This window comes from Metabacillus arenae (genome assembly GCF_014773385.1).
Taxonomy (GTDB): Bacteria; Bacillota; Bacilli; order Bacillales; family Bacillaceae; genus Metabacillus_D; species Metabacillus_D arenae.
The window spans coordinates 1-57,671 of sequence record NZ_JACXAI010000031.1; the positions used below are offsets into that span (position 1 = coordinate 1).

47 protein-coding genes and 4 pseudogenes (1 of these 51 running past the window's edge) are annotated in these 57,671 nt (G+C 37.6%); 12 read left to right on the plus strand and 39 right to left on the minus strand.

The window, feature by feature from the left end:
- Positions 1-449: 449 nt before the first annotated feature.
- The gene (locus IC621_RS19555; protein ID WP_191160589.1) at positions 450-1,472 is read right to left on the minus strand and encodes a hypothetical protein; all 1,023 of its coding nucleotides are present in this window, start codon (positions 1,470-1,472) and stop codon (positions 450-452) included.
- 132 nt (positions 1,473-1,604) lie between these two features.
- Here IC621_RS19555 and IC621_RS19560 point away from each other — a divergent pair, with 132 nt between their 5' ends.
- The gene (locus tag IC621_RS19560; protein WP_191160591.1) at positions 1,605-1,901 is read left to right on the plus strand and encodes a hypothetical protein; all 297 of its coding nucleotides are present in this window, start codon (positions 1,605-1,607) and stop codon (positions 1,899-1,901) included.
- 75 nt (positions 1,902-1,976) lie between these two features.
- Here the strand turns inward: IC621_RS19560 and IC621_RS27245 are convergent.
- The 6 genes and pseudogenes from IC621_RS27245 to IC621_RS19590 all read right to left on the minus strand — a co-directional run.
- A pseudogene (locus IC621_RS27245) lies at positions 1,977-2,087 on the minus strand (hypothetical protein); the annotation flags it as partial.
- Between the two features lie 410 nt (positions 2,088-2,497).
- Entirely contained in the window at positions 2,498-2,926 is a 429-nt protein-coding gene (locus IC621_RS19570; protein ID WP_191160595.1) for a hypothetical protein, read from the minus strand.
- 54 nt (positions 2,927-2,980) lie between these two features.
- Positions 2,981-4,447, minus strand: coding sequence for an alpha-ketoglutaric semialdehyde dehydrogenase GucD (gene gucD, locus IC621_RS19575; protein WP_191160597.1), 1,467 nt, complete (start codon positions 4,445-4,447; stop codon positions 2,981-2,983).
- A gap of 193 nt (positions 4,448-4,640) precedes the next feature.
- Positions 4,641-5,666, minus strand: coding sequence for a TRAP transporter substrate-binding protein (locus tag IC621_RS19580; RefSeq protein ID WP_191160599.1), 1,026 nt, complete (start codon positions 5,664-5,666; stop codon positions 4,641-4,643).
- Between the two features lie 51 nt (positions 5,667-5,717).
- A complete protein-coding gene (locus tag IC621_RS19585; protein WP_191160601.1) occupies positions 5,718-7,001 on the minus strand; it encodes a TRAP transporter large permease in 1,284 nt (427 codons plus the stop codon).
- A complete protein-coding gene (locus IC621_RS19590) occupies positions 6,998-7,534 on the minus strand; it encodes a TRAP transporter small permease (RefSeq protein ID WP_191160603.1) in 537 nt (178 codons plus the stop codon). Before IC621_RS19590 ends, IC621_RS19585 begins: the two co-directional genes overlap by 4 nt.
- 366 nt (positions 7,535-7,900) lie before the next feature.
- Here IC621_RS19590 and IC621_RS19595 point away from each other — a divergent pair, with 366 nt between their 5' ends.
- The 7 genes from IC621_RS19595 to IC621_RS19625 all read left to right on the plus strand — a co-directional run bounded on the left by IC621_RS19595 (position 7,901) and on the right by IC621_RS19625 (position 13,833).
- Positions 7,901-8,854 carry a phosphoglycerate dehydrogenase gene (locus tag IC621_RS19595; protein WP_191160605.1) on the plus strand — a complete coding sequence of 318 codons (954 nt, stop codon included), beginning with the start codon at positions 7,901-7,903 and terminating at the stop codon, positions 8,852-8,854.
- Between the two features lie 200 nt (positions 8,855-9,054).
- Positions 9,055-9,948, plus strand: coding sequence for a dihydrodipicolinate synthase family protein (locus IC621_RS19600; RefSeq protein ID WP_191160607.1), 894 nt, complete (start codon positions 9,055-9,057; stop codon positions 9,946-9,948).
- Between the two features lie 45 nt (positions 9,949-9,993).
- Positions 9,994-10,986, plus strand: a complete 993-nt coding sequence (locus IC621_RS19605; RefSeq protein ID WP_191160609.1) for a dihydroxyacetone kinase subunit DhaK — start codon at positions 9,994-9,996, stop codon at positions 10,984-10,986.
- Between the two features lie 23 nt (positions 10,987-11,009).
- On the plus strand, positions 11,010-11,621 hold the full coding sequence (locus tag IC621_RS19610) for a dihydroxyacetone kinase subunit L (protein WP_191160611.1): 612 nt from the start codon (positions 11,010-11,012) through the stop codon (positions 11,619-11,621).
- A 193-nt stretch (positions 11,622-11,814) separates the two neighbouring features.
- Entirely contained in the window at positions 11,815-12,546 is a 732-nt protein-coding gene (locus tag IC621_RS19615) for a FadR/GntR family transcriptional regulator (RefSeq protein WP_191160613.1), read from the plus strand.
- 571 nt (positions 12,547-13,117) lie between these two features.
- The gene (locus IC621_RS19620; protein WP_224752672.1) at positions 13,118-13,291 is read left to right on the plus strand and encodes an aspartyl-phosphate phosphatase Spo0E family protein; all 174 of its coding nucleotides are present in this window, start codon (positions 13,118-13,120) and stop codon (positions 13,289-13,291) included.
- Between the two features lie 269 nt (positions 13,292-13,560).
- Positions 13,561-13,833, plus strand: a complete 273-nt coding sequence (locus IC621_RS19625; protein ID WP_191160617.1) for an HU family DNA-binding protein — start codon at positions 13,561-13,563, stop codon at positions 13,831-13,833.
- Between the two features lie 1,228 nt (positions 13,834-15,061).
- Here IC621_RS19625 and IC621_RS19630 read toward each other — a convergent pair.
- The 25 genes and pseudogenes from IC621_RS19630 to IC621_RS19755 all read right to left on the minus strand — a co-directional run bounded on the left by IC621_RS19630 (position 15,062) and on the right by IC621_RS19755 (position 45,412).
- Positions 15,062-15,490, minus strand: a complete 429-nt coding sequence (locus IC621_RS19630) for a PaaI family thioesterase (protein ID WP_224752663.1) — start codon at positions 15,488-15,490, stop codon at positions 15,062-15,064.
- Positions 15,490-16,662 (minus strand): MFS transporter, encoded by a 1,173-nt coding sequence (locus IC621_RS19635; protein WP_191160621.1) that lies wholly within the window; start codon positions 16,660-16,662, stop codon positions 15,490-15,492. The genes IC621_RS19630 and IC621_RS19635 overlap by 1 nt, the downstream gene beginning before the upstream one ends.
- Positions 16,663-16,774: 112 nt before the next feature.
- A complete protein-coding gene (locus IC621_RS19640; RefSeq protein WP_191160623.1) occupies positions 16,775-17,533 on the minus strand; it encodes an SDR family oxidoreductase in 759 nt (252 codons plus the stop codon).
- A 376-nt stretch (positions 17,534-17,909) separates the two neighbouring features.
- Positions 17,910-18,308: a MarR family winged helix-turn-helix transcriptional regulator gene (locus tag IC621_RS19645; RefSeq protein WP_224752665.1), complete on the minus strand. Its 399-nt coding sequence runs from the start codon at positions 18,306-18,308 to the stop codon at positions 17,910-17,912.
- Between the two features lie 178 nt (positions 18,309-18,486).
- The gene (locus IC621_RS19650) at positions 18,487-19,749 is read right to left on the minus strand and encodes a glutamate-5-semialdehyde dehydrogenase (protein WP_191160627.1); all 1,263 of its coding nucleotides are present in this window, start codon (positions 19,747-19,749) and stop codon (positions 18,487-18,489) included.
- Between the two features lie 54 nt (positions 19,750-19,803).
- Positions 19,804-20,738: pseudogene (locus IC621_RS19655) on the minus strand (FAD-dependent oxidoreductase).
- Between the two features lie 213 nt (positions 20,739-20,951).
- A pseudogene (locus IC621_RS19660) lies at positions 20,952-21,071 on the minus strand (SDR family NAD(P)-dependent oxidoreductase); the annotation flags it as partial.
- Between the two features lie 299 nt (positions 21,072-21,370).
- The gene (locus IC621_RS19665) at positions 21,371-22,426 is read right to left on the minus strand and encodes an Mrp/NBP35 family ATP-binding protein (protein WP_191160631.1); all 1,056 of its coding nucleotides are present in this window, start codon (positions 22,424-22,426) and stop codon (positions 21,371-21,373) included.
- A 45-nt stretch (positions 22,427-22,471) separates the two neighbouring features.
- The gene (locus IC621_RS19670; RefSeq protein WP_191160633.1) at positions 22,472-23,464 is read right to left on the minus strand and encodes an NAD(P)/FAD-dependent oxidoreductase; all 993 of its coding nucleotides are present in this window, start codon (positions 23,462-23,464) and stop codon (positions 22,472-22,474) included.
- Positions 23,465-23,532: 68 nt separating this feature from the next.
- Complete coding sequence (locus IC621_RS19675) at positions 23,533-23,778, minus strand: ferredoxin (protein WP_191160636.1); 246 nt, start codon at positions 23,776-23,778, stop codon at positions 23,533-23,535.
- A gap of 130 nt (positions 23,779-23,908) precedes the next feature.
- Complete coding sequence (locus tag IC621_RS19680; RefSeq protein ID WP_318153094.1) at positions 23,909-25,246, minus strand: SCP2 sterol-binding domain-containing protein; 1,338 nt, start codon at positions 25,244-25,246, stop codon at positions 23,909-23,911.
- Positions 25,247-25,298: 52 nt separating this feature from the next.
- Positions 25,299-25,763, minus strand: a complete 465-nt coding sequence (locus IC621_RS19685; RefSeq protein ID WP_191160640.1) for a MarR family winged helix-turn-helix transcriptional regulator — start codon at positions 25,761-25,763, stop codon at positions 25,299-25,301.
- 213 nt (positions 25,764-25,976) lie between these two features.
- The gene (locus IC621_RS19690) at positions 25,977-26,381 is read right to left on the minus strand and encodes a ketopantoate reductase family protein (protein ID WP_224752666.1); all 405 of its coding nucleotides are present in this window, start codon (positions 26,379-26,381) and stop codon (positions 25,977-25,979) included.
- 52 nt (positions 26,382-26,433) lie between these two features.
- Positions 26,434-26,856 carry a MarR family winged helix-turn-helix transcriptional regulator gene (locus tag IC621_RS19695; RefSeq protein WP_191160642.1) on the minus strand — a complete coding sequence of 141 codons (423 nt, stop codon included), beginning with the start codon at positions 26,854-26,856 and terminating at the stop codon, positions 26,434-26,436.
- Between the two features lie 246 nt (positions 26,857-27,102).
- Positions 27,103-30,483, minus strand: a complete 3,381-nt coding sequence (locus IC621_RS26610; RefSeq protein ID WP_224752667.1) for a Tn7-like element transposition protein TnsE — start codon at positions 30,481-30,483, stop codon at positions 27,103-27,105.
- Positions 30,484-30,494: 11 nt separating this feature from the next.
- On the minus strand, positions 30,495-32,189 hold the full coding sequence (locus IC621_RS19710) for an ATP-binding protein (RefSeq protein WP_224752668.1): 1,695 nt from the start codon (positions 32,187-32,189) through the stop codon (positions 30,495-30,497).
- Positions 32,164-34,320, minus strand: coding sequence for a Mu transposase C-terminal domain-containing protein (locus tag IC621_RS19715; RefSeq protein WP_191160644.1), 2,157 nt, complete (start codon positions 34,318-34,320; stop codon positions 32,164-32,166). Before IC621_RS19715 ends, IC621_RS19710 begins: the two co-directional genes overlap by 26 nt.
- A pseudogene (locus tag IC621_RS27075) lies at positions 34,317-35,155 on the minus strand (TnsA endonuclease N-terminal domain-containing protein). Before IC621_RS27075 ends, IC621_RS19715 begins: the two are co-directional and overlap by 4 nt.
- A 110-nt stretch (positions 35,156-35,265) precedes the next feature.
- Entirely contained in the window at positions 35,266-35,529 is a 264-nt protein-coding gene (locus IC621_RS19725; protein WP_224752670.1) for a hypothetical protein, read from the minus strand.
- Complete coding sequence (locus IC621_RS19730) at positions 35,516-37,669, minus strand: Mu transposase C-terminal domain-containing protein (RefSeq protein WP_191160646.1); 2,154 nt, start codon at positions 37,667-37,669, stop codon at positions 35,516-35,518. The genes IC621_RS19725 and IC621_RS19730 overlap by 14 nt, the downstream gene beginning before the upstream one ends.
- Complete coding sequence (locus IC621_RS19735; protein ID WP_191160648.1) at positions 37,666-38,505, minus strand: TnsA endonuclease N-terminal domain-containing protein; 840 nt, start codon at positions 38,503-38,505, stop codon at positions 37,666-37,668. Before IC621_RS19735 ends, IC621_RS19730 begins: the two co-directional genes overlap by 4 nt.
- Before the next feature lie 152 nt (positions 38,506-38,657).
- Positions 38,658-40,460: a glutamine--fructose-6-phosphate transaminase (isomerizing) gene (gene glmS, locus IC621_RS19740; RefSeq protein WP_191160650.1), complete on the minus strand. Its 1,803-nt coding sequence runs from the start codon at positions 40,458-40,460 to the stop codon at positions 38,658-38,660.
- A 721-nt stretch (positions 40,461-41,181) separates the two neighbouring features.
- A complete protein-coding gene (locus IC621_RS19745; protein ID WP_191160652.1) occupies positions 41,182-42,357 on the minus strand; it encodes an MGDG synthase family glycosyltransferase in 1,176 nt (391 codons plus the stop codon).
- Positions 42,358-42,383: 26 nt separating this feature from the next.
- Entirely contained in the window at positions 42,384-44,717 is a 2,334-nt protein-coding gene (locus tag IC621_RS19750; RefSeq protein WP_191160654.1) for an ABC transporter permease, read from the minus strand.
- Entirely contained in the window at positions 44,714-45,412 is a 699-nt protein-coding gene (locus tag IC621_RS19755; RefSeq protein WP_191160656.1) for an ABC transporter ATP-binding protein, read from the minus strand. Before IC621_RS19755 ends, IC621_RS19750 begins: the two co-directional genes overlap by 4 nt.
- A gap of 944 nt (positions 45,413-46,356) precedes the next feature.
- Between IC621_RS19755 and IC621_RS19760 the strand changes: the two genes are divergently transcribed.
- The 4 genes from IC621_RS19760 (at position 46,357) to IC621_RS19775 (ending at position 51,074) form a co-directional block, all read left to right on the plus strand.
- Positions 46,357-47,715 carry a glycosyltransferase gene (locus IC621_RS19760; protein WP_191160658.1) on the plus strand — a complete coding sequence of 453 codons (1,359 nt, stop codon included), beginning with the start codon at positions 46,357-46,359 and terminating at the stop codon, positions 47,713-47,715.
- Positions 47,716-47,854: 139 nt separating this feature from the next.
- Positions 47,855-48,751 (plus strand): UTP--glucose-1-phosphate uridylyltransferase GalU, encoded by an 897-nt coding sequence (gene galU / locus IC621_RS19765; protein WP_191160660.1) that lies wholly within the window; start codon positions 47,855-47,857, stop codon positions 48,749-48,751.
- 13 nt (positions 48,752-48,764) lie between these two features.
- Positions 48,765-50,114 carry a UDP-glucose dehydrogenase family protein gene (locus IC621_RS19770; RefSeq protein WP_191160662.1) on the plus strand — a complete coding sequence of 450 codons (1,350 nt, stop codon included), beginning with the start codon at positions 48,765-48,767 and terminating at the stop codon, positions 50,112-50,114.
- A gap of 168 nt (positions 50,115-50,282) precedes the next feature.
- Positions 50,283-51,074, plus strand: coding sequence for a hypothetical protein (locus tag IC621_RS19775; RefSeq protein ID WP_191160664.1), 792 nt, complete (start codon positions 50,283-50,285; stop codon positions 51,072-51,074).
- A gap of 385 nt (positions 51,075-51,459) precedes the next feature.
- On the opposite strand, the gene IC621_RS19780 is transcribed toward IC621_RS19775, so the two are convergent.
- The 7 genes from IC621_RS19780 to IC621_RS19810 form a co-directional block, all read right to left on the minus strand.
- Complete coding sequence (locus tag IC621_RS19780; protein WP_191160666.1) at positions 51,460-52,413, minus strand: DUF6454 family protein; 954 nt, start codon at positions 52,411-52,413, stop codon at positions 51,460-51,462.
- A gap of 162 nt (positions 52,414-52,575) precedes the next feature.
- Entirely contained in the window at positions 52,576-53,271 is a 696-nt protein-coding gene (locus IC621_RS19785; RefSeq protein WP_191160668.1) for an HD domain-containing protein, read from the minus strand.
- Positions 53,272-53,289: 18 nt separating this feature from the next.
- Positions 53,290-54,024, minus strand: a complete 735-nt coding sequence (locus IC621_RS19790) for an MBL fold metallo-hydrolase (RefSeq protein WP_224752675.1) — start codon at positions 54,022-54,024, stop codon at positions 53,290-53,292.
- Complete coding sequence (locus IC621_RS19795; protein WP_191160672.1) at positions 54,024-55,778, minus strand: ABC transporter ATP-binding protein; 1,755 nt, start codon at positions 55,776-55,778, stop codon at positions 54,024-54,026. Before IC621_RS19795 ends, IC621_RS19790 begins: the two co-directional genes overlap by 1 nt.
- 31 nt (positions 55,779-55,809) lie before the next feature.
- On the minus strand, positions 55,810-56,592 hold the full coding sequence (locus IC621_RS19800; protein ID WP_191160674.1) for an energy-coupling factor transporter transmembrane component T family protein: 783 nt from the start codon (positions 56,590-56,592) through the stop codon (positions 55,810-55,812).
- 36 nt (positions 56,593-56,628) lie between these two features.
- Complete coding sequence (locus IC621_RS19805; protein WP_191160676.1) at positions 56,629-57,210, minus strand: hypothetical protein; 582 nt, start codon at positions 57,208-57,210, stop codon at positions 56,629-56,631.
- 32 nt (positions 57,211-57,242) lie between these two features.
- On the minus strand, positions 57,243-57,671 hold the 3' portion of the coding sequence (locus IC621_RS19810; RefSeq protein WP_191160678.1) for a Crp/Fnr family transcriptional regulator. The gene runs 276 nt beyond the window's last position; the window shows 429 of its 705 coding nt (coding positions 277-705); its start codon lies off the right edge, out of view; the stop codon is at positions 57,243-57,245.

The window sequence follows — 57,671 nt, forward strand, 5'->3', positions numbered from 1 at the left end:
TTCACCTCACACTTCAAGTATGGACACATATAGAGAGGGCTAAAAGCTTATACCGTCTAAAGACGGTGGAGTTGGACCACGCATTTGTAAATTAAATTTATTTGAGGGTGTTTTAGCATTTAAATAACTGTATTTTCAAAAATATCTTTGTTGTTTCTGTTTATATTTTATATAACGTTTCTCACCAAAATAATTCCATATCATCACAATACCAAAAAAAACTAAGAATAAATTACCCTTTAAATACCATCCACCTAATCCAATAGCTATTAAAAGTAAAGATGTAAAAAAAAACGTACCTTTTGTTTTTTTTAGATATTTTTTTACGTTCTTCATCCCAATCTTGATTTGGAATCAAAGACATTATAGAAATACTTCCATACCACCAAGTGCTAAATAGATATGCACCGATTAATAAAAGAATATAACTAATCATAATAGCCCCCTAATTATTTCTTCCCAACAGGTAAAATAACCCAAGTAGAACCAACTTCCTCTGCTAGTCCTTCAGCTTCTACTACTTTCTCATTAAAGAAATCAATTGAGTCTAAATATGTAGCGTACTCACTATCATAATCGCGCATAAGTGATTCATAATCTTGAAGTAATGAATTGTAGTTATCAATTGTATCTAAATAATCTTGATATTCTTCTTCTGGTAATCCGTCTGGATAGTCAGATTCATATGAATCAATAATACTCTCGATTTCCTCCATTTCTGATTCAATACCTGAAATTTCATTTTCAAGATCAACAAGATAATCCTCTTGTTCTTGTATTACAGATTCTTCCTCAAGTAGTTCTTCTTCTAATAAATCGAGTTCAGCAATTTCCTCCTTCTTAAAAACATTCTGAACACCTATTAACCCTCCATTAACTGCACCATAAAATACTATTATTGCCAGGATGGAGATGATAGATAACCCTATTTTCTTTATATTAAAACCAGCATTGGGTGTTAATTTTTTATTTAGTTGTGGGATGGTTTGAGTAATAAAAAATCCAACTGTATATTCTCCGACTTTATTAGCAAATTGTTCTGTAAATTGATAAGGGTCTTTCTTCTTTTCATATTCATTCATAATAGACAAACAAATATAATGTCCAAACATTTTCTTTGTAAATTCTAACATCTGTTCATCATTATAATTAACTACGTTATTTCCCTTTTCAGCATCTTCCATCCAATCTTTTAAGTGTATGTATCTATGTTTATTAACCTCTGATTCTTCTAAAAAATCTCTTTCGACAGCCTTTAAAACTTTTTTATCAATCGAACTCATACCTAAAGCAGTATATAAGCCAAGAGTTTTAATAACCTTATTAAGTTCTGAAGACATATCAGGACCAAAAAGCCACATTATCTCTTCTGGGTGAGATTCTTTTAAGCTATCAAGTAAGAATAAAGGGATCATATCAATAGAATGATTATAATTACTTATTCTTTTCTTAGTGTTATTAAATAAATTCAAACAAACCCCTCCGTCGAACGAACTATAAAATTAGTTAAATTTGACTATATTTTACCATGAATTACCCTTGAATAATAAAGCAATACTTTACAAACAGTATAATTATAATTCAATAAAAAAGGAGATAAATTTATGAATCTAAAAAAGATCGTCCTTGGTTCTCTTTCTACTTTTTTTCACTTGGCTTACTGTTTGAATGCGGAACCCAACAAGATGAACAAGAACCAGATCCAACAGAAGAACCCTCAGAAGAGAACGATGATGCAACACCAGGTGAAAATGGAAACGGAAATGAAAATGGAGAAGAAAATGAAATGCAAGAAGAACAAAAAGACCAATAACGATATGAGAAAGCTTTGCCCTAATAAATATTGGCAAAGCTTTTATATCGTTAGTAATAATCAATTAAAGTCTAAATATGACTTTTAGGTATATCCTCAATAACAATCTAGTACTCTCCAACTTGTTCAAAAGAAGAGTAAAGATCAGGAATTTTAACACAGTTTATAAAGCCCCTTCTTTTAAATCTTTATAGATGTCTAAGAAGTCATCAGTTAAACTTCCCCGAACAGGTTCTTCAAATGTGTATGGTTCGAACAATTCCCAATAAGAATCGTTTTTTTCAAGCTATCCTTGTTCTGGATAAGCGCCCATTAATGGAATAACTTAAATAGGGTCTTATTCAAAAAAATACTTATGCTTCTTAAGCTAAAGCACCCGTTAGTTTAATAATTAACTATTAGAATTCAAACAATTCCCTTTTTTCTTCTTTTGATAGTCCTGTAAAGAACTTTTTATGTACCCTCAGTTCTTTCTCTTTTCTAGGGAATGTTTTTTCCAACCAAGTCACCGCCATTGGAGTATGAAAAATCGATTCAAATGCTAAGATGAACGATTTCTGGGATATGTAATTAGGAGTTTTTTATTATTGAGTGATCGTATAATTTTATACAACGGAGAGGGGTACAGTCCCGAAAATGCGGATTTACAACGTTAAGCAATTGTGAGCAGAAAAAATGACAAATTTAACAACGATAAGAGTTTTGAGATAAGTCATATGGAACACTATTAAGCCTTATTTTCCGCATTATTGAGTTCATCTCAATAGGGTCTACGCTATTGAGATGAACTAAAAATATTGATATATAAGGACCCCTATCCTTTATCGTTGTAAATCCGCATAATCCTGACGTGACCCCTAATTCTTTTAGTAGATCTTCTGTTGTAGAATGATTAATTAATTTAGATTTAATGATCTCTTGTAGCTCTGTTTGCTGATCGTGAGTTAATTCAATTAGATTATTGTTACCATCTTTTTCAAGAATTTTAATTTTTGATGAATAATCCCTTAACTCTTGATCCATTGTAAAATTAAATCCAGTTTGTAAATAAACCATAAGTAACCCAACAAGTGATAACATTGCAGTTGGCAAAAAGGCGTACATTTTGGACATAATGTACGTCTTTTTGGACTGGTTAAGTGACGCTACCCCTATCCCTATAAAAACTTACCCTTTTACAAAAACTGTTTTTATGGACGTAAAGAATTCAATCGCGGCTTGCCCCTGTTCGCGGGAGTGAGAGCTTGATTGTTTCATGCCGCCGAATGGGGCTTGTAGTTCTACGCCTGCACTTTCTGCATTAATGCGTACAAGACCAGCCTCCATTTCTCTAATAAAAGATAGCACGATTGCAATATTTGTTGTAAATATTGAGGCGCTTAATCCGAACTGAGAATCGTTGGCAACGTCGAGTGCTTCTTCGATTGTATTTACTTTAATAAGTACTAGTACAGGACCAAAGATTTCTTCTTGAGCGATTGCCATGTCAGGAGCGACATTTTCGAATATTGTCGGCTGAACATAAAAGCCGTTTTCTAATTCTTCATCTTCAACCCTATTACCGCCATATAAAAGTGTTGCACCTTCCGCTTTTCCTTTTTCAACGTATGAAAGAACTGTATTTAATTGACTTTCACTGGCACATGGCCCCATCCATGTTTCCGCTCGTAAGCCATCGCCAACCCTTATTTTTTTTACTTCGGCAAGTAATTTATCTTTAAATGTATCATATACACTGCTTTGAACGATAACGCGGCTTGTTGCTGTACACTTTTGACCTGTTGAACGAAGCCCACCGCTTATTGTTGCTTCTACAGCTAAATCAAGGTCAGCATCTTCGACAACTATGACCGGATTTTTGCCGCCCATTTCTAATTGATATTTTGCCCCGCGTGCTAATGCACCTTTACCTACTTGCTTTCCAACTTGATCAGATCCTGTAAATGTAATTCCGTTAATATCTTGATGGTCAATGATTCCTTGGCCGATAACTGAGCCCGATCCGGTTACCATGTTGATAACACCAGCTGGAAAACCTGCCTTTTCAAAGCACTCGATAACCTTTGCTGCTGTAACAACTGCTTCACTAGCCGGTTTTAATATAACCGTATTTCCGTAAATAAGAGCAGGGGCCATTTTCCAAATTGGAATCGCTACTGGGAAATTCCAAGGTGTAATGACACCAACCACTCCTAAAGCTGTGCGGGTTGTAAACATAAGACCTTCGCTGTCAGTGGAAGGAATCACATCTCCTACTTTTCTCATACCTTCACCAGCGTAGTAACGTAGAATTGCAACACCGCGTGCTGTTTCTCCTTTTGCTTCCGGTAAAGGTTTCCCCATTTCTCTTGTCATTGTTTCTGCAATCTCATTAAGATTTGCTTCAAGTATATTTGCTACTTTATAAAGAAAATCGCCTCTAGCTGCACCGGATAAATTCCGCCAAGCAACTTGGGCTGTTTTTGCAGCAGCAACAGCTTGATTCAAGTCTTCCTTAGTCGACTTTTGTACATAGCCTATAATTTCATTTTTGTTTGCAGGGTTAATGCTTTCAATATATTCATCGTTTGAACTTTCAGTCCATGCTCCGTTAATAAAGTTTTTGTAAACTAACATATCAGTTTTTATAGTCATGATTAACTACTCATCTCCATTTATTTTTTTATTTCTATTCTCTATTGTCTGACAACATACAATAATTTGTGTCTACTATAAACTCTGGATTTTATTTGTAAATATTAAACAACAAATAAAAAGAATTAAAGAGCTATTTTTGGTATCATATACCTTAAAATAGCTCTTGTTTAATTTTAGAAAACTACGAAACTTAATTTTTGGCAGCTTCAACTACCTTATCAATAATATCAGCTCCTACTTTTTCTTTAGCTTGGTCATATATAGGTTGTACCGTTTCAATAATTTCTTCACGTGCTTCTTGAGTCAAGTCTGTAACAACCACGCCTTCTTCTATAAGCGCTTGAAGTGCAGAGTCATTTTGTTCGCCACTAATCTGTCTTTGATATGTCGTTGCCTCACTAGAAGCATCTTTAATGATTTGTTTTTCTTCTTTAGATAAGCTATCCCAAAACTTTTTACTAAAAATAGTAGCATTGACATTATAAACGTGACCTGTGTTGGTTAAGTATTTTTGCACTTCATATATTTTTGTAAATTGAATGTTTGTGTATGGGTTTTCTTGACCATCAACAACTCCTTGCTCCAAAGCTGTAAATAGCTCTGTAAATGGAACTGATTGCGGAGATGCACCAAGGGTTTTCCAAATTTGCATATGCATTTCATTTTCCTGTGTTCTAATTTTAATGTCTTTTATATCCGCAATGTTTTTCACTTCATGTTTATTGTTAGTCATATGTCTAAATCCATTTTCCCAATAATCAAGCCCGATTAGACCAAGACTCTCTAAATCACCTAGAACGTCTTTACCGACTGGACCATCGAGTACACGGAATGCAGTTTCTCTATCCTTAAATAAGAATGGAAGTTCAAAAATATCAAATCTCTTGGAAACCGATGCTAAAGGGGCTGTCGCAATAGCGCCTCCATCAATCGTTCCCGCTCGCATAGCATCTACAGTTGCAAGGTCCCCCCCAAGAACTCCGTCTGTAAAAACTTCCACTTGGATAGTCCCTCCACTTTTTTCCTTTACCAGTTCAGCAAATTTAAAGGCTCCTTGAGACATCGGATGATCTTTTGGGGACGCCAAGGCAAATTTCATTTTTCTAGTTTGATTCTGAGTTGATGAACCTGTCTGTGTATTTGAAGATTGATTACCAGAACAAGCTGCTAACCCCAAAAGCATGATTACCAAGAATAAACATATAAACTTTTTCAAATCAATCCTCTCCTTTTTTAATAATTAAAATTAAGCTTTTTTAGTTTCTACCTAATCTGTCATCCACTCTACCGGAATTGTTACAATCTGTGGAAATAGAATTAGTAACAATAAAACTATTATTTGAACTAAAAAAAATGGCATTAAGCCTTTCGTTATATCCTCCATGTTGATTTTTCCTATCCCGCAAGCTACATTCAAAACTGACCCTACAGGTGGTGTAATCAATCCAATGCTGATATTAATAACAAAAAGCAATCCAAAATAAACAGGATCAATTCCAGCTGCAGTAACAACAGGCATTAACACAGGTGTAAGAATGAGAACCGTAGGTAATAGATCCATTGCTGTACCAACCAATAGAACTAGTATGTTGATTACTATTAATAGTAACAATTTATTTTCTACTAACGGCCCAATTAAGTCAGTAATAGTACCGGGAATATTAGCCAAGGCAATCAACCACGCGGCAACAAGTGAACCGGAAGCTAAAAACATCACAATACTCGTTGTTCTGGCAGAATTCTTTAGAAGTTCATATAGGTTTTTTATTTCTAATTCGCGGTAAACGAAAACACCTACAAATAACGCATAAAATGCTGCTACTGCTCCTCCCTCAGTCGGAGTAAACACCCCAAAACGCAGCCCGCAAATAAGAATGACGGGTAGAAGTAAAGCCCATATAGCCTGTTTAGTAGCTGATAAAACTTCTTTTTTTGTTCTCTTTGGTAAAACCTCTATATTTGTATCCTTTCTAGTAATTAACCACCATGCAATAGCAAGACCACCAGCCATCATAATACCCGGTACAATACCAGCCATAAACAACTGAGTAATGGAGACTCCACTAGTAACTCCAAATATAATCATTGGGATACTTGGAGGTATTATACAGGCTATTATTCCACTAGATGGAACAAGAGCAATTGCTCGTTTTTTATCATAACCTGCTTTAATCATCATAGGGATCAAAATGGCGCCTAAAGCTGCAGTATCAGCTACTGCTGATCCAGATAGCCCGGCAAATAGAACACTCGCAATAATGGTAACGTAGCCTAACCCGCCTCGGACGTGTCCCACAAGAGTCATTGCAAAAGTGACTATTCTCTTAGAGATTCCACCTGCGTTCATTAATTCGCCTGCAAGTATAAAAAATGGTATTGCCATTAATGAAAAGTCGTTAGCTGCTTGAATAACATTTTGAGCTATTATCTGGGTACTAAATATATCTAGATAGAACATTAAACAAATACCGCTCAATAGTAGGGCAAAAGCTATAGGCATTCCCAGTGCCATTCCCGAAAATAACGCACCTAAAAATATAACTAAAGTCACTTTACTACCACCTCATCTCCAGTAGGACTATTATTACTTAAATTTTGGTTATCCTTCTTTTTAGGAATATCAATTTTAATAAAAGTCTTAAACAAGTTAGATATTAGTATAATAGCCATACCTATACTTGTAAGAATTCCAATACCAAATATAAAAGCCATAGAAATACCTGTTGCTGGGGCAAGAGTAGTTATATTCTGTATCGTCATTTTTACACTACCATCAAAAAGAATATAAAGGATATAGAGCATTATCAGTATACTGAAACCGTTTACAATTTTACGGATCATAGATGGGAGCCTTCTTAAAACTGTGTCCACACTTAAATGCTCATTGTTTTTCAAAGCGATTATTGCCCCCAAAAAAGACAATAGAATAAATAAAAAACGTGATACTTCTTCTGACCAAGTAATACCTGAATTAAACACGTAACGTAAAATAACATTCCCTATGACAAGACAAAACATCATAGCTAAAGATCCTGCCATTGCCATATTTACAAAACCAGTAAAAAATATTGATATTTTTTTCATATTGTCCCTCCCACAAGATTTGGTCCCCCTTTTATTTTCATATTATCACACCACTTAAAAACGTTGTCATTTTCACCCAGAAAATAAAAATACAAATTTTACCATCCAATTAATTTAATAATGGGAATAGTTATTACTTTCAGTTGTACTTTTTGTATGTTGTCTGACAACGAATAAGGTATAAAAAAACTATAACTCTCTGAAATGTTAAATGTCAATATTTTCTGTAAATTAATTAAATTTATTATTTTCATTTAAATCAGATTTTTCAAAAATATTTGACAAATTTTTATAGGTAGAATAAAATCAAATTGTATGTTGTCTGACATCAAATCTTAAAACTTTAAATTAAGGAGGAATTTTATCTTGAAAAAAGCACTATTAACCTTATCTAGTACGTTTTATTATGCATATCCTGAACTAGAAGAAAGAATTAAAGGTTTAGGGATTGATTTGAATTCTATTGTATCTGATGAACCTTTATCTAAAGAAAGAGTTATAGAAGAAGTAAAAGATGTTGAAATTTACATTGTTGGTGTTGAATCAATCGATAAAGATGTTATAGATGCTGCTAAAAACCTTAAATATATTATTAAGCAAGGTGCTGGTGTAGATAATATTGATATTGCATACGCTTTATCAAAGGGTATCCAAGTGACTAATGCACCTGCTCAAAATGCTACATCTGTAGCTGACTTAGCTTTAGGATTAACTTTAGCTGTAGCACGTCATATCCCAGAGTCAAACCAAGTGATTAAAAGTGGTGGTTGGAAATTAATAATGGGAAATGACCTAGAAGGTAAAAGTTTGGGAATTATTGGATTTGGGGCAATAGGCAGAAAAATTGCTCAAAGGGCTAATGGATTTGATATGAAAATTTATGCATATGATCCTTTTCAAGACAAAGAGGCTGCTAAGAAATTAAATGTGACCTATTTGAGTCTTGATGAACTTTATAGAATTTCTGATTTTGTGATAATTAGCACTTCTTTGAATAAAGATACTTACGGTCTAGTGGATATGAATAGTTTTAAATCAATGAAAGATACCGCTTATCTGATCAATACAGCTAGAGGTGAAATCGTAAATGAAAGCGATTTAATAGAAGCTCTAAAAAATAATGAAATTGCAGGTGCTGCTCTTGACGTATATCACTCAGAACCACCAAATGTAGAAATAATAAAATTCCCGAATGTAATAACTACTTCTCATATAGGTGGTTCAACTTATGAAGCTGCTAAAAAAATTGGAGACATAACTGTAAGTAATTTATATAAATACCTAAAAAGTGAAACCCAAGATTTTATATTGCAAGTTTAAATTAGCTTATTTTCTCGATAGCGTAGGTAATGTTTCGTAAAGTACAGTATTTATTTTTGTAAAACAAAAATATTCAGAATTTTTCAAAAAACAAATTGACAGCGTTTTATTTGTAGCCTATACTAAACTCATTACCCGCTGTCAGACAACAGACATCAACAAATCTAAACCAAATTATTTTTAAAAGGAGAGAATAATCTATGAAAAAATTAAGAGGTGTAATCCCACCAGCAGTAACTACATTTAATAGCGATGAAACTATTAATGAGGAATTATTTAGAGATCACCTACGATTCCTTCTACAAAGCAACATTGGTGGAATCAGTATTGGCGGTAGTACAGGAGAAGGACATGCACTTTCTGCTAGTGAATTAAAACAATTACTTCAAATTGGAAAAGAAGAAATAAAAGATCGTGTGCCGTTAGTTGCTGGAATTATACGTGATTCTACAAAAGACGCTTTAGAGTATGCAAAAGGTGCAGAGGAAGCAGGCGCTGATTATTTAATGATTACTCCTATTCACTATTTTGGCCCTAATGACGAAGCGCATTTTGCATTCTTTAAAACAATTAGCGACTCAGTAAATCTACCTATTATTATTTACAACGTAGTTCCTACATCAGTAATAACTCCAGATTGCATGAAGCGTCTGTCCACAATTGACAATGTAGTTGGTATTAAACAAAGTGGTGGAGATATTCATGCATTAAATAAAATGATTTTAACTTTACCTGAAGACCAAACTGTTTGGAGTGCTGTTGATGAACTGTTGTATCCGACATATGCACTTGGAGCAGCTGGTTGTATAGCCGCATTACCAACAGTTCTTCCTGAATTATGTGTGGAGCAATGGGAAGCATGTGAAAGAGGCGACTTTGAACGAGCAAAGGAAATTCACTTCCAAATGGCACCTGTTTGGTATGCAATGGATAAAAAGAATATGCCAGCTAGAACCAAGGAATGTCTGAATCAACGTGGATTTAATGTTGGTATTCCACGGAGTCCTTTACATCCTCTCGACGATGAAAGTAAAAAAGAAATTACCCAAGCATTAATCAAAGCTAAGGTTATTTCAGCAGAGGTAATAATTTAATCTATAAAAAAGAAACACTAAAAAGATAAAGAAAGGAGGTAATATATGAAGAAAATAATCAATGATCCTATGAATTTTGTTAAAGAATCATTAGAGGGTATTATCTATGCTTATCCAGATTTCTTAAAATTTTCAAGTGACAAAAAAGGGATTATGAGAACGGAACCTCCAGCTAAAGGAAAGGTAACAATTGTAACAGGAGGGGGGGCAGGTCATTTACCTGTCTTTCTAGGTTATGTCGGAAGAGGTCTAGCTGATGGGGCCGCGGTTGGAAATGTTTTCACCTCTCCTAGTGCAGATGCAATCGTTAATGTGGCTAAGGAAGTCCATGGAGATGGCGGAATTTTATTTTTATATGGCCACTATTTTGGAGACACAATGAATTTCGATCTTGCTGCAGAAATATTAGAGGAAGAAGAAGATTTACCGGTCAAAACTGTTCGTGTATCAGATGATATTGCATCCGCCCCACGTGACACTTGGGAGAAAAGGCGCGGTGTTGCTGGCATATTTTTCGCTTATAAAATAGCTGGTGCATGTGCTGACAAGTTATTACCTTTAGAGAAAGTGAAAGGTATAACAGAAAAAGCAGTTGCTAATATTGCAACAATGGGAGTGGCAATATCATCTTGCACAATTCCTGAGTCTGGAAAACCAACCTTTGAAATTGCTGACGATGAAATGGAAGTAGGTATGGGAATTCATGGTGAGCCCGGTATAAGACGAACAAAGCTAAAAACCGCTGATGAAATCACAAGTGAAATCATAGATTATCTAATTGAAGATTTAAAAATTAAATCCGGAGATGAAGTTAGTTTACTTGTAAATGGCTCAGGTACAACTCCTCCAGAAGAATTGTACATTGTAAACCGAGCAGCTCACCTATTACTGTCTAGCAAAAATATAAAAATCTATAAAACCTTTGTAGGTGAATATGCGACTTCTTTAGATATGGGCGGGATTTCATTATCTATTTTAAAATTAGATAATGAATTAAAGGAATATTTAGATGCCCCCTATTATTCTCCATTTCTATAATGATTGGAGGCTATAAAAAAATTATGCTAAACTATAAAGAATTCAGTTTTATTTTCAATGAATTTGCAACAGAAAATAAAACTAAACTTAATGAATTAGATGGAGCCCAAGGAGACGGAGATTTAGGGATGACTATCCTTTATACTTCACAAGCTTTGTTAAAAAGTGCAGATAGCTCTGATAACTTGCAACAATGGCTTGAAGTTGGAGGAAAAACAGTCAGAAGAGAAGCACCCTCAACGATGGGAATCTTACTAGCTTCTTCTTTAATCGCGGTTAGTAAAACACTTAACGAAGGACAAACTAGTTTAAGTCCAAATGAGTGGGTACAAGTTCAACAAACTATGATTAATGAAATCAAAAAAAGAGGCGGGGCTCAACTAGGTGATAAAACACTATTGGATGCTTTTATTCCAGCTGTTGAAACGTTTTCTATCTCCATTAATAATGGAGATAGTATAGAAGAAGCAATTAAAAATGCATCCCAAGCTGCTAAGCACGCGGCAGATAAAACAGCTGAATTAACATCAAAAATAGGAAGATCTAGTTGGATTCAAGAACGCTCTCAAGGAAATATCGATGGTGGTGCTTGGGCATGTTATAAAGTGTATGAGCTTTTAGCCAAATCCATTTAATTTTTTGAAAAATGCCACCTAAGAAGGCGAAGAAATATTAATTCCTTCGCCTCTTTGTCTTAAAGTAAATTAACGATTAAAATAAAGTTAAGACATTTTAGATTCTAAAATAAGCAACACCAAACCACACTTAAATAAAAAATGAGTATTTAGAAACTTACAATTTTAATTAAGAAAGGAGGGAAAAATTAATATGAGTACTAAGTTTAATCGTTTATCAAGAACTCCATTGACCGAAGAAATTATAGAACTCATTAAAGAGCGAATTACCTCTGGAGAAATTCCTATTGGGGAACGCCTTCCAACAGAACATCAATTGGTTAATGATTTAGGGGTTAGCCGTTCTAGCATTCGAGAGGTATTAATTACTCTTCAAGCTGAAGGTTTCATTACAATCAAAAGAGGAAAAGGTGCCTATGTTATCAATAAAGAAGAATTTGATAAGAATAAATTTATTGAATGGCTTGAAAAAAGCGAGTATGAAATGCAAGAGTTACTTGAAATAAGAATGGCAATCGAACCTTTTATTACCTATTTAGCAGCACAAAAAGCGAAAGAAGAAGATATTAGAGAATTAGAACGGATTAATGATGAATTAGAACAATTACTTCATAGTAAAACAGTTAAAGAAATCGTTGAAAAAGATGAAGAGTTTCATGAAACAATTCTTAAAATGGCAAAAAATCAGGGTCTGGAATTTATCTACAAAAATTTCATCCCAAGATTACATGAATATCGAACAAAAATCTTCGTGTTTCATACTTCACCTCAATATGGTTCAAATCCTCCTTTTATTGCATACCATAAACGAATATTAAACGCGATAAAAAATAGGGATCCAGAAAATGCACAAAAAGAAATGTTACAACATGTTATCGAATCTCAAAATGATATTATGATTCTATCTAAGAAGATTCAAACTTAATTTTTTAAATGACTCTATATAATAGGTTTTCACTTTTACAAAAAGTAAAAACCTATTTTTTTGAATCAAAAATTAAGCATAGAATAATTGAAACAATAATATAAGCAAGTATTAAAACCATTCATTTTACAATCTTATATACACTTGACTTGCTCTTACTTGAAAGGCTTAATCACGGTTCAGCTTGTGCTTGTAAAGGTGATACAGAAATCCAACCATTTCCTTTTGTAGGAGATGCAATGGAAAGAAGTAATGTCATGAGACACGATATGAAGCCAAAAGCTGACATCGTGGGAAGTGGCAATGGGGTCACTGGTACGCTCCTATCATCTACTTGATCCCCTGGCTGTAGGGTAGAAGATAATAACTTCCCTGCTTCTTTTCCCAATTGTCAATAAAACTGGTTCTGGTGCAAGAACTTCAAAGAAATTACAAGTAATCTCTAAATCTTGGATATACAACCGGTATTTACGTTCGTTAAAGTTGAAAAAACATTTTACGAACGCCCTCTAACTTCCACAAATAGAAATTAGTTACCTAAAAAGGAGTATTCAATATGTGCGAAATAAAAATGTATAGTGAGTTAGAATTAAATATAAAGAACCTAAGAAAATCACTTATAGAAACTGGTATTAAGAAAGGTCTAAATCATCAGGAAACACTTAAATATAGTGAAAAGCTAGACAAGTTGATTCTTAAGCAATCCCTAATAAATAACTTCAGGACTTATCAAGACTCCCGTTGAAGATTCTAGACAACTACATAACTGTGTCAGGGAAGTACTCGCTACTTTTTGGCTTAACCACACGCACAATGCTATTAAATCTTTAGCTTGACATTTAACTCTCCATTGGCTCCAAGCCCAAAAAAGGACTGCCAGAGAGCCAGTCTCAGCATTCACTCCATAATAAAAGGAATTTTGCTTCCTTTTATCGAATCTTATCAAGTGTCAGGTGTGTAGAGGATATATTATGTTGTTGTTTCTACATAATCTTAAAAAAGAGGTGTTTGAATATGAATAAAACTGAATTGGTGAATGCTGTAGCTGAGAAAGCTGAGATAAGCAAAAAAGATACTACAAAAGTTGTGGATGTGTTGTTTGAAACCATCTCTAATACGCTTGCTAATGAAGAGAAAATCCAGTTAATCGGTTTTGGAACATTTGAAGTGCGTGAACGTACAGCTCGCACAGGTCGTAATCCACAAACTGGAGAAGAAATACAGATTGCTGCTTCTAAAGTTCCTGCTTTTAAACCAGGCAAAGAATTAAAAGAAGCTGTTAAATAAAGAGATGAAGAATTCCCAAAGTCACTTTTAGTTGTTCCTTCAGGATAATTGGCATAAAAAGTATCGGTTAACTTTATTCCAATATCCACGTCACTGTTTAACCTTACATTTGTATTGTTATGATAAGAGCCTTGTGGGATAAATTTAATCGTAAACTTAGAGAGATCTTGTGAGTTTCCTATTGCTTTCTTTATCATTCTAAGTGCATTTTCACACTTTTCTTCTTCCGAATTACTTGCAGGTTTTGACCACTGTTCCAATGTGTATTCTAAACTTGTTCCTGTCCCTAGCATTGATAATCCCCCAAACATATATATTTATATGTTTATTATAAAGGCGTTTTCTAAATTGTTACAATTTATTACAATATTTCAATATATATTTTGTTCAAGAAAGGAATATTGATAGTCCAAAAGTTAAAACTTTTAGACTACCAAAAGACCACCAAAAAACACCCTATTTTTCAGGTGTGTTATTTTCTTGTTATAGGGGTAAGGAAACGATTCGAGGAATGAAGGGCCACTATGGAAAACAAAACCAAAAATCAAGAATTTGATGTTTAATGTCAATAGAGTTGTTCCAGAAAAGGGCGCTTTTGTTTAATATCCAAAATTATTAAAAGCTGAAAATATGCAATTTTTCATTCATTTCATGCATATTTTCAGCTTCTTTATATTCAAAAAACATACTTCCAAAAACGCCATTTTTTGAATGCCAAATACACCAAATTGGAGAGTCTTTCTTATTATGTGTAAGATCAATGTCCGCTAATGCTTATTGCGTGATTTTGTTCTATTGCTACACAGACCCCGAATATTATATACAAACCTAGTTAACATAATTCTAATTATATGAAGTACGTAACAACCCCCTTGGCTACTTAAGGGGGTTATGTAGATCCAATGATAAGTAGAACACGATTACGATAAGTCTATGTGTTGCTTTGAAAAAAAGTTTGATCAAATGTTTTAAGTTTGGTTTTTATAAAAAAGTTTAATCATTTTCTAACTATGATCTTCCGTAATCGCGCTTGGTTGCTGAAGATCACTATTATACTAACGCACCCGTTTAAGTGCAATTTTCTACAATCTTGAAACTGTTTGTAACTAATTAAGTATAGAAAGGGCTCACTTGCCCATAAAAGAAACCCCCGATGCACCATAGACTATTATTATCACTCTGCGTTGAATTGCAAACCAATACGTGATTAAAATTAACGATAGTTTAACTATCTATTTATTGCCTTTTCTCCGTTTAGTGTCATACAAGTTGAACTGGCTTTCGCTACCAATGACTCATTCTCATCAAAAATTGTGCATTCGATAAGGCCAATGGAACTTCCCTTTTTCACTACAATGGCATTAGCTGTTAAGGTCGTTTTCCATACGGGTTTCAAATAGTTAATTTTCAACTCGATCGTTGTAAACGTTTCTCTTTCATCTAACAATGTAGCGTAAGCCACTCCCATTGCTGCATCTGCCAAATCACATAGAATACCACCATGTACGGTTCCCATCGGATTAAAATGCATTTCCTTTGTCTTTAATGTGAATACGGACTTTCCATTCTTAACTTCTACTAAATCAAACCCAATTAACTTTGCAACAGGTGGGACTGAAATTTCCTTGTTCGCATTTAGTTTATTCGTATTCTCCATCATCCATTCCCCTTTACGTTGTTTGTGTTTTTTGTTTCCAATACAACTTTCTCCTTTTCTCTTACAAAACAAGTGAGTATAAGGGCAGTAAAAAATATGAATATGGCAAAGACATATGCCTCTCGCCCCCCCCCTAAATGCTCAATAATTAATCCTGCAAGAAAGGGTCCTACTAATTGACCAGTTGCAAAAGAAATGGTTATGAAGCCCAAAACGGCTGGTACTAGATAAGGAAGAGAGCGTTCTACTGCCATCGCTTGGACAAGAACCATGAGACCTCCAATGGAAAAACCAAATAAAATTGCAGAAGCTATAAAACTTATTATGTGATCATTGACGACTGGAATAATACCTCCCATGACACACAAAGCCAAAGCAACGAGTAAAGATTTTTTTCTTCCTACTTTATCTGAAACGATTCCCCAAATTGGACCTCCAAGAATTGTAAATAAGCCAGAAATTGAAAATAAACTACCGGCCACTCTTTCGCTGATCCCAGAGTGTATCATAAATGATGTTTGGAAAAGGATTGGGATAAGATAAGCCGATCCAATTAAAAAGTAAATAATACCTACCCTAAGGATTTTTCGGTTTTTGTAAGCATGAGCGACTCCTTGATTCCTATCATCTTTGTTAGTCGCACTCTTTCCTGGTTCTTTCAATACGATCCATGAGAGTAGTGTGAATAAAATAGAGGTAATAGAAAAAATTAGCCAAATAGCCCTCCATTCCCATACCGGAAAATACCTAATCAAATAGGTGGTTATGAGACCACTAAGAAGCATTCCTGAACCCACCCCACTTAATAAGACACCGAGTACTAATCCCTTTTTCTCTTGGAATTGGATGACTAGTAAAGACATTATGGGGGAAAAGGCTAAAGCACTTCCTGCCCCGCAAAAAAACATAATAAGCATGTATAGACAAAAGGAGTTCGAGAATGAAAGAAAAAGGAAGCTAACTGTGACGAGAAAGCCACCTGCCATAATGACTTGTTTCATTCCAAACTTGAGTGCTAATAACCCAGCTAAGGGGGATATTGCAAGAAAGCCAAGCGAGATCGTTGTTGCTAATAATCCTGCCTGTGTGTAGTTCATATTTAAGTCTGCTTGCATAAAAGGCATTAACACTCCATAAGCAAATCTTGCGAAGCCAGTTGTCGAAATAACCAATAAGAAACCCGCAATAAGTTGTGACCACATAGACCATTTTTTATGTGCTGGAATATAAATCCCCCCTGAATAAACAGAACCTCGTCCATATCCGTACCAATGTTCCGTATAGTTAACTCTTGGTTTTGCTAAACTGATTTAACATAAACTGAGGCGCAACACGACTCATGAACTTAAGCGCACTGCTCTGGCCCGGCAGGATCTCAAATCGATCCTTTTCCAAACCCTTGATTGTGTACCTAACCATCTTATTGGCATCCATTGGTTTCATGGCTTTGATCTCGTCAGCATCAAAAACTTCAACTAAAGGGGTCTGAATAGCTGGAGGCGCCAATTCAAACACTTTAATATTAGTATTTTTTAGCTGGATTCGCAGTGATTGTGTAAATGAATGAATACCAGCTTTCGTCGCACTATATACCGGCATTGCCGGATAAGGAACAAATGCAAGTGCGGATGAGACATTCATAATCGCAGCGGATTTCTTCGTCTTTAAGTGCGATAAGAATTGGTTCACCATGCGGATCGAACCACTGAGGTTAATTTCAATCTCGCTACTGAAATCCACTAAATCAACCTCTTTGGTATGAAAGTTCAATTTATACATAACCCCAGCATTATTGATCAGAACATTCAGTTCTGGAAATTGACTGATTACTTTTTCATAAAGGTCAGATATGGCCTTTGGATCGCTTACATCACTCTGAAATGTGTGAACGTTTGGCAGTTTCTTTTTGGCTAAGTCCAGTTTGGACTGATCCCGCCCGGTAATAATTACGGTGTTCCCAAGCTGAAGGAGCTGAGCAGCAAGTTCGAATCCAATCCCGGATGTTCCACCCGTTATAAGAATTGTGTTGGAATCCATTTTCATAAAAATCAATCCTTCTCTATAAATGATTTATATAGTGGCTTTACTTGCTTTATTGTGCAACAAGATTCTCAGTGGTGGATTACGCAGAGGATTCGTAGTAACGCACAACTGTGGGATGTTTGTTGATTTTTAGACACTTTCATCCATCCTTTCATATTAAGTGTATATACACCTTTTTACAAAAAAAAATTATGCTATTCGCATTTTTGAGTGGAGGATTGAAAGACTATCAAAACCGAAAGGGCATGATTTATAAGCCAAGAGGCCAATTGGCAAGGAAAACTAGCTTTGCCTACAAGGCTATCATGCCCGCAACTCCATATAAAATCTCTTAAAACCCATCTTAATCTCACTCTAAACTGCGATGAACCAAACATTAATCTTGCCTGTTCAGCTTAACGATATCAGACAATTGACCAAGTAAACCTTTATAACGGTCATCACCCATATAGTCTCGAATACGGATTTGCGCCTGTTCCCATAACGGCAGCGCACGCTTAAGAAGGTCCCGGCCGTCAGGTGTCAGAGCAATAAATCGTTTTCTGCGATCCTCTCCTTCCGTGATCGACACCCAGCCTTGTCTCTCAAGCGGCTTAAGATCCCGTGCCAATGTGGTCCGATCCATCAGAAGAATTTCGGAGAGAGATGTAATGGTGACAGACCCGGCCTGTTCAAGTGCCATCAACAATGACAACTGTGTAGACCGAAGCCCGACTGGTCTTAAATATTCATCATATAAACTGGTAATGAACCGGGACGCCTTTCTTAAATTCAAGCTAGCGCACTCTGCTGCATAATCGGTCGTCCCTGAAAAATCTGAAGTTGAATTTTGTTTTCTCATAATTACGAGTATATACACTTATTGTATCGATGTCAATCTTTACATTTGGCCTTTATTTATTTTTTATCGTCTATGCATGATTTAAAGAAATTTTAAATAACATTGTGACTAATTAAAGTCGAATTTGTCCGTCTCCATTGACATAATATTTTGTCGTCGTTAAAGCTGGTAACCCCATTGGTCCTCTTACATGTAGCTTTTGTGTTGAAATGCCAATTTCTGCACCATATCCAAATTCAAAGCCATCTGTAAAGCGTGTTGAGGCATTATGATAGACAACTGCTGCATCAATACCATTTAAGAATTGTTCAACATTCTTTGACGTTTCCGACACAATACACTCGGAATGTTTTGTACCATATTGATTAATATGAGCAATGGCTTCTTCAACACTATTTACAGTTTTCACACTGATGATTAAATCTGAAAATTCTTTTGCATAATGTTCCTTTGTTGCTTTGAAGGCTGTCGGAAATACTTTACAAACTTTTTCATCTCCATAAATTTTAACTCCAGCAATTGATACCGTTTCAAGTAGTTCTTTCCCATAATTATTAAAGAATTCATCATGGATTAATAAACTTTCAATCGCATTACATACTGATGGACGATGAGTTTTAGCATTTAGTACGATTGGTCTTACAATATCGTATTTTGCGGTTGCATCAACAAAAACATGGCAGTTACCAGCCCCTGTTTCAATAACAGGCACACTTGCTTCACGTACCACTAAATCAATTAAATCTTTGCCTCCCCGAGGAATTAAAAGGTCCAAATATTCTGTTAAGTTAAATAATGTTTTAGCAGTTTCGCGTGACGTATCCTCAATTAGAAGTACCGCATTTTGAGGGAATTGTACACGTTTCAATGCTTGATGTATAGACGTAACTAAAGCCATATTGGAGTGTTTTGCTGAACTAGAGCCACGCAGTAGAACTGTATTTCCTGTTTTTAATGACAGCGTAGCTGCATCAATGGTCACATTCGGACGGGCTTCATAAATCATACCAAGGACACCTAGTGGCACACGTCGCTTACTAATAATCAGTCCATTATCTTTATTTATACGGTCCAATTCTTCTCCAATTGGATCGGGCAAATCAATTACTAAATGAATTGCATCACTCATGGCTTTAACCCGTTCTGGATTCAGCATAAGACGATCGATTATGGACTCAGATAACCCTAATTTATGACCATATTCAATGTCTTTTGCATTTTCTTTTAGTATAAACGCTTGATCTATTAGTAATTGCTCTGCAATTGCTAATAGTGCTGTATTTTTTTCTTCAGTTGTTTTATTTTGCATTTCTAAACTTGCTTCTTTTGCAAGCTTTGCTTTATAAATGACTTCATTTTCAATAGCTGTACTCATTGATTTTACCTCCTATACATTTGAATTGATTGGTTCGGTACATAATCCAATAAATTATTTAATGATATGAATTGGGGTTCCAAGTGCAACTTCGGCAGCTTCCATTGTCATTTCTCCTAGTGTTGGATGGGCATGGATTGTCATAGCGATGTCTTCGGCAGTCATTCCTGCTTCAACAGCCAAACCTAACTCCGAAATGATATCTGATGCATTTGCTCCGGCAACTTGCGCTCCGATAACAAGTCCATCTTCTTGACGAGTTACAAGCTTAACGAACCCATCTGTGCTGTCAAGTGGCAAGGCACGTCCATTTCCCGCATATGGGAATTTCGTAGCTACTACTTCAATACCTTCATCTTTTGCTTGTTGTTCAGTATAACCTACAGTTGCAAGCTCAGGGTCTGAAAATACGACTGCTGGAATGCCTATATAATCAATTTCAGATAGATGTCCGGCAATCGCTTCAGCAGCAATTTTTGCTTCATAGAATGCCTTATGTGCTAATTGTGGACCTGGAACAACATCACCGATTGCATAAATATTAGGAACATTCGTACGGCATTGCTTATCGATTTCAATAAGTCCACGGTCCGTCATTTTTACGCCTGCTTGTTCAAGACCTATTTCATCCGTATTCGGGCGGCGTCCGACCATTACTTTATTTCCTTTTAATAGTCCTTCGACTCCGCCAGTTAACTTTTTCACTACACTAGCTTTCCACTCTTGTACTTTGAAAAATCAACCTTTACATTCTCTGCTCTAATTCCATATGCATCCGAATGCTTAGCTGTTTCATAGCGGTGACCTGCGGAAATTAATACCTTTGAAGGAATACAGCCGACATTACAACATACACCGCCCAAATATTCCTTTTCTACAATTGTTACTTTTTGTCCCAGCTGGGCAGCACGAATTGCTGCTACATAACCCCCAGGACCTGCACCGATGACTATAGTATCTGTTTCAATTGGGAAATCTCCGATAACCATTTACTTACGCCTCCATTAACAATAGTTTTGGGTCGTTTAATAATTTCTTAATATGATTCATTGCATTCTGCTCTGTAGCTAGGAGCTTCCTTAATTTTCTTAAACACTAAAACGGCATTATGTCCACCGAACCTAAAACCATTTGAAATAGCATAGTTCACTTCTGCTTGAATACTATGGTTAGGTACATAATCAAGATCGGATTCTTTATCCGGACTGATCTCGCCCGGTAATAAATACGGTGTTCCCAAGCTGAAGGAGCTGAGTAGCAAGCTCGAATCCAATCCCGGCTGTTCCACCCGTTATGAGAATTGTGTTGGAATCTATTTTCATAAAAATCAATCCTTTCTATATAAATGATTTATATAGTCACAGCAGTAGAGCAGGCGCCGACTCTTTGCCGCCGTTTGCTTTTTTTAACAAGAACCAAGCCGCCGACGAACATATTTTCGCTGGCAAGCTTGCATAGGTACAGCATTTTTTCAAACAGAGCTCTTGCGGATCTTATTTGCAAAGGACAGCAAACAGGTGAATTTCCATGCCAAATTCCACTGCCGAATTTACCATTAAGCATTGAGCATTTGCACAACATTATAAAGTGTATGCTATGGGTCAGATCCTTTGATTTTGAGTTACCCTCTTGTTTTTTCAATCACTCGTTTTGAAATTTGCTCGTAAATCTTCCCAATTGGGTGATCCACACTGTAGATTGAAGGTGCAAAATCTTCTTCATTTACTTCAGGCTGCCCTAGGGGGATTTGTCCAAGCAAATCAGTTTTTAATTCCTCGGTCAGTCGCTCTCCTCCACCTTTTCCAAATACATATTCCTTCTCACCAGTCACACCACTTTCAAAATAAGCCATATTTTCAACAACACCTAGGATTTCGTGATGTGTTTTTATCGCCATTGTACCGGCACGTGCTGCTACAAAGGCAGCTGTTGCATGCGGCGTTGTGACTAGGATTTCTTTTGAGTGTGGGAGCATTGTATGAAGATCTAGTGCAACATCTCCTGTTCCCGGTGGCAAATCAAGAACTAAGTAATCCAATTCTCCCCATTCTACTTTCGTAAAGAATTGATTTAACATTTTGCCAAGCATCGGCCCTCTCCAAATAACAGGGGCATTATCTTCAACAAAGATACCCATTGAAATTACCTTGATGCCGAAACGCTCGACTGGGTAAATTCGATCATCAATTACTTTCGGTCTTTCTTCAATTCCCATCATATTGGGTACACTAAATCCATAAATATCAGCATCAATGATTCCGACATTTTTCCCTAAACGGGCAAGAGATGTCGCAAGGTTAACAGAAACAGTAGATTTACCTACCCCGCCTTTTCCACTCGTTACAGCGATGAAGGTTGTTTTGCTATTAGGAGCAAGAATCTGCGGCCCGTTAAAAGCAGGCTCATTTATGCCACCAAGTTTTTGAAGCTCCTCGTTCTTTAATTCCTCAAAGCGAAGACCTACTGAAGTTGCGCCTTCTCCTTTTATCACATTTACTATTTCTTGCTGCACTTCCATTTGCTCAGGTGTTCCCGTTTGTGCTAGTGCAATTTTCAAACTAACATTTCCTTCTTTTACTTTTAGCTCACGAAGGCCACCAGTATCAATAATGTTTTTATTTAAGTCACGATCCTTTACTCGTTTTAATGCCTCGATAACTATTGCTTCTGTTATCACTACGGACACCTCCCTTTTTCCAAATATTTTATTTGATATCTATCTCTAACTAAATAAAGAAGTACTATGTGACGGTTGAAGTTTCGCCTTAGGATCAATATAGGCTTTGGCATTATTTACTGCAGTAGGACCTTCGCCAAAACCTGATGCAATTAATTTAACCTTCCCGTCATACGTACAAATATCTCCAGCTGCATAAATGCCTGCAATATTTGTTTCTTGCTTAGAATTAACTACAATTGCATTTTTCTCAATTTCCAATCCCCATTCTTTAATTGGTCCGAGAGAGGAGACAAAGCCGAAATTAACAATTAAATCATCAACGTCAACTACTTGTTTATGTTTAGTCTTAGCATGTTCTAAAACGATTTGTTTGATATGATCTGCCCCTACCAACTCTACAGGGATATAGGGTGTTTTCACTTCAATTGAAGAATTCATCAATTGCTCTACGCTATGTTCATGCGAGCGAAATTTATCTCTTCTGTGTATCAATGTTACTTTTTCAGCGATTGGTTCTAACATTAAAGCCCAATCAACAGCAGAATCGCCACCACCTAGAAACCCTACTTTCCTACCCTTAAATTGGTCCATATTGTTCACAAAATAATGAATATTGCTATTTTCAAAACGTACTGCATCCTCTAGTTCCAGTTTACGAGGCTGGAAAGCTCCATTTCCTGCTGTAATAATAACTGATTTTGAATAATGAACATCACAGTTTGTCGATATCTTAAATGTATCATCTACTTGCTTTTCAATCTGTTCAACTGCTTCTTCAAGGCAAATTGTCGGTTCAAATACCTTCATTTGCTCTTTTAAATTTTCAACTAATTCCTGAGCTCGTATTTTTGAAAAACCAGCTATATCATAAATGAATTTTTCTGGATAAAGAGCCGACAACTGTCCCCCTAGTTGAGGGAGGCTCTCTAAAATTTTCACCTTCGCTTGCCTCATTCCTCCATAAAAAGCTGTAAACAAGCCAACTGGTCCACCACCAATTATGGTTATATCATAAATCTTCTTTTCTTCTATCATGATCATCATCCTTAGTTAGAATAAACATAAAGTTCTAGAGTTATTTCTTTCGTTTTTTGTTTTTACTTCTATTCAAGCTTTGAATTTCCTTCAAACGACTCTTCAGCTATTTTAATTGATTCAGTTGGACATCCTTCAAAAGCATCTAGTAAGTCATCTTCGTATTCATCAGGTACAATGGCTGTTCCTTCATTATTATCTAAAATAACAAAAGCGATCCCCTCATCATCGTAATCAAAAATATTTGGTGCAGTAGCTCCACATGCTCCACACGCAATACAAGTCTCTTTATCTACAATAGTATATTTTTGCATTTTTATTTCCCTTCCTTTATATGTTTTTATATTCAACTTACGGCTTTTGAGCGTTGCAATGTAAAATAGATTTGTCGTTGGCGTTTACCAACCTTTCCTACAACCAAGAAGATATACTCCAACTTTGCCATTATGCAAAGCATTTCTCAAATTTCATCAACAATTTGGGGTTCCCTTTGATCCTCAGTTTTCTTGTCAGCAATGCCGCAGCCACATTTTTTTCCTTCGCCACGATCTTAAGCCACGTTTTGCTATCCACCGTAATCCGAATATCCGGCTTGCCGTGAAAACCGTCCCTAATCTGGAGCTTATTGTCCCGAATGTCGATTGTCGTTTGTCTCGTTTCATCTCCGGTGAATGCAAAATGATAGGTGCAGTTTAAACCCGACGCCTGCTTCGGCTGGAATGCATGAGGCATCAGGGTGATCAAAAGGCGAATCGTGTTCGGCCTGAGGCCATTCCCGACGCGTTTTACCGTTTTATGGGGAAAACGTTTCACGACATACGCTTCCGCATCAGAGCCAGGGGTTACATACACCGTCTCCTCTTTTGCCTGCAGCGGCTTTAATATATCATTCGTGAACCCTTTACGGTCTTTCAGAAACGGCCCGATCACATCTTCGCCCGCCGGACAAACCGACAAGCAATAAGCCGCTTTGTAGTTAGCCCCGAAACTCAAACTTTGCCACCAGGAAGTCGTTTCGGTTATCGGTACTTCATTCCGGTACTCTTTGACGTTCTTGCTGTCCACGATCGTTTCCACCAAGTCGCTGAAACCGCCCATAAACTCACGATAATTGTGCGTAACGCATGAAGAAAAATTAAATTGGCCGTCCGCACCGATCGCGCCCACAGGGCAGGCAGCTACGCAAAGTTTGCATTCCAGACACGGGTTGTAGTCAATCGGCCGGTCTTCCTGGTTGACCCTGGCATCGATCATAATGGCGCCAAGCAGAATGAAGTTTCCGAATTTCGGATGAATCACGTTACGGTGGATGCCCATATGGCCTAACCCTGCCGCAACGGCAACAGGCTTGAGCGAAATGACCCAAGTCTTGCCTGGAAACTTATCCATCTCCATCGGGAAACCAACTGCTGAATTTAAAGCCCGTATCCCCCGCGCTTCCAATCTGGACACGATGTGATGGGATATCTCCGCTATCTTATCTCCGGTATGATGAAATTCAATATTGGCAAGGGATCGCGCTGGTGTGCGGATCGGTTCTCGATTCATTCTGGCAACGAAACTGATCACAGTCTTGGCATGCGGGAATGCGGATAACATGTCATCCCGTTGATCATCCAATTCCGAACGTTCAATGGATACAACCCCTACATCGTCAGCTCCGGCCTCAAGGCATAATTCACGTATCCACTCATAATCAACCGTTTCGTTGTCGAGAGTAGTGGATTGCGCAGAGGATTCGTAGTAACGCACAACTGTGGGATGTTTGTTAATTTTGGACACTTTTATCCATCCTTTCATATTGAGTGTATATACACCTTTTTTGGTAAAAAAATTAATCTTGCCTATTTAGCTTAACGATATCAGACAATTGACCAAGTAAACCTTTATAACGGTCATCGCCCATATAGTCTCGAATACGGATTTGCGCCTGTTCCCATAACGGCAGCACACGCTTAAGAAGGTCCCGGCCGTCAGGTGTCAGAGCAATTAATCGTTTTCTACGATCCTCCCCTTCCGTGATCGACACCCAGCCTTGTCTCTCAAGCGGCTTAAGATCCCGTGGCAATGTGGTCCGATCCATCAGAAGAAATTCAGAGAGAGATGTAATGGTGACAGACCCGGCCTGTTCAAGTGCCATCAGTAATGACAACTGTGTAGACCGAAGCCCGACTGGCCTTAAATATTCATCATATAAACTGGTAATGAACCGGGACGCTTTTCTTAAATTCAAGCAAGCGCACGCTGCTGCATAATCGGTCGTCCCTGAAAAATCTGCCGTTGAATTTTGCTCTCTCATAATTTTTACCAACCTTTCCTACAATCAAGAAGATATACTCAACTGTTGAATTTTGTTCTCTTATAATTACGAGTATATACACGTATTTTGCCGATGTCAATCTTTATAATCATCTTAAACCTGGACGGATGCTTTTTTATTATTGAAAAAGGGGTTTTTTGCCCATCCCCCCGAAAAAACAATACTACGAAAAATAAGAGTATTTAAAGTACTCTAAGAAGGAAAATCGGGCTTAAAAGCTACTATGAATACTTGATACTCGCAACCACACATAATAACAGAAGCTTTAGAAGCTTGTGCTACTTCACCGAGTTTACGAAGCGTGGCTGTGCCTTCTGTTGTTCGGCTGCTATGTCCGTCAAGTGTGACGATGATAAACTGGAATTGTTTCCCCACCAATTCAGCGACATTATCAATGACGCTGAAATCGGTAAAGCTTTTCAGTGTAGCGTCATCATAACAATAAAGCTGTTGAGGAGAATTTAATTTGGCTTTTCGTCCTTCTCGAACAAGGTAGGTAATGTCTGCACCAGACAAACTGAGATGGTATCCGAGAGGAACTCCTACTGCACCTGCACCTACAATTAGGATATTGGGTTTGTTCAGAGTAGTTGTCATTTTTAAAACACACTCCTTGATAGATGAATTCATTTAATAAAAAATAACGAGATCATGAAGAACTTAAATTTTGAATAATTCGCTGCAACATTGCTGATAGCTGCGACATTTCATGTTCGCTAAATCCTGACATCATCTGTTTCAGAAATTGTTCGCTTGATTCTCTAAGGATTGCAACCTGTTGACAGCCATCCTCTGTGATTTTAACAAGCGTGATTCGATTGTCCTGTGAACTGGTACGACGAGTTACCATATTATCGGCTTCAAGCTGTTTTAGATGACGGGTAATGGCAGCATGGTTTATGCCCATCAGTTTTTGCAGTTCAGTTTGGTTGATTTCTTGAGACTGATACACATGGAATAGCAGTTGCATTCGGGACATGCTAATCCCGGAGCATTGAGCAAATGAGCTATTCAACAGACGCTGAAGTTCTTGAATTTGTAGAAAAGTTTTTTCAGAAGACAATATGCCCATCATATAACTCCTTTTCATTTTTATATGAAAATCAATGTGTGATACATCAATATTTTATATATCAATATTTGATACATCACAAATAATAGCATAATTAAAATTTTGCTGCAATCTAATTCCAGTCTATCAATACCTAGTTTTTTCATGATTTGCAATACTGCTTAGCGTACAAAATTTCCGATATATTGGCTACATCCCTCTTTGGGGAAGATCCTCCACAATATGGCGCGATTGCGGAAGACACCTCTAAATTAACTTATTTAACAATATTTCACTCCTATGACGAATACCTTTAGAACTATGCTTCGCCTTTACCACACTTACACCTTGATTTTCAATAATTTTTAATGTTTTACTCGTCCAAGTGCCGTTGTCATTAACAAGATTCACAAATAAACAATTATAAATATAATTCCAGTTATGAATAGTAGGCGATGATAAAATGAGCATCGACAACGAACGATTTTCTCGCTCTACTTCTATAATGTTGAATCGTTGTCTATTTACCATATATACTTCAGCAATCACATATCGTCTTTTCGTAACATTGTCACTTAGCTTTGTAAATTTACGTTCTCCTAAGCCCTCTGGGAACACATCGGTAAATGCTCTAATTACCTGTACTTGCGGGTGCTGTTCCAATATTTTTAACATATTAATAAAATCTTGCAGCTCACCTTGTGCCTGAATTTCATGTAGCATTTGATGCTCCAACCCTCGTGCAAGTTGTTGGCCACCACTATCAGCTGTAGATCGAATTAAATCATTAATGCCATAGTATTTCTTAGTATTTTCATCTTCTTTCGTTCGCTGCTTTGAGGAACTACTGCTAATTCGTTTGATTTTGGGTACCGATGTAAATTCATGTTTCAACTGATTCATTTGTACAAGTTCAAAACTTTCTGTAGAACCATCTACTTGTTCATCTAATGTAAATCCTTCTCCATCGTCCTTTTTATTCAAGGAGAGATAAGTGTATTTCTTTGCCTCATTTGATTTCACTTGATCTTGTATTTCTGGATGTGAAATTGTGATATGTTCGTATGGAATATGTTTATTTTTCACATTTACGATTTGCAGAACTGTCCACGTATTATTATTCTCTTTTACACGTGCTGTAATTGTAATCGATTGTGTAAAGCTCCATTCAAATTTCAAAGACTTTTCCTGCAACCAAGTAAAGGCAATATTTTCGTAAATTTTCCTTAAATCACGATTCGTTAACAACCATGCCAATTGATAAATGAATGTTGTTTTTATGTATTTCAATTCATATTGTGATGAAAAGCTAAGATGAATTTTATTAGGTTCATATGTTTCTGTGAAGAATTGAGGAAATGAATTCGATTCAAACAAGCGATATAAAAGGAAGCCGTTCGGAGCTAAAATGCTTCGCAACACTTCTATGACTGGTAAAATTACATTCTTGCCATCAAAAGAGAACACGAAACTACGAGAAGTTGCAGGATCGTCCATACCTCGAATTTTCCAAGGCTTCTCATAATACTTCACGCCATTAGGATAAATAGTTATATCTACTTCTCGCACTCCTTGAGGTGGATGACTTGTTGTTATAAACCCATCCGTATAAAAGTGTTGTATTGCTAAGCAGGGTAAAGTTCCCCAGTCCATCAGAATTTTTTCTGTTTGTCCACTCGCACGAAAATAAGCATGTATCATCATTTTATGATCTTGTCGGAAGGGCTCGCCAATCCAAATTAATTCGGCTTTTTCTCCCTTTACAAATGGCCAAGTAATTTTAACCTGTTGTTTGCTCAAACTTTCCACTTCCTGTTTTGTTCGTAAATACTCTTCCAAATACGGTTTTATTTCATGAAAATGATGTGACTTAACAGCGCCAATACGCTGCACCTTCCATAATACAACTGATTCTTGCTCCTGTAACATTCGATCAATAATCTTACAACAACGTCTGATTTGGAATTGCTGAGTAGATTCCGTAGTTTCAGATAGGAGCTTTTTAGTCTGGGGGAGCTTATCAAGATGTTTCTCCAAGTTTGATAATATTCCAAGCCGTTTTCCAATAATCGAGATTGTAATTCGAACAGGTTTATCTAGTTCGATTAGCTCCTTGTAAAGCTTCTCCACTTTAGAGCAGTATTCTCGATCACGTGAGGCCCAATCGACGATTGCTTGATTATTCTTCTTCTCCTGAATTATAGGCAACTGTTCAAACAGCCATTCTTTATCGTGATGATACAAGTACATATATTCTTTTGGAAAACACTTACGAATTTGTGTTCTTGAATAATTTGGGTATTGCCGCATTCCTTTTAATAATTGTTTTCGATAAATTAGCAACATCGAATGAATATCGTTTTCTGATATCCCTTCTATTTTTATCTCTGAAGAAAGATATTTTTTAACCGTTTTCGAATCTACACCAAGCATTTTAGCTAATGTTCTTGTACTGTACGTCCCTTCGGCTTCCAATTCACGTAATTTGACCTTCCAGACGTCTCCAAACGCTTTTATACGTCCAATACGATATTTATCTTCAGATAATTTATCAGGACCTTTTCTAGCGTAAATAAAGCCACAAGAGCATTCAAACGTACCAATGGGTGCTTTTGCTTTAAAATCTCTCGTAACATTTACTTCAGGAATCACAAATTCCTTATAATGATTAGCTGCTTTATTTAAACAAGGCCATGGGCCACTACCGAAAGGACCTGTATCAGCTTCAACTTGTAAAAGGGAATCTACATCTTGTTCTAAGAAAAAAAGCATAAGCAAATGACGGAAAGGATGTGCATGGCGTTTTAGATTACGTGTAATGACCTTCAGCCAATTGTACTCATCATCAACATCGATTGCTGATTCATACTTAACTAAAAATCCTTTTGGGAACTTTGATTGAAATGCTTTGTATAACTCATTTTGACGAATTCGATTAGAAGTTGTTATTAAATTTCGCTCACGTAAAAGAACACGATATTTAAGATTAATAGATTCTCTTGAAAATTGATGTATTGGGACTTGTAGCAGTTGATAGGCAATCTTTGCCAAAGCAATTTGAATAGTTACAAACTCTTTTGGTTCAACTTCTTGCAGGATCGATAAGTTCATTAGCTTTTTATCAAATAGAATAAACTCAATTCGACTTTGCTTTGAAAAATCGATAGGATACTTCTTTAATTTCAATTCATGATGCGCGCAGAAATCAATCCCTTGTAGTTGATGCTCACGATGAATATAGGGCTCTCCATGTTGCTCAATATCACTAACTGCACATTCTGAACAATAATAGAGTCCGTCCTTTTTACAAATACCTCCTGCGACCATTCCAAGTCTTGTATAAAGTCCTTTTCCATCTCCTTGAACATCTTGTAGAAGTTCTTTCTGGCGTTGTTTAGAAAGAAACGGAGCATAGTAAGGATAAATAGTATGCTTAGCTAATAGGCTTTTAACAGAATAGTTGGAGCCTAATTGCTCAGCTAGAACAGAAAAACGGCTGCCAATCTCTACACTTGGTATAACAGAACGACTTTGAAATACTTCATCCAACGTATCCTTGCAATCAATATTTCCACTGTAAAAGTGATAACGTGCGACCGCCGAATATATCAATTCATCTGAATATGGATCAGTAAAGAATGACAGCATTTGATTCCCTCCTAGTAGAATTCCTCCAAAGGATTTTTAATGTATCCATTCGCTTTGAGTAGTTCGTAGGAGTGTTGTTTTTTGTCTAACGCTTCCTTTCTTAGCTTTAGCAATGGTAGAATTTCTGCATTTTTTTCTTTTGCCTTTGCTTTCTGATCTTTCTTTTGTTGATTTAATGCAATCGCCTGCTGAATCACATCTGATTTAAGTTGATTAAATTCAGTATCAAGTGGATTTCCCTCAACTATTTTTTGTGCGAGCTTTTTAATATCGTTTTCTTTCAAACTATCAAAAATACCAAGGGCTGCCACTTCAACACTTAAGTTCCCGATCATGTCTTGACGTTTATACTCGATTGTATTTTGGCGCTCTTTAAATGCTTCTTGAATACGTCCTGTCATTTCAGTATTTCGCTTGTGATTCAGCATGACTTCATCCAAGTTAATCATAATATCTTCATATTTCATCATATCGGCAAAATTGTTCGTCCGAATAGCTGTCATCATTGGTTGAATCGTTTGCATATCTTCCCTAGCAGTCTTTTTTAATACTTGTGGTGTAATGATTTCAGCCGGGTTGTCTTCATCAAATAATACTCGTTCTTGCGCTAGAATAAATAGGTTCACGGCAACAGCAGTAATCCCTTGGCATTCATAATAAAATGCCTTCTTTGTCTCCTCTGTAAGCTCAGAATGGGTTTTTAAACACTGTAATTCCCAAAGTGTCTCTAGGAAAAACTCCCACTCTTCACTATTTTCGTCCATACGATCCCAAATAATAGCTCCATCACTCGCTGCCCGTCTTGCCTGTCTGAAGTTTCCTTTGAATAGTTTTTGTGCTTTAGAAGTGCCGATTAAAACCGTAGGAATGCCAACTGTATTAGACAGTGTTACAAAAAAATTCAACATTTCTTCCTGTTCATTTTTGGAATGTAGTAAGTGCTGGATTTCATCAATTACTAGAACACCAATGCCGTACATACTTGCTAACGATGTCATGTGCAATAACATTGTCGATGTCACACGGTTCAAATAACCGTACTTTTCTAAATATCGAGTGCCTAGTAAATCATCAATTGCTTTGAAAAAGCTTTTGCAAAGTGTAGATAAACTTCCATCATACGGGCAGTCAATTTTAAGCCAAACAATTTGAGTTCGATTAAACGGTTGTCCTTTGTATTCTTCATGCTTTATCACTTGTGGATACATAAGCAAAAGACGTTCAATTGCTGTTGTTTTACCAATTCCAGAAATACCGATAATGGATAAGCTATCGGCAGTTGAACGCATATAATTTAGTCGTTCATCTATATATTTATGAGCTGTTTCCTCTTCTTCACGCAATTCATGCAACACTCGAACACGCTCTAGAAATGTTCTATCTAATGGATTTCGCGCCAAGTAACCTCTCCGAATCAATGTAGACAATCGACGTTCTACCTCGAAATGAATCGGTAACGGCTGGATAAAATTCCTTACACGTTTTAAGACGTGATAACGAATATTCGTTTCACTTAACTTATCTTGCTCACTAATTCGTGGAGTCACCATAAATCGCTCTAGCACATCATCCTCATTAAATATAGGTGGAAGAGCTTCGATGAAAGGATTATTGGTATATTCATTTAAAAGTTGCTGCTTATAGACAGCTTTCTCAAAATCCCCTTTTAAGACAACCATGTCATTTGTCTTTCCCAAATTCCTCATCTCGCTTCTTCTTAAGTTTTTCCATAAGACGTGAGTCTGATTTCTTAGGTGGTGTTTCATCAATCTTCTCTTTTGTAACAAAGTCGATTACGTCAGCTGCTTCACTAACCTTATTAGGTGATAAATCAAACTTTTCAGCTTCACGATTTAACTGTTTTTCAACATCCTTGTTTTCACGAATAGCTGCTATTTTAGCCTTCTTACTTGTTGGTTGATTAAAAGATTGTTTTTTGTTCTTCGCAGCCTTTTTAATAATCTCTTCCAATGCAGCATTAGTATTCACTGTAAGCTGAATTTGATTTGTTCGATCCATTTCTTCTAGTTCATTCCGAAGTTGTTGTTGAAAGACAATTTCCTCTAGGAAGTCACCTTTATATTGCTGACTAGGTTCTAATAAAATACACGTCTCAAAATCTATTCCGTCATCGTGGGGAATATAGACTTTTTCAATGTGTCGTGGATCATAAACAATTTCTAAACTTCTATTTTTCAACTTCAAATACCATTGCTCTTCAATCGCTTGACGAGAACCATAAAGAAGATTTTTAAACTTGATTCCTGCTCTTGAAATTGTCGCTTTTCCACGTGGAAGCACGTTCAGACGAAGAATATTTCGATCAACTGTTCTTAACCTTCCTTTGCGGTTTTGAATGCCCCAATTCCATAAATTAATTGGCGTTGGCACTAGCCCATCAGCTACCATTTCTTTTTCAATAGGATATTTATCAATGATTTTTTGGTTATGATGCAATACCATCGTAATAACAAGAGATGTAAATTCCTTTAGATTCAGCGTAGCGTTTAAGCGATAATCTTGATCACCACGTTCTCGATATTCCTTTTGAATCGCCCCAGGTGCTTTTTGCTTTACTTTTCCATTTAATGTACGGAACTTCCTTTCAACAATCCCTTTCAAATCTCCCCGATAAGCTGTGGTATTCTCAATTTTAATATTAAGATTGTTAATTAAATTCTCTACCGAATAGCCTTCAAACTCACCTCGGTCAGCGATAATAATTTCAGGTAAATGATGTGTTGGCCATTGCTCAGGTGTAATATTAATTCCGTACTGCATACAGAACTCTACTTTGTCAGCAACCATATTATCCAAAGCCATCATTGCACCAATCCATGACGGCCCTTCTAGCCCAACATAAAGACCTGTAATAATGCGTGAATATACATCAAGTACAGCATAAATAACTGGTCGCCCAATTACTTTATTTACGTCAAGTGAACTGACTAAATAAATATCTGCGATAGTTGCGTCAATTTGAAATCTAGTACCGGGACCATTAGTTTCTGATTTAGAATCACTTAAAATCGGACGATGCTTCAATTCATATTCCTTTGTACTTTTACGGAACTGAATATCCTTTTTCGGGTCTTCAAGCTTTTTAAACCAGTAGTAAAACTGATGGTACGAGGGAATTCGAGTGGCCTCCCAAATACGGTACTTTAGCTCACCATTTTCCTTATAGCGATCAGAGTAAAAGTCACGCAGCATGAAATTATAAACATCTCGTAAAGAGTAATTATTCTTTTTCCTGTAGTACTTGTTGATAACGTGCTCAATTTGGACCTTTACCTCGTCAGTAATGTTAATACCGGTTTGATATTCATTATTTATGTTTATCTTTCTAGGACGACCAACCTTTGCATTTGTTAGGACTTTTGTTCTCCCTTTACCACCTGAATTAGAGTAGTCGGGTAACATAGCGTTTTTTGTCATCCCCCTCTGCCAATAGCGAGTCAGTAACTTTTTAACTTTTGTCTTGCCTAAGTTGCTGTCCCGAACGATTTCACGAATTTTATTTTCTCTTCCTCGTTTGTAGAGCAAATCTTGCATATTGGGGACACAGTATTTTTGTATAGTTTCCCAATCTTCTTCGCGCTTACGAATTTGCACTTCTGTTAAATCACTTTCTGAAATCACTTTTGCATATGGATCATTAATCTCAAGTAGCTCTCCTTGATTCATCTCTGTAATTAGGTTGGAATATAGCTCCCTCCTCGGCATAGCACTACTCGTGTCAATATTAACAATATAGACATGTGGTTCTTCAATATCAATTACCCGAATCCTTGTCGAATCGGTCACATATTGAAACACTTGATTAATATAAATCATCCGTATTTCACCTTCTCTAAATTACCTTCATCAATACACTTAATATCAATTGTTCGCTCTAAATCAATCGGCTTTTGCATATCAATGACTACGATTTTTCTAGCAAGCAAGTGATAAAATAGTGTAACACCACTTCCAAAAGGTAAGTGTGTATCTGTATCAAACTCATTAGTAATTTCACGGATACTTCGTGAATTATTCAATAGGCGATTCATAAGAGACATGGATAAATCCTCAATATTTTGGTCATCCATTTCTTGATATACATCATAGCTACGAATATCAAAATAATCATGGATATAACTAATATTTCTAGCCATTGTCTTATGAATTTCTTCCTCTGTTACAGTTGCCCAATTAATGCTTCTACGCTTCCAATATTCCCGTTCAATTTCAAACTTCTCTAACACACGTTCTTCTAACAGCTTATCTTTCATTTTGATAGTATGAGCGACTTCAAATACACCTTGTCCTTTATCAACTGTTAATAAAAAGTCCGTTGTCATAACAATTGGATCGCCTGTTTTTGGATCAGCTGGGTGTTTAATCCCAAGCTCTTCAGCAATGACAATCGTCTCTTCTTGTGGTAATAAAGGAAATTGTTCACGAAATCCAAGATAACATCAGAAAATTCAGTTAAATAAAAGTAGTTCCGTTCCAAATCTGATAAAAACTCATGTTGTCTGCCTGTTTTTATACCTTTTAATCTTGTTGACCGACCTAATGAGGAAACATCTTGAATTTTAAGCCAAGGCTGATAATCTACCCCACTGCCAGCTCCTCGACCCTCTTTAATCCACTTATCAATTTTAGATGTTCTTTTCCTTTTCGACACAAAAACACCCCTTTAGATAATCATATCCAAAGGGGCAAAGCTTCGCATCTTTTTTATAAACGTCGCGACTTTATTTTAAACATCGCATCTTTTTTATAAACATCGCGACTTTATTTTAAATCTACAATAGGTAAAGGCTGTGTAAAGGTTTTAACTCTTTTCAAAATATGATAGCGAATATTAACTTCTCGAGCCTTATCTTGATTTGTGATACGTGGTGTAACCATGAAACGGTCTAATACATCATCCTCTGAAAAAATCGGAGGAAGAGCTTCAATGAATGGATTTTGGTCATACTCTGACAAAGGTTGCTCTTTATATGCTGCTTTCTCGAAATCACCCTTTAAAACAACAATGTCTTCATTCTTTTTCAAACTCCTCATCTCTTTTCTTTCTCAATTTTTCCATAAGACGAGCATTATTTGACTTAGTTATGGGTTCATCTACTTTTTGCTTAGTTGAAAAATCAATAATCTCTGCTACCTGTGATGCTGCATTGGGGCTTAAGTCAAACTGTTCTTCTTTACGATTCATGCGTTTTTCTACATTTTTATTTTCACGGATTGACCGTAACCTCTCAGCCTTACTCTTCGGTTCACTTTCCGTTTGTTTCTTGTCTTTTTCAGCCCTTTTAATAATTTCTTCAATGGCTGTATCTACGTTTACTGATAATTGGATTTGATTCGTTTTTTCTAGTTCTTCTAACTCACGTTGTAGTTGTTGTTGGAAAAGAATATCCTCTAAGAAATTTTCTTTATATTGTTGGCTAGGCCCTAACATTACACATATGTCATAATCCATACCATCATCATGAGGAATATAGATTTTCTCAATATTACGTGGATCATAGACTATATTTATGCTTTTATTTTTTAATTTTAAGTACCACTGTTCCTCAAGAGCTTTGTCAGAACCATATAATAAATTTTTAAACTTAATTCCTGCTCGTGATATAGTTGCCTTACCTTTTGGCAAAACATTAAGTCTAAAAATTTTTCTTTCTATCGTTCTTGGACGCCCTTTGCGGTTCTGCACTCCCCAATTCCACAAATTTATTGGCGAAGGGACCAGTTCATCCGCAATCATCTCTTTTTCCATTGGATACTTTTCAATAATCTTTAAATTATGATACAGTACCATTTGGATAATGATTTGTGTAAACTCTTTTAGATTCAACGTAGCATGTAAACGATAATCCATATCTCCACGTTCTCTAAACTCTTTTTGAATAGCTCCTGGTGCCTTCTTCTTTATTTTTCCATTAATAGTACGAAACTTTCTTTCTACAATCCCTTTTAAATCTCCACGATAGGCAGAAGTATTCTCAATCTTGATATTTAAATTGTTTATCAAATTCTCAACTGCATAGCCTTCAAATTCACCTCTATCAGCTATAATAATTTCCGGTATATGATGAGAAGGCCATTGTTCTTCTGTAATATCGATTTGATACTGTTTGCAAAATTCTACTTTATCACTAACCATGTTATCTAGTGCCATCATTGCCCCTAACCAAGATGGCCCCTCTAAACCTATATAAATTCCAGTAAGCAATCTAGAATACACATCGATAACCGCATAAATTACAGGTCTACCTATTACCTTACTTCTATCTATAGCACTTGCTAAATAAATATCTGCAATTGTTGCGTCAATTTGAAATCGAGTGCCTGGCCCATTTGTTTCCATCTTCGAATTACTAATTAATGGCCGATACTTTAATTCATATTCCTTTGCACTTTTTCTAAATTGAATATCCTTTTTAGGGTCTTCGAATTTTTTGAACCAATAGTAAAATTGATGATAGGTTGGTACACGATTTGAATCCCAAATCTTATATTTTAACGTCCCATTCTCTTTATATCTATGAGAATAAAAATCTCGTAATAAGAAGTTATAAACATCCTTTAAGGAATATTGATTTGTCGAACGATAATATTTATTAATAACATGCTCAAATTGTATCTTTATCTCATTTGTAATATTGATACCGTATTGATTTTCTCCATTGCTATTAATATTTCGGGGTCTCCCTACCTTATTTTCATCTAATTTCCTTGTTTGACCATGTCCACCTGATTTAAAATAATCAGGCAATAATGCATTCTTGTTCATCCCTCTTTGCCAATACCGACTAAGTAATCTTTTAACTTTTGTTTTACTAACACCACTCATCTTTGCGATTTTACTCAAAGTATTTTCACGACCGCGTTTTTTTAAAAGGGTATCCATTATAGGCAAACAATATTGCTCTATTACTTGCAATCCCTCGTCTCTTTTTAAAATCTGTACCTCAGTTAAGTCTTTATCTTCAATTGCTTTTGCAAAAGGATCGCTAATTAATAACAATTTTTCTTGCTCAAGTTCTGATTCAATACTACTCAGTAATATTTCGCTAGGCATTGAAGATACTGCATCTATATCTACATAAAACGTCATTGGATCTACAATTTCTATGATTCTAATGCGCTTATTATCTTCAACATATTGATAAACACGATTAACTAAGATCATCCATATTTCACCTTCTCTAGGATGTTATTTTCAATACTAACTATTTCAATTATTTCATCTACTCTTAGTTCTTGAGATAAATCTACACTAATTGCTTTATTGATGATTAAATGATAAAAAATACTCAGACCACTTCCACTGGCTAAATTCGTATCCTTATCAAATTGATTTGATATTTCTCTTATAGTCATTATTGGATTCAACAATCTTTTTATATATTCCAATTTTAGGTCCTCTAACAATAAATTTAACATTCCTTGAAAATTTTCAAAATGAGAGATAGTGTAGTATGAATGGATATAACTGATATTTCGGGCATATATCTTATCAATTTCCTCTTCAGTAACGATTGCCCAATTAGTATCTCTCCTACTCCAATATTCACGTTCAATTTCAAATTTTTGAGTGATACGCTCATTGAACAAGTCTTCTTTGCTCTTTACTGTTCTGGCAACATCTACTTGTTGGTTTCTATTTTCAACTGTTAATACAAAATCGGTTGTCATCACAACATATTCACCTGTTTTTGGATGTCTTGGATGTTCTATTCCTAACTCATCTGCAATTAAAATCGTTTCTTCATGAGGTAATAAAGGAAATTGCTCACGAATATCAAAAACAGAATCAGAAAATTCAGTTAAATAAAAGTAGTTTCGTTCCAAATCCGATAAAAACTCATGCTGTCTTCCCGTTTTAATGCCCTTTAGCCTTGTTGACCGACCTAATGAAGAAACGTCTTGAATCTTTAGCCATGGTTGATAATCTGCACCGATTCCTGCCCCACGACCTTCCTTAATCCACTTTTCAATATTAGATGTTCTTTTTCTTTTTGACATAAAAACACCCCTTTAGATAATCATATCTAAAGGGGTAAAACGGTGCAACTTTATTATAAACGGTTAAACTTTGTTTTAAACGGTCGAACTTTATTATAAACGGTTGAACTTTATTTTAAAGCCACAAAAACCTCTACCGGCCGTTTATCTCCCTACTCAACCGTAACCGACTTAGCCAAATTCCTCGGCTTATCGACATCACAGCCGCGGTGAAGGGCTGCGAAGTAAGCGATCAGCTGCAGTGGGACAACTGAGACTAGCGGAGTTAAGGATTCATGCACTTCTGGAAGGACGAAGCGGTCGTCTTCTTCTTCAAGTCCCTTAAGGGAAATAATGCATGGATTGGCTCCGCGTGCGACGACTTCCTTTACGTTTCCGCGGATGCTCAGGTTTACGTGTCCTTGGGTAGCAAGCGCGATGATTGGTGTGCCGTTTTCAATTAGGGCGATTGTACCGTGTTTTAGTTCTCCTCCAGCAAAGCCTTCTGCTTGGATGTAGGAGATTTCCTTGAGCTTCAATGCGCCTTCAAGGCCTACATAGTAATCGACTGCACGGCCAATGAAGAAGCAGTTGCGTGTTGTTGATAAATATTCACGCGCGATGTAGTCCATTTCTTCTTTTTGGTCACAAAGAGCTTCCATCGCATTGGCGGCAATACCGAGTTCTTTCACAAGGTCAAACTCTAAAGAGTGTCCTTTGCTTTCAGCCGTTTTGGCCGCCAGGATTGCTAATACCGCAATTTGTGCTGTATAAGCTTTTGTTGAGGCAACAGCAATTTCAGGACCTGCATGAAGCAATAGGGTGTAATCTGCTTCACGTGAAAGGGTAGACCCAGGTACGTTCGTAATTGTTAAAGCTTTATGTCCAAGCGCTTTAATTGTAACAAGGACCGCCCGGCTGTCTGCTGTTTCCCCGCTTTGAGAAATAAAAATGAACAGCGGGTTTTCAGATAATAGCGGCATGTTGTAGTTGAATTCACTTGCCACATGTACTTCTACTGGTACTTTTGCCCAGCTTTCAATGAACTGTTTTCCAACCAAACCAGCATGGTAGCTTGTTCCGCAAGCGATAATATAAACACGGTCTGCTGCATTTACTGCATTTGCAATATCATCATTAATTTTCACGCTGCCTGCTTCGTTTTGGTATTCTTGGATGATTTTGCGCATGACAAGCGGCTGCTCGTCAATTTCTTTTAACATGTAATGAGGGTAAGTGCCCTTCTCAATATCACTTGCATCTAATTCTGCTGTATATGGTGAGCGGTCTACCACTTCACCATTTAACGTTTTAATAACAACCTGCTCACGAGTAACTAGAACCATTTCTTTGTCCATAAGCTCAACATATTGATTTGTTACTTGCAGCATCGCCATTGCGTCAGATGCTACTACGTTGAAGCCTTCGCCTAGTCCAACAAGCAATGGACTTTTGTTCTTCGCAACAAAAATTGTCTCAGGATTTTGCTCGTCTAAAAGAGCAATCGCATAAGAACCTTTTAAAAGAGATAACGTTTGACGGAAAGCTTCTTCAACAGTTTCCCCTTGCTGAATAAACTTTTCAATCACTTGAACGACAATCTCTGTATCTGTATCACTTTTCAAAGATATATCTTGTAAATATTCACGCTTCAATTGCATGTAGTTTTCAATTACACCGTTGTGAACAAGTGTAAAGCGGCTAGATGCACTTTGATGCGGGTGAGCATTTACCCTGCTTGGCACACCATGTGTTGCCCAGCGCGTGTGACCGATTCCAGCAGTAGTTGTCACACTTGTATCAACTGATTCACGTAAAATGGCAATACGGCCCTTTTCCTTAAATACGTGTATACCATCGTGGTTAGTAACTGCAATACCTGCAGAATCATACCCGCGGTATTCCAATTTTTCAAGGCCGCGTAATAAAATTTCCTTTGAATCTTGTTGACCAATATATCCTACAATTCCGCACATAATTAATTCTTCCTCCCGAATTGTAAAGGGACAAAGAGGCCGGGGACCTTCATCGTCCCCTCACACATGTTTTATTTTTGAGATCGATTAAGCTCCTCTCTTTGTACACAAGGTTGCCCCTATGGTTTAAAGAGTCGCGTTCGGTTGTAATCGTGCAACCGGGAGGCATCCGCCGAAGAATCGATTAACCTCCTCCTCGTCAACTAAGCTATCGTCCGTCAGCTTAGTTCAGGCGCTATCTAATGATTTAGTCTTTCCTATGCTCCTTTCCATTTTTAGAATAAAAACACAGAAATAATCATACTATAATCTATTGAAAATCGTCAATCATTACAAAAAATTGACCAATTGATCGAATCCATATAGTATATGAGATTTTTCCACATATCGTGCCTTTTTTCATCTGTTTCAGCTTTCATAAAGAGGTATTTTTTCCTAGAACCCCTTATTATTCACCTATAATGGCCGATATTAGGATTGATAAGGTTATATCTATATGGATAGGTAGTATTAAACGCTAGTAGATTCTTCTTGTTTTTATTCTATTAGGTATAGGAGATGACCAAATCTAATATAGATATTACGAGCGTTTGAAAGCTTGCAATTTACAAGAAAGGTTGTAATTCCATGACTGAAATTTTTGAACTGATACGTACTGTCTACCATATGGCTTATATTATCGTACTAGGCACAGGCTGCCTCTTTATCTACTACCATTTAATTAAACATTAGCATCCAGGCTGGCATAGATTTTTGACAATATGGAATCGATCATTTCATCATGCTGACTAGGTGGATTCATGATGTTTTCATGAATGAAATGAAATAATTCTTCATTCGATTCGACTTCGATTTCATTTAAATAATCAAACCTGTTTTTCCTCATTCTAAATTCCATTGCTTCATTGTTTAATCTTGCAAATAGCTGCTCTTCAAGCGGTTCTGTTGACTCTAATCGATGAATCACCCCCTTTAGCTCTAAATAAGCTAAGTTCATTTCTTCTTGTCCTGGCAGGACAGAATGGATAAAGATTGGCAAATTTTTCTTTAGCGCTTCGCTTGTTGTCACCCCCCCGGGCTTCGTAATAATTGCATCAGCCCACTCATATAGTTCATTCATACTTTGCGGGCTCGAAATATATGAGAGCGGAATGATTGCTTCCGAGTTCAGCTCAGACAGCTGTTGAAATAACCTGTGGTTAGACCCGCACAAAACCCGGTACAGGGCAGAATGACTTTCTTCTACTTGCTCTAAAAGAGAAAAGTTTTCTCCGAGTCCTTGGCTTCCGCCTGCAACCAAAATATGAAGCTTGTCGCTTTTTTTCTTTATTCGTTTTTTCGATTTAATTGCATCATGGGTCAAAATACCTGTCACAATCACTTGACCTGATGGTACACCCTCAGCTATTAATCTCTCTTTCACATCTTTGTTCGGAACAAAGTGCCAATCCGTTCCCTTTGATCCCCACAGACCATTAATGAAAAAATCGGTGTAACAATTGATCACCGGAGCATGACATACACCGTATTCCTTTAGCTTACTGACAAGCAAGGAAGTAAAGCTGTGTGTACAAACAATCAAATCTGGCTGTTTTTGTGAAAGCAAGGTCTCCATCTTTTCCAGAAAAAGCACTTCATACGTGTAATGTAATAAAGCTGAGGACTTATTGAAAAATTTCTGATAAAAAGAGCTGTAGAAGCTCGGAAAACGGGTGATCCCTTTCATATAATATTTTGAAATAAATTGTTCAAAAGGCTTGCTGAAATAGCTTAAAAAATCCACCTTTTCACATATGATCTCCGGGTTGTTTTTACTAAAGGAATCCATCAAAGCCTCAGCTGTTTGATGGTGTCCCGAGTTCATTGTAAAAAGAGGTAAAAAAAGTACTTTTTTCATTTCCATCTCTCCTGCAGCTTCCGTTTTTAACTACGTTCAATCAATTCTCTAACAGGCTGATTTGCCGCTTTCCTTGCAGGCAAATAGCTTGCAGCTATTCCAATGAATACACTTATAATCAGCCAAAAGCCAGCTCCGCTGAGCGGATATACATGGATTAGCGATGAGTTCAATAATGTTTGCCCCAGCTGTCTAGCTAAATAAAGGTGCAGCGGATAGGATAATAGAATAGAACATGCTGAACTAAGAACTGCGACTAGTAAGCCTTCTCCTATAAATAACTGATAGACCCTTAATTTAGATCCTCCCATAGAACGAATAATTCCCAAGTCATTTCTTCGTTCAAACACATTAGCACTCATGGCCGTCATTAAATTAACGGCTCCAACGATTATGAATAAAAAGCCCACGACAACTAAAGCAAAAATAATTGTTTGGATAATAGCCTCAGGGCGATTTTGCCGTTCCTCCTCAGATTCTACTGATTGAACGGCAATATTGTTTGCTTCAAAACGTTTTTCGCCAGCATCAATCACCTTTTGAATCCCCTGTTTATTTGGATTTTCAGCTTGAACAGCCAAACGGTTCACCGTGTTTGTTTCCATCCATTTATGGTAAGCATCCAGATCTAAATACACAGCAGGGCCTTCTAATTGTCCGCTAATAACACCACTAATTTTCCATTCTTTTTCTTTCCCGCCTGTTTTTAATCGAATCTTATCACCCTTGTTCAAGTTTTCACCTAATAAATCCTTCATATCTTGATTGATCACTACTTCATCCTTTTGAAAGCTCCATATACCCTGCAGCATGTTAGGCTGGAAAAAGGTAGTTTCTTTAGGCAGAGCTACCAGCTGGGAATTCCGAGTTGTTCTGTCATTTCCTTGATATACTTCCGTGTTCCGAACAGTCCAGCCCTCTGCATCTTTTGAGCCTTCAATCTTTTTCGCCAGCGTCAGCAGGTGATCATTAGGGATTTGCCCGCTTAGGGTCCATTCCACATCATAATTAGAAAACTTTTGAATATGGTCAACCGTTGCAACCAGAGAGCTGTATAAAGCAGTACAGGCTATAATCACCGCTCCCCCGAATGACAGCATCAATAGATTCGTAACCCATTGGACCTTTTTGGTCATCGCTTGGCGAAAAATAAGAGTTTCATAATGAAAAAAATGGCTTTTTCCTTGTTTCTTCTTTAGCGTTGATGCAACAGGAATCCTCTGTAAGCCTCTTGCAACTGGGAGCATCAACACCCGAATCAATGGGAAGATCATGGCAAGTGCGGGCACAACATAGGCTGCACCTAAAATAATCGCCCCCACCTCCATCTGAAAATAAAACGGAACATTTACTAAATGAAGCCTGTTTGTTAAAGATGTGGAAAAAAGGTGAGCCGCACTATAACTAACAGGAATAGAAATAAGGGCAGTGAAAGTCCCAATCATGAAAACCGTCATTCCAAGCTGCTTGATAAAATAGATACTAGTGGCCCCTAAAGATTTAAAAACGCTCATTTCACTCATTTTTTCTAAAATCATCCGGTAAAATAGATGTCCCACAAGAATAATACCCAGCAAACAAGCTAATGATCCCAAGATCACTAATAAAAGAAGAACCGAATGGACGATAAGTTCGCGAATATTCTCTGTTTCACTTGTTAATACTGTCCGTGACACGTTAATTTCTTCATTTTCAAGCTTTTGAGTAATATCTGAAGTTGCTTGATCAATTTGTCTAGCCCCATCAACAGTCACTTGAACAATATTATTAGCATTTTGTCCTCCTAAGCTTTCAAATGTCTCAGGGGTTACATACACATATCCCTGCCCGCTGAATTCACTCGGAATTTGATCGTAATCACTTATTACTCCTTTGACCACTAATTCAGTTGATTTTCTGCCTGGCAATTGAAGGTTAACCTTTTCTCCGGCAGTAAGATTATAATATTCAGCTGAGCTTTTTTCTATATAAACTCCTTTTTGAAACGTATCCTCCTTTGTTTCAAATTTTTGAATACGGTAATTTCCTTCAGCAGGTAACCGTGTGAGCTCCACATTCCTTAACTGGCCATCTACCTCCAGTCTGGCTCTTGATTCGAACTTTGCTTCTGCCTCTTGTATCCCTTTAAGCTCCTGAAGCTCGGAAACTACTTCTTTTGTAAATGAATTCGTGTAAAAGGTGATGTCAGCCTTATTTGTCTCCTCATTTGTATGAAGCAGCGCCTTTTGAAAATGAAGATTCGTATTTAAAAGCGTGCCTATTAAAATTAAACAAATGCTGATAGAAAATACGATCATCCATGTCCGTGCTTTATACCCTTTAAGATTCCGCCACGCATTTTTCATATAGATTGGAGTCATATTAATCTCTCATGGTCTTGAATTCTGTTATCTCCAGAGACCTTTCCGTCTTTTACATGGATGGTTCTCGATACACGTTCTGCAAGGTCTTGGTCATGGGTTACCATTACGATTGTCTTCCCCTCACCTACTAATTGTTCGAAAAGCGCAAAGATCGATTGAGAATTTTCACTATCAAGATTTCCTGTTGGTTCATCTGCCATTAATAATGGCGGATCATTAGCAAGAGCCCTTGCAATTGCTGCACGTTGCTTTTCTCCGCCAGATACATAATCTGGAAAATAGTGAATGCGTTCTTTCAGGCCGACTGATTCAAGCAATTCAGAAGCGCGTCTTTTTCTAGCCTTTCGGGAAACCCCTCTACTTAATTCCATCGGAAGCATAACATTTTCTAATAATGTGAGAGTTGGGATGAGGTGAAAGGACTGAAAAACAATTCCTATATTTGAGCTTCGCCACTTTGTTAACCTCCTGTTAGAAAGACTCGATAATTCTGTTCCATTTATATGAATGGATCCAGAAGATGGGAAATCGATTCCAGTTAACATGTTTAGGAGGGTTGACTTTCCACTGCCTGACTTTCCAATAATCCCCACAAATTCATTCGGTTGGATTTGAAAGCTGACATTATGCAAAGCATAGTTTGTGTTTCCTCCAATTTTATAAGTTTTTGTTACATTTTGGAGTTCAATCATGTTGATCTTTCTCCCCTCTCATTGCCTAGCTCAGGTGGTTCACAAGCATGCCCTGCCTAGCCTAGAGCGCCCGCCTCCCAAAAAGATCGCTTTTTTCCTTAATAGAGGGGGTTGTCTTGTGACCCGTGATACGGACTGAGCTATGGAGCTGGACAACGATAGTTTCAAATAAATTCTTGCTTACCGTTGTAATTCGTCTCCATCTGGATGTTTTTTCCTTTATGCAATGCTCTTCTGCACTAAATTTCCAATATCGTTCTCTTTTTGGCAAAAATAATTTCTCTCTTCCCATTTAATAACACGTGAACATTCCATTCGCAATAGAGCTCCAATAAACCCCATGGTAATTCAATCCTTTTAACATGAATATTTTCTTAGATGAAAATAGTATAAATAGAGTTTATTTTCCATTTTTATCCACCAATCCAGGTTCTTTTAATCTTTAAGGCTTATGTATTTTGGTTTTTTTTGTAAATACGTGCGAAAAAAGTAGATACGTGTACTCATTTTTCCCGTTAATTTTAAAGCTTTTTCAAAGATTCTCTATAGTTCTCAATTTTTTCAAATTTTTTTTGAAGTCCTTTTCCTCCAATATTACAAAAATGTTAAATTCATTTACAATTCAAATTACCCTTTATTCACAAGGGATTTTCAAGCTTTAGTGCAGGAAGAATTCCTTTGAAAAGCGGCTCTAAAAAGAAAAATTGTTACAGTTGTGACAAATTTATATAGTGTTTTATGTGAGTGCGCTTACACATTAGCAATATTAAGTTCTTTTCTGCTTTACATAGATAAAGGGGCTATTTGTCACAGGAAGAACGTCAGATTGAAAAGAAGCCCAAAAATACTTAATCTAATTTTGACGAATCGGCTCGGGAATTGCTGAGGAGGGAGCCAGTCAGTTCGTTTTGTTTTGAAATTATGAAATTGAGAGGAGAGCTATAATGGCGAAAGCTGAACAAGATCTATCTGCAGTTCGTTCTTTAGAATTAAACACGTCGAAAAAATTGACTATGAAGCAGAAGACATTTGTCATCACACTATTCATCCTAATTGTTGCTTCGCTTTTCTTAGTAAATTCGTTCGCGTCTGACAAATTGAATTTAACAATAGGAATTTATGGGTCAGTGATGATTTCCTATCTATTAGGGAAAATGCTGTTATCGTTCAAATACAAAGCAGTTGAAGGGGATCCCCCTGATTTAAAGGTTTCGGTTGTCATTCCCTCCTACAATGAAGAACCTGAAGCTGTATTAGGAACGATTGAAAGTATATTAAAACAGGATTATCCCGTGCATGAGATTTTTGTCATTGATGACGGTAGTAAAGATACTTCCGCTTACGAAGCATCTTTAAAACTGAAAAAAGATCTCACGGAGTGGTCAAAGGAAACAGCTGCTAATATTTCTGGCGGAGATCCGTCCTACAAACTTCCAAACTTAATTGTTCATCGCCTGCCAAAAAACCAAGGAAAGCGTCATGCACAAATATGGGCTTTTGAAAGGGGCACCGGTGATGTTTTTATAACTGTTGATTCTGACTGTTCTGTCTTCTCAAACGCTGTAAGAGAACTCTTAAAACCGTTTAATAATCCTGAAGTTAAGGCTACAACAGGTCACGTCAACATACGAAACCGTACGGATAATGTCCTTACTCGTTTGATTGATATGCGTTACGATAATGCGTTCCGTGTTGAGCGTGCTGCTCACTCTGTTACGAATAATGTATTAGTATGCAGTGGTCCATTAAGTGCATACCGCAAGGAAGTCATCCTCAAGAACCTTGATCATTATGGGAACCAAACATTCCTAGGTGAAAAAGTTCAGCTTGGAGATGACCGTTGTCTGACAAACTATGCGATTCGTGAAGGAAAAACTCTATATCAAGAAACTGCTCGTTGTATTACTGATGCACCAACATCTCTTAGAACGTTATTAAAGCAACAATCCCGCTGGAATAAATCATTTTTCCGGGAGAGTTTAATTGCTTTGAAAATTGGTTTAAACAAACCTAATGTGTTCGTTTGGGTTATGCTTGAAATGTTTTTATGGATTGCTTTTGGTATTTCACTCGGTATCGCTATTTACATTTCGTCTGTTACAGTAGGATGGATTATGTTAATCTACTACTTTGCCTTTATTACGATTTCTGCCTATGCAAGGAACGTATTCTATGCGTATAAGAGGCCGTTTACCTTTTTAATGGCGCCTATATATGGAATTTTGTTCTTGTTCTTGTTGTGCCCTCTTCGTTTCTGGGCTCTATTAACAATTCGTTCTAACTCTTGGGGAACTAGAGGTTAAAGGAAAAAGGACGGAGCTTAACTATCATTAGGAAGAAGCAACACCCTAATCAAAATACGGCTCAGGCCAGCTCCATTCCTTACGCACAAAACGCCAATCGGGTTTTTTCATAATAACTGAGGATGGGAGATGGACGTTCATGAAAATACGTAAAGCAATAATCCCAGCAGCAGGACTCGGCACGAGATTCCTGCCTGCTACAAAGGCACAGCCTAAAGAAATGCTTCCAATCGTTGATAAACCAACGATTCAATACATTGTTGAAGAAGCTGTACAATCAGGGATTGAGGATATCATTGTTATTAGCGGACGCGGCAAACGTGCCATTGAAGATCATTTCGATAAAGCCTATGAACTAGAGGAAACTCTTTATAAAAAGGAAAAATTTGATCGTTTGCAAGAAATTCAAGAAATCTCAAATATGGTGAACATACATTATATTCGCCAGAAAGAACCGCGCGGATTAGGACATGCTATCAGCTGTGCTAGCAGCTTCATTGGAAATGAACCATTTGCCGTCTTGCTTGGAGATGATATTGTTCGTTCTGAAAAGCCATGTCTGGCTCAACTTATCGATGTCTATGACAAGTATGAATCTTCTGTTGTAGGTGTGCAGCAAGTAGCACGTGAAGATGTTTCCAAGTATGGAATTATAGCACCTTTAAATAATAAATCCTTAGATAATGGCGTTCTTTCTTTAGCTTCAGTTGTGGAAAAACCATCTGCTGATGAAGCCCCTTCGGATTTTGCAATTATGGGGAGATACATTTTAACTCCTGAAATCTTCTCGATTCTTAAGGACCTGCCGCCTGGATCTGGTAACGAAATTCAGCTGACAGATGCGATTAAATTGCTAAACGAAATTCAAACTGTACTTGCTTACGATTTTGCAGGAAAACGGTATGATGTTGGAGATAAATTTGGGTTTATTAAAGCAACCATCGATTTTGCGTTAGAGCGGGATGACCTAAATTCACAAGTCCAGTCTTATCTTAGTGAACTAGTAAAAAATAACCCTTTCATTGTTTCAAAATAAGGAGGAAATGTATATGAAAATCGCCGTTATTGGGACAGGTTATGTTGGATTAGTGACAGGGGTTTGTTTAGCAGAAGTTGGTCACCATGTTACATGTATTGACATAAATGAAGAAAAAGTTGAAAAGCTTAGAAAAGGAATCCCTCCTATCTATGAAAAAGGCTTGGACGTATTAATGATCGATAATATTGATCGTAATCGCCTTAAATTTACAACTGTCCATAAAGAGGGCTTGAGTGATGCTGAAGTTGTCTACATTGCCGTAGGAACTCCTCAAAGTGCGGATGGATCAGCAGACTTAACCTACATCTACCAAGCAGCAAAAGATATTGGTGAACATGTTAACCGCGATGTATTAGTCGTTACAAAAAGCACGGTACCACTTGGTACAAACTTTCAAGTAAAAGAGATTGTTGAGGATCATGTTAAGGGACCATTTAAAGTCGAGGTTGCTTCTAATCCTGAGTTTTTAAGAGAAGGCTCTGCTGTTTACGACACCTTTAACGGCGACCGTATCGTTATTGGAACAGAAACAGAAGAAGCTGCGGCCATTCTTGAAAAAATTAATGAGCCGTTTGATATCCCTGTATTAAAAACAAGTATTACAAGTGCAGAGATGATTAAATATGCATCGAACGCCTTTTTAGCTACGAAAATATCGTTTATTAATGAAATTGCTTCACTTTCTGAAAAAGTTGGCGCTGACATATCTGATGTGGCAAAAGGAGTCGGACAAGACCATCGTATTGGCTCTCAGTTCCTGAATGCAGGTATTGGATATGGCGGTTCATGCTTCCCTAAAGACACGCAGGCACTCGTTCGCATTTCTGAAGAGGTAGAACATGATTTTAAATTATTAAAATCTGTTATTGACGTAAATGCACGTCAAAAAACGACTTTATTTGAAAAAGCGAAAAAACGGTTTGGTACGCTTAAAGGAATGCGTGTAGCATTACTCGGACTTGCATTCAAGCCTGAAACAGATGATATGAGAGAAGCCGCTTCTATTGAAATGGCGAACGCATTGACAGCAGAAGGTGCAGAGGTAATTGCCTACGACCCGATCGCGATGGAAAATGCAAAAAAAGTACTTCCAGAATCTGTTCAATATGCTGAAAATATTGAGAACGCCATTAAAGATGCAACTGTTGTGTTTATTCTTACAGACTGGAAGGAAATCAAAGAAAAAGCTCTCTTGTTCTCTTCCCTATTCATGAAAAAGCCGATTATTTTTGATGGCCGCAATTGCTACTCTCAAGAAGAAACGGAAAAAGTTCAAGTAGAATATTACTCTGTTGGCCGTTCTGCAGTAAATGAACGTGCAATTCATGATTCAAACAAGCAGCTGGCTGCTTCATTCTAGTCTAAAGCCCAAGGCACGAATCCTTCAGTGATAAGCATATGACGATCCGTCAGAAAGGTTGTACTTTAACCCTTTTGACGGATTGGTTTAAAATACACTCACTATCATTCTTTAATCGTTTAGTAACTTAATTAACATAAAAATTCAATACTGAAAGGGAGTAAGTTGATGAAAAAACTAGTATCTGCTCTGTTTGTTGCTGTTTTAGCCCTGCAAGTTTCAAGTGTCAGCTTTGCTAGTGAGCCTGTCTCAGCCAAAAGCCAGCACCACGAAAAAGTGATTGAACAGTTAGATAAGGTTGAAGATCTAAACGCCAGCATTCGCTTAGAAGACCGCACGATTAAAGTGAAGTATCAAGAAAAAACGGAAACCGTTAAAGTTACAGTGAAAAAGGATTCTGAAAAACAAAGTTATGAATGGACTAATGAGGAAATAAAAGAAAAGATTAGAGAACTTGCTAAAAACATCGAAATTGACGACACTTGGAATAAAGAAGAATTAGCAAAAAAATTTGCTAAAGCGTTGAATCGCTTACCTTCAGAGATCATCAGCATTGATTCTGACCTCCACTTTGCACCAGATCACAAAATCTCTTTTTCCTTTAAACAAGGAAAAGACAACGAAACACTTCAATCTTACTTACCTACTAACTTAGACCTTAACATCTCCGGCAAAAACGGACAGTACTATAACATTCACTACAAGCTTCAAGGGGACACAATAAAAGTAAACATTCAGAAGAATACGGCAAACGGCAAAAAGTCTCTTAAAGGCTTATCAGCCCTCATGGAGCTAGCCAGATTAAAGGGTGTTATTATCCCTGATTCAGATATGGAGTTTTCAAACTATCTCAAATCCGTATCAAAAGAACTCGGAATTCCAGCAGCAGAAATTGAAAAAGTAGTAGTGAAAACAAAATTTGATAACGAAGCAAAAGCGGACTTCCGTTATACACGATAACCTTTTATATGGACCAGGCACCTTGAATTTGGTGCCTGGTCCATTTTTTAAAGCTATGTATTTAATATAAAAATTAAAAGATTTATAAATCTGATTCATATAAATATATTTGTAGAAAATGATTATGCAATCTTTTGTTTTTCATAATTACAAATTTTTCACAAGAATACATCTAAATTTACTAATGAAAAAGCTGTTCATGGGATTTACCTTCAACTCTTTTTGATCTAACATTTTCCGACTGCCTATGGATTATTCAGGTGCACCTTGTTGAAGGTAGAGTATTACACGCACAAGAAGCGCCCTCCTGATCAGAAGAGACGCTTCGCTTTTTCCACATTATATCACTTAAATCAAAAGTCCTTATGCAATTTACCCAAACCTTCTAGTTATTTGTAAGATTAGTTGTTTCATATACCAGCAAGGATGCTTCATCGTCATCCGGAACAGCGTAAAGCCGCAGCTGTTGACCTGCTCTCTCCAGGAACACCGGGTTACGGGTAATGACGTGTCCTTGTGGTGAAAACTCCATTAATGGCACTTCATGAATCGGATTTAACTTTTTCATATCAATCAGGGCAAGTCCACCTAACTCATAAGGCTTAAAATTCCCAGATGCAGGGTTTGGCAATTCAGAAATCCCGCTGCAAACCATTTTAGCTTGTCCTATCCCTTCACAGTCCTGATAATCAATAAAATGACTTGGGTTTTCTTTTACTTGCTGCTGTTTCCCTTTTTTATTCCATTCATAGAATTTACGCGATCCCCAGCTCACTCCTTTAAGTTTTCCGCTTTGGTCGTCGCGAACCAGCCCTCCAATATGGTCATCAACCGAGAATGCTTTTTCTGCTTTCATGGTCTTAGGGTCTACTTTATAAACAATGGATTTGCTGTCAGGTCGATATTCGGCCACAGGAACCCAGATAGACTTTCCGTCGAATGCAATGCCGCCCGGGTGATATATATTTCCTTCACCTAGTTTGATGTCCTTCAGCAGTTTACCTTGTTTGTTAAAAACAAACAAGTGACCGATTCCTTTTCCAGGAGTGCGATCATAACCATCACGAGGTTGATCATACTTCGTCGTTTTTTCGATGATTTCCACAGAGGACATATAATAGAGATCACCGATTCGAGTCATACCCTGCGGGTGATAGACATTAAATTGTAGATCAATCTTTTCCTTTTTCTGCCACTGCGTATTACGGGAAAGCTGTTGGAACTGTTCGTCTAGTTTTTGCTCTTTTGCGCTACTTTCGTGCAATTGAGACATTGCCAAAGCGGTGGATGCGCCACCAATCAAAAGGGTTACGGTAACGATGAATATTATTTTCTGCATGATTCTCCTCCTATTTAGTTTAAACTTCAACATAAATAGTTTAAAATACGTTTATGAAATAGAGGTTAATCTAGTGTAAAAATTAACATAAATTAAAGACCAAATTGAAGCGTGCACCCCAATAGGATTAAAATGCCTATCATAAACTATAAAAAGAGCTGTTCATCCAAAACTATAGTCTTCTAATTCCTGTTCGAATTGAACTAAGTAGGCCTTCAAAAAAGCATGGCGTTCTAAAGCCAATTTTTTCCCTGATAGGGTGTTCATCTGATCTGGCAATCGAAGTAATTTCTCATAGAAGTGCCGGTGAACCGATCCGCACGGCTTCATGTTCGAATTAAACACGTAATTACGGTCGAAATGGCTTTCTTGCATTGGTAAGCCATGGGCTCCGCCGAACATAAACGCTCTGGCAATCCCTACGGCGCCCAAAGCATCCAATCGATCAGCGTCCTGTAAGATTTGCGCATTAAGCTTAAGCGGCATGTTATCTTGTTGGACCCCATACATCTCATGGACCGAAATTGCATCGAGAATCGCTTCGAAAGCGTCCTCTCCTAGAAAAGGAACGACCTTCGGATAGAAAGCCTTGCGTAAAAGCTCAATAGCCTCTGGACCGAAATGAAGAATGCCATGGCTCTTTTCTTCTTCACGGAAGTAGTCATGCAAAAGACCAGCTACCATTGCAGTATACGGTTCTATTCCCAAATCTACGGCCAGGTTTTGGCTCAATTTCATCACACGCAATGCATGGAAATAATCGTGTCCAGTTGAGTCGTTTTCAGTCTTGGTCTGTACGTCCTGCATAATAGCCGAGATCCAGCCGGCCATACTTGCTTTGATTGAGTTAGGTTGCATTTTCACTCTCCTCCGTTTTTACCAGGATAACCATTCATGCTGCCGCAGCAAGTTCATACCATTTAAATCATTCGGGTTCCAACCTGCCGGAAGCTCACTGTAATGCATCAGATACAACTGCTTTCTCACAGCTTCTGGATATGACAAGAGGCCCTTGAAGCTGGCATGAACCACAGCGTGTTTGAACTGTACGTCGTGATAAAAGACGTTAATACCTTCACGAATTAACCTCTCGATCAACAGTTTATTCTCTACCATGTCTCCGCTGTAAAAGAATCGTCCGTCCAATACAAGAGAACAGCTGAAACGGGAAGGGACATGCTCAGTTTGAAGCCAATAAGCAGACAGGCCGTTTAGGGAAAAGATTTCACGTTCTTTGACCCAATGAATCTCAAAAAAATGCTCCAGCCTGGTATTTCCCCCTGCCGGGTCCTCTAGTCTACCCCTTAGCGTCTGCTCCCAAAGCACCGGTTTAAGAGGAGCGGGAACCCATAATTTTAGCTTTCGCCCTGCTACATAAGCTCCATAGAGAGCAGCTTCATCCAGCCCACCGCAATGATCATAATGCAGATGAGTCAAGAAAATACCACTGATATTCTCGAAATCCATATTTATATCCGCAAGGCTGCTCCAGGCAGTAACCCCACAGTCAATTAGAAAGTAGGCTCCTTTCGATTCAAGGAGAGCGTTATTGTTATATGTTTTTTTAGAAAAGCCATTTCCCACGCCAAGCATCATGATACGAAATGGCATCACAACAGCTCACTCTCCTGAAAGCGATCCATGTGACCGGCTTTACTCACCATTCTCTCTACGAATTGGTCTGCAGTAAGTGCAGGCACCGTCCAACCCAGTGAGGAGGTCAGCTGGACAACTGGAGGTGGGGTAATTCTGCACTGCCTCAGCTCTTGTAATCTTGAAAATACTGACTCCGTCGTGTCGTCCATCATAATCGTCCCTTTGGACATCACAACCGTCCGAGGGACATAATCGGCTACCACCCGCATGTCATGGGTCAGGAGCAGAATCGTAACCCCTTTTTTCCACAGCATTTGAATATAGTCCATCATTAGCCGGCATCGAAGCCCATCTAATCCAGTGGTCGGTTCGTCAAGGATAATGGCGGCCGGTCGCAGCGCCAAAATGCTTGCAATCGCCACTCTTCTCCGCTCTCCCCTGCTTAAAAAATGAGGGTGCTCCTTCAGATGCCGGTCGATTTGGAGAAGGGATGCTACTTCTTCTACACGGGAGGTAATTTCTGCTTTGCCCAGCTTCTGCAGTTTCAAACCGAACGCAATTTCATCGTATACAGTCTGTTTGAACAACTGGTAATCAGGGTTTTGAAAAACATAACCTACGGACTGGATCATCTCATTGGCTCGATAGCTGGATTGGGCCTTGCCTCGGATGATTATTTCCCCTCCATCCGGCTTCAAAAGCCCTGTAATTAACTTGCAAAGCGTTGTTTTACCAGAACCATTTTGTCCGATTAATGCCACAAACTCTCCTTGTCGGACGGTAAAATCCACCGATTTTAAAGCCAGTTCCTCTACATTGTAAGAGCGGTAAGCAAACGATACCTTTTTCAATTCAATCAATGGTTGAATTGGAGCCTGCTTGTTCGAAGGCATGACGCTTTGTGCTTTCGAATGATTATGCTTAACCGGATAAGCTTCAGTACGCAGCATTTCATTGAGTAACTCTGTTACAGTCAGAGGATCACTCGCCAGATTTTCACGAAGTACCTTTAGCTTCATTCGCTTAGCTATTTCTACAACCTGAGGCATAGGGAGTCGTTCAAGTCCCTCAGTTTCATATAACCGGGAGGGATGTGAGTCAGCAATAAGTTTTCCTTCTTCGATAACAAGTACCCGATCGGCATAAGGTAAGGTGACATCCAAATTATGATCAACGAAAATCACCGTATAATTCCACTTCTTGTTAAGGTGCCGAATCGTTTGGATGACCATTTCTTTCCCGAGCGGATCTAATTCTGCAGTCGGCTCATCAAGAACGATCACTTTTGGTTCAAGCATCAGACATCCTGCAATTGCCACTAGCTGCTTCTGCCCCCCTGACAATTCTAAGGGGGAGCGGTGAAGCAAGGGCCGAACATCGATTTGATCTAACACCCTCTCTAAACGGTGATCGATCTGTTCTGGGGACATGCCTAGATTCTCCAATGGAAATACCAGCTCTTCCTGCACGGTTGACCTTACCAATTGCCATTCAGGATCCTGGAGTACCGTTCCCACAATAGAAATCAGTTCATGGGGAGGTGTTTGTTGAACATTTCGTCCGTTCACGGTAATGCTGCCTTGAATCACGGAACCCTCAATCTCATTTGGAATTAAACCATTGACGGAAAAACATAACGTTGACTTCCCCCCTCCACTCGGACCAATCACAGCAACAAACTGTCCGAACGGGATAGAAAGATTGATTTGCTGAAGCAGCTGCTTTGCTTGGTCATTATAAGCACATGAAAAATCACGTATTTCGATCATTGATTTGGTAATCCCCCTTCTCTGTTTTTTATTACAAGTTAGGCAGCCCGAATTTGAGTAGGGTCAATAAGATTGCGCATATGCCACAGACCACTAACGAACCATAATCCAAAGAAGACATTTTAGGGCGGTAGTACTGAGAACGACTATTTTTCCGCCCAACTCCTTTTAACGAGAGTGCGAAGCTGGCGGTCCGAAATCTTTTCAGCATCACGTATATAATTGGGATCAGAATACTAGCAAAACGTATGATCCGAGAAAAGATGCTGCCGGAACGAAAATCAACGCCTCTGCAATATTGAGCGTCCATAACATTTCTGGCGTCCGTTATCATTAGGCTCCAATAGCGCAGCGTCAGTGACAGAGCCAAAGTCACTACATTTGGAAACCCGAACATTTCCAAGCCGTTGACAATATCCTGGGGCTTAGTCGTGAACATTATTAAGAAGAACGACAGAGAGCAATTAAACATCCGAAGCATGAAAATCAGGGCGTAGTGGACGTTGTTCTCCGTAATGTAAAAATCCCAAACCCCAATATTTTTAGCAAAATAAACGGTGCCCCCCATATCTGCTAATAGAAATGTAACCCCCATCACTAACGTCAAGGATAGAACAGGAATCAACATAAGCATTTGAAAACGGGTTGGACGCACATAAATAAGCATTGCTAGGTTAAGTAACAGCAGTATGTTCAAGCTTACCGTCTTTCCCAGAAAAAAAGGCAGGACGGTGAGAAACAAGCCAAATATGACAATTTTGGTAAAACCGTGCATGTAGTGAAAAATCGAATTCGAAGGATGATATATATTCAAAACGATCTGCTCCTAAACGGGCCAAAAGGAATAGGATTAGCCCAAGAATCTTTTGAAAAACAGTCCCGATTTCCGCATATATCCGGACAGCCAGGTAAACAAGAGCGGGGTGAAAACCGCAGCCATCAGTGTGTTGCTGAACTGCATCCAGACCCATATCGTACCCCACACAACCTTTCCCGGAAGCTTCTGAATCCAGAGCAGATTTAATGCGATCAGCAAACTAGCCATTACTTGGCCAAGGATTATGAAGAATATGAACCGGACAATATCCGATTTCTTCTCTAAATGCGGCTTTCGGTAAGCTAGACCAGGGATAAAGCCCATAACGAACTGAGACAGCAGCGACAAAGGGAACAACAACGGATTCAGCCCCACCAGCAGCATGGAAAGAAAATTTCCGACGACGAGGCCTGCGGCACCCCAAATGCCAAACCATACGCCAAATAAAGGCGCTACGATTGCGGCAGGGTAAAATAGTTGAATCGTTCCAATTTTTAACGGAAGAAACCTAGTGATATAAATCATGGAACCAAAGATCAAGGCACTAATAACAATTGAGACAATATGTTTAGCTTGAATTGTTTTCGGCTGATGAACCTGGGTTTGTACTTCCATACGATAAAAAACCTCCATTATGGATCATATTCTTATTTTTGCTCTTTGTTTTCCAGTTCGTGTTCAATCATGATACGGCTCCACTCATTAAGAATGACTTGTTTTTTATTGACATAAATGATCCTCTGTTCTTTCAGTTCTTTCAAAACCCGGTTAATGCTGCGTACAGTTACACCGAGCTGGTTAGCCATTTCTAGGCGGGGTAAAGTCGTAATGTAAGCGACTTGTTCATTAAAATTTACATGCTTTACTAGGTCGTACAAATACCGCAGCAGCTTATCCCTTAGAGGCAGGTACGTATTTTCCGCCGATTGCTTGGCCATCTCATACAATTTTAAAGCCAGCTGCTTGTTGACTTGTGCCAAAAAATGAGCATCCTCCTGGATCCATTGTTGGTACACATCAGCCTTGATCGCAAGCAGAATGGCGGGACTTATCGCTTCAATTTGGCAAGCAAAAGG

Coding starts and splice junctions, on each gene's coding strand:
- IC621_RS19560 (WP_191160591.1), top strand. CDS start 1,605: ATGAATCTAAAAAAGATCGTCCTTGGTTCTCTTTCTACTTTTTTTCAC.
- IC621_RS19570 (WP_191160595.1), bottom strand. CDS start 2,926: ATGTCCAAAATGTACGCCTTTTTGCCAACTGCAATGTTATCACTTGTT.
- gucD (WP_191160597.1), bottom strand. CDS start 4,447: ATGACTATAAAAACTGATATGTTAGTTTACAAAAACTTTATTAACGGA.
- IC621_RS19590 (WP_191160603.1), bottom strand. CDS start 7,534: ATGAAAAAAATATCAATATTTTTTACTGGTTTTGTAAATATGGCAATG.
- IC621_RS19600 (WP_191160607.1), top strand. CDS start 9,055: ATGAAAAAATTAAGAGGTGTAATCCCACCAGCAGTAACTACATTTAAT.
- IC621_RS19605 (WP_191160609.1), top strand. CDS start 9,994: ATGAAGAAAATAATCAATGATCCTATGAATTTTGTTAAAGAATCATTA.
- IC621_RS19610 (WP_191160611.1), top strand. CDS start 11,010: ATGCTAAACTATAAAGAATTCAGTTTTATTTTCAATGAATTTGCAACA.
- IC621_RS19615 (WP_191160613.1), top strand. CDS start 11,815: ATGAGTACTAAGTTTAATCGTTTATCAAGAACTCCATTGACCGAAGAA.
- IC621_RS19620 (WP_224752672.1), top strand. CDS start 13,118: ATGTATAGTGAGTTAGAATTAAATATAAAGAACCTAAGAAAATCACTT.
- IC621_RS19625 (WP_191160617.1), top strand. CDS start 13,561: ATGAATAAAACTGAATTGGTGAATGCTGTAGCTGAGAAAGCTGAGATA.
- IC621_RS19630 (WP_224752663.1), bottom strand. CDS start 15,490: ATGGAGAATACGAATAAACTAAATGCGAACAAGGAAATTTCAGTCCCA.
- IC621_RS19640 (WP_191160623.1), bottom strand. CDS start 17,533: ATGAAAATGGATTCCAACACAATTCTTATAACGGGTGGAACATCCGGG.
- IC621_RS19650 (WP_191160627.1), bottom strand. CDS start 19,749: ATGAGTACAGCTATTGAAAATGAAGTCATTTATAAAGCAAAGCTTGCA.
- IC621_RS19670 (WP_191160633.1), bottom strand. CDS start 23,464: ATGATAGAAGAAAAGAAGATTTATGATATAACCATAATTGGTGGTGGA.
- IC621_RS19675 (WP_191160636.1), bottom strand. CDS start 23,778: ATGCAAAAATATACTATTGTAGATAAAGAGACTTGTATTGCGTGTGGA.
- IC621_RS19685 (WP_191160640.1), bottom strand. CDS start 25,763: ATGAGAGAGCAAAATTCAACGGCAGATTTTTCAGGGACGACCGATTAT.
- IC621_RS19690 (WP_224752666.1), bottom strand. CDS start 26,381: ATGACAACTACTCTGAACAAACCCAATATCCTAATTGTAGGTGCAGGT.
- IC621_RS19695 (WP_191160642.1), bottom strand. CDS start 26,856: ATGGGCATATTGTCTTCTGAAAAAACTTTTCTACAAATTCAAGAACTT.
- IC621_RS26610 (WP_224752667.1), bottom strand. CDS start 30,483: ATGCTGTCATTCTTTACTGATCCATATTCAGATGAATTGATATATTCG.
- IC621_RS19710 (WP_224752668.1), bottom strand. CDS start 32,189: ATGAGGAATTTGGGAAAGACAAATGACATGGTTGTCTTAAAAGGGGAT.
- IC621_RS19715 (WP_191160644.1), bottom strand. CDS start 34,320: ATGATTTATATTAATCAAGTGTTTCAATATGTGACCGATTCGACAAGG.
- IC621_RS19730 (WP_191160646.1), bottom strand. CDS start 37,669: ATGATCTTAGTTAATCGTGTTTATCAATATGTTGAAGATAATAAGCGC.
- IC621_RS19735 (WP_191160648.1), bottom strand. CDS start 38,505: ATGTCAAAAAGAAAAAGAACATCTAATATTGAAAAGTGGATTAAGGAA.
- glmS (WP_191160650.1), bottom strand. CDS start 40,460: ATGTGCGGAATTGTAGGATATATTGGTCAACAAGATTCAAAGGAAATT.
- IC621_RS19745 (WP_191160652.1), bottom strand. CDS start 42,357: ATGAAAAAAGTACTTTTTTTACCTCTTTTTACAATGAACTCGGGACAC.
- IC621_RS19750 (WP_191160654.1), bottom strand. CDS start 44,717: ATGACTCCAATCTATATGAAAAATGCGTGGCGGAATCTTAAAGGGTAT.
- IC621_RS19755 (WP_191160656.1), bottom strand. CDS start 45,412: ATGATTGAACTCCAAAATGTAACAAAAACTTATAAAATTGGAGGAAAC.
- IC621_RS19760 (WP_191160658.1), top strand. CDS start 46,357: ATGGCGAAAGCTGAACAAGATCTATCTGCAGTTCGTTCTTTAGAATTA.
- galU (WP_191160660.1), top strand. CDS start 47,855: ATGAAAATACGTAAAGCAATAATCCCAGCAGCAGGACTCGGCACGAGA.
- IC621_RS19770 (WP_191160662.1), top strand. CDS start 48,765: ATGAAAATCGCCGTTATTGGGACAGGTTATGTTGGATTAGTGACAGGG.
- IC621_RS19775 (WP_191160664.1), top strand. CDS start 50,283: ATGAAAAAACTAGTATCTGCTCTGTTTGTTGCTGTTTTAGCCCTGCAA.
- IC621_RS19780 (WP_191160666.1), bottom strand. CDS start 52,413: ATGCAGAAAATAATATTCATCGTTACCGTAACCCTTTTGATTGGTGGC.
- IC621_RS19785 (WP_191160668.1), bottom strand. CDS start 53,271: ATGCAACCTAACTCAATCAAAGCAAGTATGGCCGGCTGGATCTCGGCT.
- IC621_RS19790 (WP_224752675.1), bottom strand. CDS start 54,024: ATGCCATTTCGTATCATGATGCTTGGCGTGGGAAATGGCTTTTCTAAA.
- IC621_RS19795 (WP_191160672.1), bottom strand. CDS start 55,778: ATGATCGAAATACGTGATTTTTCATGTGCTTATAATGACCAAGCAAAG.
- IC621_RS19805 (WP_191160676.1), bottom strand. CDS start 57,210: ATGGAAGTACAAACCCAGGTTCATCAGCCGAAAACAATTCAAGCTAAA.